The organism is Psychrobacter coccoides (assembly GCF_017498085.1).
Lineage (GTDB): Bacteria > Pseudomonadota > Gammaproteobacteria > Pseudomonadales > Moraxellaceae > Psychrobacter > Psychrobacter coccoides.
Genome location: NZ_JAGBKM010000009.1, coordinates 1 through 57671 on the forward strand (window position 1 = coordinate 1; position 57671 = coordinate 57671).

Genomic DNA, 57671 nt, shown 5'->3' on the forward strand with positions numbered 1-57671 from the left:
CTTGTGCCCATTTTTTCTCAATGGGGTTAAGATCAGGGCTATAGGGTGGCAGCCATAGAATGCGATGACCATGTCTGTTGAGCAGTTTTTGGATACGTCTGCTTTTATGAAACCTAGCGTTATCCATAACGATCACGCATTTAGTCTTGAGACTTGGAATAAGTGTGATCTTACACCAGTCATAAAATATATTGCTATTGATATTCTGTTCAAAGTAATCAAGCGCAAACAGCATCTTGTTATAAAGAGCACCGATGACGTTAGTTCTCTTTTTTGCTTGCCAGTTGTAGCTGTCGATACAGGGTGTACCAATCGGTGCATAGCCATGAGAGCGGATGGTCTCGTGCTCAAAGCCGCTTTCATCCATATAGATAATGGGATAGCCTTGCTGCGTAAAGCGATCAAGTTTACTCTGATAAGCCACTCTTTTTATCAGGCAGGCTTTTGGATGCTCTAAGGTCTTTTTTTTGACTGATACCTAGACGTTTTAAAGCAGTGTGCATGCCGGTCTTACTACAGTTGAATCGCCTAGCTCGCTCGTACAGATAATCGTCTGGATATTGTTCAACGTCTTTTAAGAGTGCTTCATTCGGTATTTTAGTTGGTGATTTATCTCGAGTTTGTTTGATACTTGGGTTTCTCAGCCAGCGCTGTAATGCGGTTTTGCTAACATTATAGAAAGTACAAGCCTGACGGATACTCATGTCTTTGTTTTTGACACTTTTAATCACTTGTGCTCGAAAATCTGCTGAATAGGTCATTTGTTCTTCTGCTATTTCGCTTGCTTTAAAACGATTGTATCTTATTTAAAAAGAACTGACTATACAAAGAATTCCTAGAAGAATTAGAATCTAACGCAATAGATTATATGAAAATATTAAACCCTAAAAGAGAAGACTATGGAAATCGAAAAGAATATTTTTGGCTCGTTCAAAGTTTAAACGTATTGATGAACTATTTTAATATAGTACAGGTAAGAGTAGGATTATTGGCACTGTTCCAAATGAAGAATCAAGGCTATATTTCAACTAAAATATTCAAATCTACAGTTCTTTATTTAGAGAATTTTCATTTCGCATATAATGCGATTACATCGGGAAGAGCTAACAAGTTCGAAAAAATATATTCTAATTTCGCAATCAACCTAAGGTTGAGTAAAAATAAAACAGAAGCCCATAGTAAAATAGACAACCTGTTAATAAAACCTTTAAACGATCTATTTCCAGATTTCGAACTATTTTCCAGAAAATTTATTCTACTAAGTTTTACTAAAAAGTCAGTGCATAACAATTTAAAAACAAAATATGCTGTGCAGAAACTCAATGCTCTATTCGAAGGTGACGACCTTTTTTCAGATGTAGGTAGTATTGAACATATATGCCCAGAGAATGATGATATTACGTTTAATATTGGAAATCTAATCTTGTTGGAAGAAAAGTTGAACCATAAAGCAGGTTGCCTAAGTTATATAGAGAAAAAAAATATATATGAACAATCTAATTTCAAATGGGTTGAAGATTTCGTAAGCAATAATGAAGAATGGAAAGAATCTAGTATCGAAAATAGAGCTAATGAACTAGCTAAAGTTTATTACGAAAAAATTCTTGGAAAGAAAGCTCAATAAATCTACTGATCTCTAAGACCGTAGGATGGGTTGACGAAGGAAACCCAACGATTCATATTATACAAAATTATCTATGTTGGGTCTCGTTCCTCGACACCAACCTACCTTGCATTATTCATACTTAACATTAGATCCGTCGCAGGCTGAGTGAAGCTTGCGACACCCAACCTACAAGTTAGATATTTTTCAGAGTTGATGTATAAAAACACCCCACCTAAATAAACTCCCGCTCCACATTCATCATCCGTGCGTCGACACTACGTTCTATCTTCTCCTCGATTTGACTACACTGTGACTCAACGTCACGTTTCGATAGCCCGACGATCACAAATGTCCATTCGCTGGCATCATGACGATCACGCTCGCCGCTTTCACAAACGGCAACGCTTGGGTTATTGCCAAAGCGTGCGTGCAAGCCGCCCATACGTTGGCGCTTTTCTTTGAGTGAGCTGCATCCGGGTAAGGAGAACGTCAGCGTCAAAATAGCGATATGCATCTTATGTTCCTTTTTTCTTTATCAACGTGAACGTTATTTACGCTTCATGGTATCATCAAGCAGACCGTTTGCGTAGGCGACTGCCGCTCAGCATTGCCAAGTATCCGCTGACCACGCAAACCATTTGTATTGATAACCAATCTGCGTACTTAACCCATGACCCCTATCAGCTATGTACAGCAACAGCACATTACGCGCTTATGCGTGCGCTGCGGCCTACTGCTTATGCAATACGGCGCTGAGTCTGCCGTAGTGGTAGACTTATCCAAGCGCTTAGGACTGGCTTTGGGAATGAACAGCGTGGAGTGTTCGCTGAACTTTAATGCCATTACCTTGACCACCATCCACAATGAACGATGTATCACCACCACCAGAGACACCATCAATCAAAGCATCAACGTCAATTTATTGGTACAAATTCAGCAAATTGTCAATAAAACCGAAGCTGCCAAAGACACCCATAATAACAATAACCAGCTGAATCATAAGTTGACAGAACACACCACTCACGCATTTGATAAATTAGATAAAACGGCTTATCCGATATGGCTGGTGGGGGTGTTTGTTGGCACGTCCTGTGCCGCTTTTGCTTATCTAAATGGCGGCAGCTTATCGATTACCGCTGTGACCTTTGTCGCTGGTATGGTGGCGATGCTTACCCGTATTTATTTGGCTAAGCATCATTTTAACCCCTTTATCACGGTGATTATGACTGCCTTTATTGCTTCTTTAATTGGCGCAACGACTTACTATTTCGATATCGGTAATAATGCTGATATCGCCGTCGCCTCTAGCGTGCTGCTACTGGTGCCAAGCTTCCCTTTGATCAACTCTTTATCAGATATCCTAAAAGGCTATGTTGATATTGGCATTGGACGGGCTGTTTTTACTTATATGTTGACCTTGTCAGCGTGCGTTGGCATTGTGATGGCGCTGGTCTTGCTACAAATACAGCACTGGGGGTTTTGACATGTGGTTCATCGAAACCGTTTTGCTAGCCTGCCTGATAACCCTTGGCTGGACATTGATGTTTACCGTACCCAAACGTTATATTTTGCCGTGCTTGCTGATGACGGCGTTTGGATTTGGATTAAAAACCGCCCTTGTCTATCAGCACATTCACCTCGTGGTTGCCAGCTTTTTTGGGGCGATGCTTGCCAGCTTTTTGGGGGTGTATTTTTCTAAAAAATATACCCTGCCGCCCAAGGCGCTGATTTCGCCCAGTGTCATCTGTATGATGCCAGGCATCGCCGCCTACAAGGCAATGGTCAGTATGGTACAGATTGGTTATTTTGGCTTTTCAGACGAGCTGTTTAGTCAAATGATGGTGTATTTGTTTGAGGCCTTATTTGTGACTTCAGGATTGGTGCTGGGCTTGTCCATTCCTGGACTGCTATTTTATAGACGCCGTGCCATTGTATAGTGAGATATAGGTAGCGGCTATTTTGCTTAAACATTAGCTATACTGACGTCACTTAACATGCCTTAATCATGAAAAACTTGTAAGAGTTATAATCACACCCATTACAATAGGGTTCAAAGCGGTATCCACACGCACTCATTAGAGAGAGATAACAATGACCAAACATTATGACTATATCGCCATTGGTGGCGGTAGCGGCGGTATTTCTTCCATCAACCGCGCAGCGAGCTATGGCAAAAAATGCGCCATTATCGAAGCCGAACAGTTGGGCGGCACCTGCGTAAACTTGGGCTGTGTGCCCAAAAAAGTGATGTGGTACGGCGCCCAAGTGGCCGAAGCCATTCATAAGTATGCACCAGATTATGGCTTTGATATCGATGTCAAAGGTTTTGACTTTCAAAAGCTGGTGCATAGCCGTCAACAATATATCGAAAACATTCACCGTGCCTACGATAATAACTTGGCAAAAAATGGCGTTGAGGTGATCAAAGGCTTTGCCAAATTCGTCGATAGCAACACGGTCGAGGTCAATGGCGAGCATATTACCGCCGATCATATCTTGATCGCTACCGGCGGTCATCCTATTCGCCCTGATATCAAAGGCGGAGAGCACGGCATCGATTCTGATGGTTTTTTTGCTCTAAATCAGCTGCCAAAACGAGTGGCTATCGTGGGTGCAGGATATATTGCTGTTGAGATCGCAGGGCTACTCAATGGCTTAGGTGCTGAGGTGCATCTGTATGTGCGTCAGCATTCGCCGCTGCGCTCATTTGATCACAGTATCGTTGAGACCTTGTTGATAGAGATGGAGCAAGAAGGCATTCAACTACATACCAACACCACGCTTACTGAAGTCCGCAAAAATGACGACGAGAGCCTGACCCTGTGCACTAAAGACGGCAGTCTTGATACGGTGGATTGTTTAATCTGGGCAATTGGCCGTGCGCCTTCCACTGACAATATCAACTTGCAAGTGACGGGGGTAGAGACCACTGACACTGGCAAAATCAAAGTCGATAAATTCCAAAACACCAATGTCGATGGCATATATGCGGTCGGCGACATTATCGAGGGCAGTATTGATTTGACGCCAGTGGCTATTGCGGCAGGTCGTCGCTTGTCTGAGCGCTTATTTAATAATAAGCACGATGAGCACTTGGTTTATGACTTGATACCGACGGTTATCTTTACTCACCCCCCTATCGGCACCATTGGCATGTCTGAAATCGAGGCGGTCAACGAGTATGGCAAGGACAATATCAAATGCTACACCTCGACATTTACCCCGATGTACAGTGCGGTGACCCAACATCGCCAGAAGTGCATGATGAAATTAATATGCTTAGGCGATGAGGAAAAAGTCATTGGTTTGCATGGTATTGGTTTTGGCGTCGATGAGATGATTCAAGGCTTTGCGGTAGCGATTAAGATGGGCGCAACCAAGGCTGACTTTGATAATACCGTCGCCATTCATCCGACAGGCTCAGAAGAGTTTGTGACGATGCGTTAGATGGATTGGGCAAGCTACAAGTTTACCAAACGGGCTATTCTGAATCAGAATAGCCCGTTTGATTTAAACCAGCATAGTTTGCTCTGAGTAATCAACTCCCAAGCGCCCACTCATCATTATATTTATACACTAAAAAATTAACTGTCTTGGTTTCGCTCTCGTTATCCTTAGTTTGCGTAATGTCTGCAATACAGCGATAGCGCTCTTCACCATCTTCCGAGCGGCACTTTACATTACTGACGTTTTCAAGCGTCGGCATCACTACCTGACTATGCGCTGCAGATAGCATACCATGCGCTTGCTCATATTGCGCTTTAATCAAATCTTCCACTACCTCATCGGCAGGCGCATTCGAGCAAGCCGCTAACAGTGGCGTTAGTAGTAACAGTGTGAGCAGTTTTTTAAGGTTATTCATAAGCGTATCAGTTTCTTTTGAGTATGGACTCTGATGATTAGAGCACGTTGGATGATGAAGGCTTGCTGGATAGTTACTGACAGTGTAATACCGATACTGCTATCATGCCAGTATTCTGAACTGTTGAGAGATGACTGTGTGGCAGATGTATCTTTTTATATTACCGATTGGTCTGGGCATTATGACTTTGGCCGCCAGTTTGCTGTTCTTATTTGCTTTTTTGATGTCTGATGACAATGCCACACGCTTGCCCGCTTTTAACTGGTTTAAGCGCTTGATTATTGTGGCATTCTTATTACTCAGTGTTGGGCTGTTTATGACCTTTGGACATTTTTGGGGTTAAATCAAGCCTGATGTCGTTAGAGCTAAAATTTATGCGTTAACGATTTTCTCTAATTCTAACAACTCTAAGTCTTGACGCTTGGGCTCGCCATTATTACCGTCGTCTGGAAATGGCATTTTATTGCCATTTAACTGATAGCCACGGCGCTGATAATAAGCCAGCAGCTCAGGACGATGGCTGAGAATAGACATGGTCAGGCGAGCAGGTTTTTCATCTTGCACCTGCATGCTTGACTGCAAGTGCCGTGCTGCAAAAGTCTCTGCCGCTTCTAAAATCACATGACCAACACCCTGCCCTTGCAGCGCTGGATGTACCGCAAACATACCGATGTAGGCTTTATTTTTATCAGTGCTGGTATTTTGATCCTCTTTATTTGAGTCGGTATCGACTTTTATATCGACTGCGATACAACCCAGCAACTCACCAGTGTCATCGCCATCACGAGTACCGGTTGTGGTTTTGGGATAAACAAACAGATAGTGTTTTGGGTTGTCGATGACGCTTGCCAGCTCAGCTTGAGTGATGCGAATACCACCGACCAAGTCTGCTTCATTGGTCCAGCCCTCTGCCTGCCGATAGCAAAGGTTTAATAGCTGCTCAATGGCACCGATATCATTTGTTTCGGCTTGACGTAAAAACACCTCATTTTGATTCATCGCTTTATCCTTAAGAGTCTCTTTGCTTACTTACAGGCAAAAAAATGGCTGACCTAAAAATATAAGTCAGCCTTTATCATAGCGATTTTATGAAAAAACTTCTATGGCGATAACGCCTGCGCTTGTTTGATAATATCAAACCCTGCCTTGATTTGCGCACGGGTTGGTGCATGACCACGGCGTAATAACTCAGAAAAAGCGATTAGCTCTTTATCACGCCCAAGCGAGCTGGCAGCACTGGCACGTGTATCCTCCCCATCATCATCGAAATAGTACTCAATATAATCAAGGTTATCTGGCGAACCAAATAGGATACCGTTATCAGGCGTGGCAGCATGGCCGCTATAGCGTAGACTTTTGCCATATTGCCCTGTCCAAAAGAACGGAATGCGCTCCTCTAGTGAATTGACATGGTCTTGATCTAAGATAGCGGCCGCTGTTACCATGCCATGCTGTAACGCCACCCGCCAATGCTCGATACGCATGCGGCCCATTTGATTGGTGGCTTTGGCGATATCGCCTAGCGCATAGACACCATCACGCAGTTGCAGTTGGTCATTGACTTGTACGCCATCAGGGTCGTTCACGTCACTTAATAAGTCCGTACGTGGCGCCACTCCTGTCCCTAAGATCACCATATCAGCATCAAGGCTACTGCCATCTGATAAAGTCACACTGCTCACTCTACCATCATCGCCGTTGATCTCTTTGACACCTGCGCCAAGGGCGAACTCAATACCATTTTCTTTGTGTAGATTGATGAGCGCATTACTCACGTTTTCAGAGACGATATTGCCCATCACCCGCTGACTGAGACCCACGACGGTGATAGAGGCGGCTTTGTCTGCTTGTGCCAATGCGGAGGCCACTTCCATCCCGATAAAGCCCGTGCCTACGATGACCACCCGCTGATCTACACTGGCTTCTTTGATGTCTTTGGCGTCATCCATACTGCGTAGTGTATAGACGCCATCCAGCTCAGCGCCTTTAAATGGCGGTATCTTTGGCTCAGCGCCTGTCGCTACTACTAAAAAGTCCGCCGTTTGCCTTTCCTGTTCGCCATTTTTATTGTTGATGACGACAGTACATTCATTGGGAAGGACTTCACTGACGGTTTGGTTTAAGCGTAGATCAATGTTATTTTTACTGGCCCAATCTGCCCCGCCCAGCAGTAAGTATTTCTCATCCATTTTGCCTGCCAAAAACATCTTGGAGAGCAAAGGACGATTATAAGGGGCTTTGTCATCGGCACTAATCATAGTGATTTTGCCGCCATAACCCGTCTTGCGCAGTTGGTCAGCTGTCATAAAGCCTGCACCCCCGCCACCAATGATGAGGGTATGGGTGTCTGTCAGCTTGTCATTGTCGATGCGTTTGTCCAGCTTTTCTGAGGTATTGACCGTCAAGCGATCGCCCTCGTCAATCAGCTGATATTGGGTCAATCCGCGCATGGCGACAGGCTCTAGCAAGGTGCCATCTCGGCTATCAAAGCTCCCATGATGCCACGGGCAGACTACTCGATTGCCGCAGCGCAGCCCCTCGCCCAAATCTGCGCCAGCATGTGGGCATTTGCCATCAAAAGCACTAAACTCATCCTCATCACGAGTGATTAAAATGATACTATCATCATCTTGCTTATAGGACTTCATGCCGCCATCTGGGATATCGGCTTTGCTGATGGTGACGGTATTGATCGTTGCGTTAGTCATAAGTCATCCTTAACAGTTATAATGGCTTGCTGAATAAAACGTGTGGATATAGTCAATATGCTTTAAAAAGCAGATTCCTTGATAGTAACAAGACCATTTAGCATACGCTGTTTATTTGTATGTTCACTGCGTTGCAAAACGTAAATACCATTCATACACTTGAAAATGATGCAAAAAACCTTTCAATCAAACCTACCCTCTTATTAAATGACACTTTTATGACCGCTATCAGTAACAACGATCCCCGACCTCTTGATCTCGCTAATATTGATTTTTCAACTGTGACAGATACCTCAAGATTGCCTCAACCCATGATGCCGCCTATCAAGCAAGCGACATATAAAGCCAGTGCAACTGATTTTGTCGTCAATGAGATACTGCCGCTAGACTTTACTGGTGAGGGTGAGCATTTATGGCTACATATTGAGAAGTCAGGGATAAACACCGCCTATCTGGCCAAGCTACTGTCAGAGTGGGCTGATATCCCATTACGTGATGTCGGCTACTCAGGACTCAAAGACCGTCAGGCATTGACGACGCAGTGGTTTAGCTTACGAATTCCTTTGAGGCAACTCCCAGAATCTGAATTTGCACCGATAGATATCGGAGACAACGAGTCGGTCACTATCCTCGCCCAACATTGGCACAATAAAAAGCTTAATCGTGGCACGCACAGAGCCAATCAATTTATCATTACCTTACGAGGTATTGAGGGGCAAGACACCGATAAATCCTCTATAGAGCAGCACTTGCAACACATTAGCGCAAGCGGTGTGCCCAACTATTTTGGCCCACAGCGCTTTGGGTGGAATGGCAATAATATTAGAGAAGCATTGGCCTTATTTGCCCGGCCACTGCCAGAAAAACGCCCAGCGGCAAAGAAAAGCAAGCGCAAACGAGCACCGAGAGAGCAAAACGCCATGGAGCTATCTGCCGCTCGTAGCTTGATATTTAATGAAATATTGGCAGCGAGAGTACAAGACGGCAGCTGGAATACTGGACTGGCAGGTGAAGTGTTTAACTTAGACGGCTCAGGCTCAATATTTGCTAGTGAAGATATAGATGATACGTTGCGTGCACGGTTGGCAAACGGTGACATTCACCCCACTGGCGCGCTTTGGGGCGTGGATAATGATAAAATCAGTGGCCTAGCAGCTCGGATCGAGGACAAGGTTGTAAATAATAGTCCATTATTAACACAGCTGGCGACAGGCTTAGAGCAGCGTCATGTCAAAGCACAACGACGAGCGCTAAGACTACCGATTGAAGACATGAGCTGGGAGTGGCCAGACGAGCAGCACAATGATACGCAGACGCTGGTATTAAGCTTTACTTTGACCACTGGCAGCTTTGCCACCAGTGTCTTGGCGAGTATGGTACAGCAGTTACACACAGCTGAGTTGAATTAAAGAGACTCAGTGCCAGAAGCAGAGGGCGACTCAGACCTGCTTTTTGCGGCACGCATCTCATTAGCACTGACGACTTGATTACGGCCACGGTCTTTGGCTTCATATAGAGCCTTGTCCGCAATACTGATCAAACGCTGGCACATATCACTTGGTAAACCATTCTGTGCTTGCTCAGAGATACTATACTCAACTTGTGTTTGCTTGTTATGACGACGTTTTAGTTTTTGTAGCTTTGTCAGTACGGGCTTGACCGGCTCAGACTCTGACGTCATATGATCTTGCTTAATGCGTGTCAGTTCCTCACAGGTTAAGGTATAAACCCCAAAGCTTGCGGTTACCTGTAGACTAAAGTCGTCCGTCATCTGTATCACATGTTCTGCAATATTAGAGCGTAGCTGTTCAGCGATGGTCAATACTTCTCTATGGCTGGTGTCTGGCAAGACAATTAAAAACTCCTCACCACCATAGCGACTGACATTGCATGTCTCTTGCAGTGTCGACTTTAAGACACCTGCCACCTCTTGTAGTACTTGATCGCCAACCTGATGTCCATAGTTATCATTAATTCTCTTAAAAAAGTCCAGATCCATCAAGATTACGCTATAATTTTGTTTATCTTCTAACACAAAGAGGGAGAAGGTGTCTTGCATTTTCATCAGCCCATAACGACGATTGGTCAGTTGGGTTAACCCATCTTGATTGGCGTGTTTTAATGTTTCTTCTTTACTGGTGTCTAAGATAATTAATAAGGTTCGAAACACATAAACGATAAAAATGGCTTTGGGCACTGCCAGGTACATATATGTTGAATGCCAAAAAAGCATAGCAGACCGGCGAATTTCATCAAGTGCTGTTAGGCGATCTATATCATTTTCAAGCGCTAAGACGATGGCTGTCTCTGCAAGATGATTATAGCTGCCGAGTATTTCGACGCCAGATATGGCTCGTTGTAAATTGGGAATATTAACCCCGCCCCACTGCTGTAGACTTGTCAGCACTAAAATCAGTAGCAACTGTCCTAAAAAAGCCCGCCAAATATAACGCCGCCTAATCAGCATCATCCCTAGCATGATACCACCGACTAAAGACACCCCTGCAAAAAAGCCACTATGCCCTAACAGCAGCCCTATAAGGATGATATAAACACTATAGACTGAAACAAATACAATTTGCCATCGATTCAGACGGACATCATCGTTTTTAATACGTGATAAATACTCGACCATCCACCAGGTAAACAGTCCCATGACATTGATGCAAAGCCAGACGGGATACAGCATCTCTATATCGACATAAGCACCTAAGGTATCTCGGCGTATCCAGACATACAAACACCACAGCCAGTGTAAATAAGTCTCCATTAGGATAAACAATGCCATTAGCGAGACACGATCTGCAGCTTGCCACTCAAATATGATTCGAGAAAGCTTTTTGTAGCCCAACTGGTATATAGATACAGTCATCAGCACCTTACTGCATGCAGAGTCATCCTATCAGCAGCTATAATACAAACAATACCGGTTCAGATATTAGAGTGCAGCTGAAAGATAGGATGAAAATAATAAAAATATAGACATTTAATGCGGATCAGGATGTCACTCAGCTGAAGCATTAAGCACTATATGGTTGAGGTTAATCTCACTAACTGTTTTTATTATTTTTCATAGCTAAACCGCTGATTCTGGCAATTTTCTCAAAACATAGCAACAGACTTTGCACGAAAGGCTTCAATGGGCGATATACGGTTATATTTAATCATTTATGACTGATAATCATCACTAATATTGTAACAATGCAGTAAATTTTTGCCACACGCCTTGCTGTTCGACATTTAAACTCGGCACATCGCCAAGGCGTCGCCACGGCATATTACTGCCATGAAAGTCACTGCCAATCGAGACAGCTAGACCATGCTCGGCGACACTCCGATCGACCATGCGCCGAGTACTAATGGGCTCACTATTGGCTGGTAGCTCACAAGCATCACCACCAAGCTCAGCAAACTCAGCAATCAGTTTACGGATGCGAGTGGCTGACAGCTGATAGCGTGTCGGATGCGCAAGTACTGCCTTGCCTCCGCAGTCTTGTATCAACTGAATACCCTCCGCCATACTCAAGGCATCAATGGCAACATAAGCAGGTTTGTTGTCTGCCAGATACTTATCAAAAGCTTGTTGTACTGTTTTGACCTGTCCTTGCTCAAACAACACTTGACCAATATGTGCTCGTCCCACCGCTTGAGCATTGCCACCAGCTTTATCAAGCACCGCTTGCCACAACACATCAAAGCGAATGTCCAACAGCTCGCTCAGTTTTTGGGTAATACGCTGACCACGATTGGCACGGCTGTCTTGTAACTGCTGCAAGGCCGTCTGCATTTTTTTACGATCCGTAAAGTCCAGCCCGACCACATGGATGACTTTATTAGCGGATTTGTTTTTGCCATAGCCACCACTGAGCGTATGCTCACAGCTGATCTCGACACCATTAATCAGCGTCATATCACAGGCATCAGCCGCAGCTCTCGCCTCATCAATCCCTGCTAAGGTATCGTGATCGGTCAGGGCCAACACCTTGATACCAGCTGCATGCGCCCGCTTTACTACCTCTGTTGGGGCATAAGTACCGTCAGAGCAAGTACTGTGACAATGTAGGTCGAGCTGTAAATCAGTTTTCATGGCGTTGCCTTAATTTTATGAATATAGATATAGTGAGTATAAAGAAATCATTAATGATATATTAGGGCGTGTCTTCATTTTGAAAATGGTCATAAAAATGAGATAAATTGCTGTCAGACAAAGAAAATAACGCAGATAATATCAGGATATTAACCAGCTATTTGACGCGGTATGACAAAACTTAGCCATTTTTAGCCCATTTAGATACCATCATTTGAATTGAAAACATGCCCTAGGCTTGGCAACAGGATCGAGCAGAGCCTGCGATCACAACCCTGTTATTGATACAAGCCGTTATTGTGTGGTTGATTGCTTTTTTTTGCCTCAGTAGACGTGTAAACTAGCGGCTACGTTTTTGTTGGATATTTCATCTGCTATGAAAGCTCTATTAGACTTTATTCCGCTTATTGCTTTTTTTATCGCTGCCCGTCAAAGCGGCATTTTGGCAGCGGCAGGCGCTTTACTGGTGGCCACTCTGGTTGTTTATGCCATTCACTTTGTCCGCCAAAAAGGCAAGTTCGATAAGCAGCAATGGGTGGTTTTATTGCTAACCATCGTCTTCTGCGGTGGCACCTTGCTGCTGCGTGATGATATTTATCTGCGTTGGAAATCACCGATTATCAACGGTGTTTTTGCGCTCACTCTGTTTGTCAGCGCTTTGATTAACAAACCCTTGATGCAGCTGGCAATGAAAGAGGTCTTTTCACTGACCATGAATGGCTGGAAAAAACTGACCATTGCATGGGGATTGTTCTTTGTGCTGATGGGCGCTCTCCATTATATCACGGCATTTACCATGTCAAATGAAGCATGGATCAACTTCAAGACTTACGGCTGGATTCCGATCATGCTGGTGTTTATTGTGGCCCAGTTTGCAGTATTAAAAAATCACCTCAACCCCGCATTAAGTGACAAACCCGCTAAGAAGTAGCTGATATGAGCATCAAAGCTGGGTTTCACTCACTCAATGACTGCATGGTTCAATATTCCACACATACTCGACTATTAAGGAAGACTTATGCCTTTATTTGCTATTATCGGTCATGACGTTGCTAATAGCAGCGAGCAAAGACAGCTGACTCGTGCTGAGCATCTGCAGCGTCTGCAAGCATTAGAGGCTGAGCAGCGTTTAATCATTGCCGGGCCAACCCCGATTGAGCACGGCGACAGTGCTATGTCAGGTAGTATTGTCATCGCTGAGTTTGAATCTTTTGAGGCGGCGCAGACATGGGCAAGTGCTGAGCCTTACTTGCGTGACGGTGTCTATAGTCATGTTGACCTCAAGCCTTTTATCCATGTCCTGCCCAAGCCAGAAGATACCGCTACGGATAAGGTTACAAAATCGTGAGTCAGCTATCCATCCTTTTAAGATTTATAAGCTTACTGCTGCGTAGCAGTGCTAAAGTGGGGTTGGCATTAACTATCATGCTGTCAGCGATAACGGTGCAAGCCGCACCGACAGTAATTACCGACGATCCTGCGACAGAGACAGCTGCTACAGACACTACCTTTGCCTCTCAGATGCAGCCCTCAGATAATGCGCTATCAGACGCCAATCAACAGCTACTGAGCCGTAATGCGCAGTTGCAAAGACAGGTCAATGACCTGCAAACGCAAGTCAATGTTTTGATCTATGAAAGCAAAGGGCAGCTGTTTTTGTATGGCGCCTTCACTGTTTTAGTCAGCTTATTAGTCGGTGTGTTTATTGGTTGGTTAGTATTTGTACGTCGTGAGCGCTGGTAGCCCTTGTCGCTATCAGTAGCCCTAATAGATAAACCCTCTATAGTCTCTAATGTGATCCCTTATGTCTACCTCTGCCTCAAAAGCCACCGGCGCTGCTGCCACGTCTGCCCAAAACACTCATTCAGACATTATCATCCCCGCCAAGATTGTCTGGCAAACAGACGATACAGGCAATAAAGTGCCCGTGTCAGGTGAGTTTGGTGATGTGTATTTTTCGCATGCCGACGGCCTAGCAGAGTCACGTTATGTGTTTTTGGCACACAATCAGCTACCAGAGCGATTGGCCGAGCTTGCACCCAAACAGTGCTTTACTATCGCAGAACTGGGGCTTGGGACAGGTCTCAACCTATTGGCAACATGGCAACTATGGCGACAGCTGCGTGCCACCCATCCACATTTGGCCACTGCAAGACTGCACTTCATTAGTACAGAAAAATTTCCCATAGCCCGTGCCGATCTGACCCAGATACTTGCCCTATGGGGTGAGCGTGCGCCAGAGCTTGCAGCGCTCATCGAGCAGTTTTTAGCCGCCTACCCGCCTCTGATTGCAGGTTGTCATCGGTTACGCTTTTTTGAGGACAATTTGACCGTTGATATTTGGCTGGGTGATGCAGCGACCAGCTTAAGTCAGTTGGCTTTGGACACCTCTCTTGCAGCGCCACCTTCTATCGACGCTTGGTATCTGGATGGCTTTGCACCCGCTTGCAATAGCACCTTATGGGCAGATCAGATATTTGCGCAAATGCAGCGCCTATCACGCCCTCATACGACTGCGGCTACTTACAGCTGTGCTGGTGTGGTCAAACGAGGCTTACAAGCCAGTGGCTTTATCATCAAGAAGGTCAAAGGCTTTGGGCGTAAGCGTGAGATGCTGACCGCTATTATGACTGACCCTGACTATTCAGAGGATATTGAGAGCGAACATAATAGCCATAACTCCGACATATCCCATAGCATCGTCATTGGTGCTGGCGTCTCAGGGCTGCTCACCGCTTGGACGCTGGCCAATCATGGTATTCACGTCACCTTACTAGACAAGTTAGCGCCGCTGGCAGGCGCATCGGGCAACCCTCGTGCCCTGCTTGCACCCAAGATGACGCCTATCCATCATGTCGAGGAGCATCTGCATAGCATCGGCTATCTGTATAGCAGCAGGTTATATCGACAACTCAATAATAAGGCAGCACAGCAGCATACAGCGCCAGTACTTGAGCCTACAGGTGCGCTTGATCTGCTTATGAAAGCCAATATCGGTGTGGCGCAAATCGCTGATTATCCTGATGAGATGGCCACCACCTTGTCACTTAAGCAGGCACAAGATATCAGCGGCTTGAAAGAGCAAGATTTATCAGAGAACTTGTATTTACCGCAATCTGGCTTGGTCAATCCGCAAGCTTTAAAAAACGTTATCTTAGCGCATCCGCTTATTCAATTTCAGCAATTAGACGTTAATGATATCAGCGAGACTGCAAAAGAAGTCTTTGTTAAAGGCAGCCATCAGGATAAGCAAACGCTAACGCTCAGCGCTGACACTGTGGTGATTTGCGCCGCTTATGAGAGCCATCAGTTAGATCAGCGTATTTTTGATTGTCGTAAGATTCGTGGTCAGCTTTCTTGGTTTACCCCTAGTGCCGAACAACTTAAAAGCCTACCGACAATACCGCTTAAATATAGCGGCTACTGCACTGGATTTACGGCAAAACCTGGTGATAGTGAATTGAATGATGTGGTGGAAGGTGCAGCGCATTTCTTACTGGGCGCAAGCTTTATCCGCAATGATACAAACACAGACATCCGTCAAGATGAGCATCAGATGAGCCGTGATAAACTGGTCTCAGCCATTCCTGAGATGCAGTCCATCATCCCAACCGATACAGCACTTTGGCAAGGCCGGGCTGGCATTCGTACGCAAACACCTGACTATCATCCAATAGTCGGACAATTGGTAGATAGTCAACGGATTTGGGTAGTGAGCGCAATGGGCGCTAAAGGTTATGCGTTGGCACCGATAGGTGCTGAAGCCTTGGCAGATATGATGCTCGGCTCGTTTGCGCCCTTATCAGCGGCGATGCTGTCACGGCTATCGCCCAATCGTACGCGATTGCAGACGCCGCTGACTTAAAATATCTAACAATTGGGGTTATGGACATTTTTTATGTTGGTGTAAGGTCTAAAGCTACATACGGTCTGTATTGGCCGGCACTCAAGACCATGCAGCAAAAAAATATATCACTTCAACCAAAGCCCGTTGTCTTGCTAAACAGACCGACCAGCCAACTGAGCACTGCCCATAATCCCCAGCCAATGACCACAATGACGAGCAAACCAAGCATATCAGGGATATGCAAATACAACCACGCAACAACTGGGTTGCGCCAAAACCAGCCAAAGCGGCTTTGCTGCTGTTTGTCTTCTAAGGATTGATGCAAAAACGGCCGATCCATATGCATGGTCTCAGTGATGCCATACTCATGGTGCAAATGCTCGTGGACGATGCCCAAGGTCTTGCGACTGGGACGAATAAAAATATCAATGACCGTACCGACACCAGGCACGATACCAACCACCATATCAATGAGCGCCAATCTGACGGCTGGCGTCATCTTATGTGCTGGTACGCCCAGCTGCCGACCCAATATAAAGGCATAACTGGTTAAGGCAAGTCCCGCCAAATCACCAGCCAGCGGAATGGTCGACAGCGCCGCATCAGCACCCATGCCTTGCTTGGTAAACGGCACACGCACCAGCGAATCCATGGTATTGGCAAACTTTGCCAGTTTACGCTCAGTGGCGATGACTTGCTCACGGGTCAGTCCCTGCTCAGCCAGCTTGGCTTGATAGTCGATAATAGGCGCATTAGGGTCAGCAGCCTTTCTTGTTTTTCGTATCGAAAACTTATTTGGTTTATCCATTAAAAGTCGTCCATAGACAAGCAATAGCGATAAGTGCAAAGACGTAACGTCCGACCCATATGTTGGCCAAAAACGCCTGAAAACATGCTAAAGCTTGACGACTGGCACAAGCGCTGTTTTGTTTGGCAAACATCATCGCCACCAAAGCCAAACCAAATACGGGGATTATCCCTAAGACTGTCGGCGCAAAATAATGCCACATGACCACGCCCATGATGAGCAAAAATAACATTTGTAGTAATGAGATAATAATCACATCATAGCGGCCAAAGAGTATCGCCGTGGATTTTACGCCTATCTTAAGATCGTCTTCACGATCGGCCATGGCGTATTGGGTATCATAAGCCACCGTCCAGCACATATAAGCGATAAACAACAGCCAACACCAGATATCAGGCGCACCTTGTATCGCCACGTAGGCCATAGGTATCGCCCAGCCAAACGCTGCGGCCAAAAACACTTGTGGCAGATGGGTAAAGCGCTTCATAAAAGGGTAAATAAACGCCAACACCACTGCCCCAAGCGACCAGTAAAACACGGCAATGGGCAAAAACAAAAGCAAGCTGGCACTGAGTAATACCAACACTAAAAATGCGGCAACGGCTTCTTTGGCAGACAGACGTCCATCAGCGAGCGGGCGTCCTTTGGTACGAGACACATGACCATCGACTTTGCGATCGGCAAAGTCGTTAATCGCACAGCCTGCCGCCCGCATCAAAATCGCACCCAAAGCAAATAGTACAAATATCTTTAGGCTAGGCAGACCAGCGGTCGCCCCTTGCTGCTGCGCTTGTCCCATCGCTGCGAACATCACGCCCCATAAGGTCGGCCAGAGTAATAGCTCAATGCCTACGGGTTTATCAAAGCGTGTCAGCTGTAAGTAGGCGTGTAATTTATCTTGAAAGGTCATGGTTTTTTTATTGTCATTGATAGAAAAGTGGATTGATCACTGCAGTTGCTGCCACAATTTATTGGCTTCAATAAGTGACAGCTCAGGGTATTTCTTACGTAGCGCCTTAATGGCTGCCACTTTATTGTTTTGCGTTGCCTGTGCTTGCTGGTGCAAATATTTTAAGTACTCTTGTGAGCCTCTTAGCTCTTTGAGCGATGCTTCAAGCCGCAGAATACGAGTACGGAGCATGATATTTATCAACAATAACCCTGCACCCATGACCCATATGATTAGCGCTGACATAACCTGCTCCTAAATCCATTTATTATCCTAAATAACGCCTATCAAAAATAGACATCGCACAAAACAACCCTCACCCGAAATAGCCATCAAAACGCACCACGTCATTTTGCCAACGCTCATCAGGTGGGTGTTGCGCCAAAAATGGCGCATGTTGTGGACGCTTTACGACAACTCGACCTTGTCCCTGTGCGTGGTTGGCTACCATTCTTTGCGCCTCACCTAACAGTTGTTGTTCTTCGATCTGTGTTGGTGGTTGAGCCATCTGATGCAGCGCCTGCATATGTTTGCCGACTTTAGCACCTTTGCCCGACTTACTGTCTTGATAGCTGTCTTCTGGGAACATCGGATCTAGATACACCACATCGACTGGGTCATGCGGCGTTGTCGTTTGAGCTTGCCGTGCTGCAAAATAACTCAGCGCATCAATATTAATAATCTGTAGCCGGCTCATGAGCTTTTGCCAATTAGGCTGTGCACTCATGCGCTGCTGCTCTGCTAGTAGTAACAGCGCTATTAATGGCTGCTGCTCGAGCATAATGACCTGAGCGCCGGTACTGGCCAATATCAAGCTATCATGACCAAAACCTGCCGTGGCATCGATGACATGACTGTCCGCTGTGGTTTTGGCTGCTTGCAGCAATAGCTCAGACTTACGTCCAGCGCTGACCACTCGCCGCTGCAATTTATCCCATTCTGGTGCAACACTAAAACCAGCACTCAGCCATGACAGTTTGTTTTTTTCGTCCAATAACAATATAGGTTGGGTTGCTGTCTGGCTTAATTGTTGGCGACGTTTTTGATTGAGCTTATCGGTAAACAGCTCGGCATTTAACATGATTGGCAATTGATGCTGCTCTATCAAGGCCTGCAGGCGCTCAACCTGTGCTTGCTGCAACTCGCTCACATAAAGTAGGTGGCAATGTACAAAGGTGCTCGATGTTTTTTGCAAAGCATTCATGAAAGCCATCCTTTTTACTACTGCGACAGTTAAAACCATAGTTAAAACGCTTTAAACGACACAATGCTACTAACCAAACGCTACTACAGTGAATCTTAAAGAAGGGTACGACTATATCGTTAGAGCCTAGCCGGCCATTTGATAGCCAAAGCCCCAAGCCGCGACCAATACGATGATGCCCGTGACAATGCGCAACCAAGCAAAAATTTTGAAGTCACGGCGGCTGACCCACGCCACCAGCCAGCGAATACAAAGCAGGGCGACGATAAAGGACACCACGGTGCCTATGCCCAATACCAACCAGTCCTCGCTATTGGTCAATACGTCATAATGCTTGAGTAAATCCAATAATGCCGCACCGACGATGACTGGAATGCCTAAAAAGAAAGAGAACTCTGCCGACGCCTTACGTGAGACGCCAAGCCAAAGCGCACCAATAATGGTAGCACCCGAGCGTGATGTGCCAGGCACCAAGGCAAGACATTGAAACAGCCCTATCATCAGCGCTGTCTTTAAGCTGACATCTTCTGCTTCTTGCGCAATGATGGTTTTGGGCCGGTTTTCGACATAAAATATCAGCAGACCACCGATGATGAGCATGATGGCGACAGTAATGGGATTAAATAAATAGGTCTTAATCTCATCGGCAAAGGTAAAACCGACAATCATCACTGGAATGGTCGCCACGATTAAGCTCAGTCCCAGCTGTCTTGGGTTACTCATACCCTCTGCTTTACCCGTCAGCAAACCCATAAACGCCTGCCAGAGCCGCCCCCAATAGTCATAGATAACGGCTAAGATAGCACCAAGCTGCACCACCACCACAAACAAATCAACCTTGTCTTTGGTCCAAAACCCCATAACATCTGCTGATAAAATCAAGTAGCCTGTGCTAGAAATGGGTAAAAACTCAGTGATACCTTCAACGATACCCATGATCACAGCTTGAATTAATAACAGTATATCCACAATTGACTTCCTAAAAACAGGCCCACTGGCTGTCCTATATTATCGTTGTTTTGGCATGAGCTCATGCATCATTGATGCTAGATCTTTATTGGTTATAAATGGTTTTGATTTCAAAAAAAGCTACGCCTTGCCTTGCTCTTTGAGCGTTTTCCACGCTTGATTGCGCAGATATTTCGGCAGCGCGTGTGCCGCATCCGTACCACCAGAGGTCGCAAACTGAGCGATGCCTAACTGTCCTATCACCACTGCATCTGGCCAGACATCCTCATAACACTGCTGCTCCTTATATGAGGCCAATAGCGGCGCACCATTACCAACGATCGGTAGGCTAAGCTCTGTCTGGCTGTCATAGTCAAGCAGTCGCTCTGTATCTGTATGTGGCTCATCATAGACCGGCTGCATCATATCGCCTTGTAATCGATAGTGGCCAAAGTACACTTGCTGCATTCGGGCATCAAGGGCGCTATACACCTCGGTCAAGTCGTAGCGCTGATGGGCACACTGGGCGATCGCTTGTAGGCTTGAGACGCCTATACAGGGGATATCATGCGCCACAGACAACGCCTGCACCACGGCGGTATTGATTCGTATGCCACTAAAAGCGCCGGGACCTCGGTTAAAGGCAAGCGCCTTTACATCAGCCAAGCTGAGATCGGCCTCAAGCAGTGCTGCATCAATCATCGGCAGGATTTGCTGGGTCTGTTGCCGTTTACCCGTCTCAGTGTGACTAGATAGCACCTGACCATTGGTATCCAAAATGGCGATCGAACATTGGTCAAACACGGTATCCATTGCTAAAAACATCACAACCTCGGCTTATTTGTTTGGCTAAATCACAGTAGCACAAAAAACGCTCCACTAAATCAGCGCCTATCATAGCATTTAGGATAGACAAATTTTATGAATTTCTATATTTTTGCGCTCATGGGCGCTTTTATATTTAATTCATTCAGCGCTATTAAACATCAAAAACCTCAAAACCATAGCAGTTTTGAGGTCTGTATCAAACACACTTATTAAAACTGGCGTCTGTCTAGCAGACCTTAGTCGCTAAAAGCTTAAAAACGGGTTTTAAACTTTTTTGGCGCTTGGTCCTGTAGCTCTTGCATTTGCTTTTGCATCTCTTCGGTGCTCGGCATGTTGTTTGGGTCCAGTCCCATTTGCTTGGCCATCTGTGCTGGGTTCACATCTTTGGCACTGCCTTGTTGACCGCCACCAAACAGTGGACCACCGCCGCCAGCACCGCCGCCGCCCATCAAACCTTGCATCGACTTCATCATCTTGCTGATGCCTTCAGGCTTAGAGATCATTTTCATCATTTTTGCCATTTGCTTATGCTGCTTGAGCAGGCGATTGACGTCTTGAATCTCACGGCCTGAGCCGGCAGCAATACGGCGCTTACGACTGGGATTGATCTTATCTGGATTTTTACGCTCAAACGGCGTCATAGAGTTGATCAGCGCCTCCATCTCACGCACTTTTTCTTCTGGCTTGGCTTCTTCGACCGCTTTTTGCATTCCAGAGCCGCTCATACCCGGCATCTTGTCTAAAAAACCTGCCATGCCGCCCATGTTTTTCATTTGCTGAAACTGGGTCAGTAGGTCTTCTAGGTCAAAGTCGCCCCCTTTTTGTATCTTTTTCGCCATTTTTTCGGCTTTATCACGGTCGATTTTTTGTTCGACTTCTTCGACCAAGCTTAGTACGTCACCCATACCCAAGATACGTTGGGCGATACGCTCAGGGTGAAACAGCTCTAAAGCATCTAGCTTTTCGCCACGACCTAAGAACTTGATCGGCTTACCTGTGATCGCTCGTACAGACAGCGCCGCACCGCCACGAGCATCACCATCGGTCTTGGTGAGGATAACGCCTGTCAATGGCAAGGCATCATTAAAGGCTTTGGCGGTATTGGCCGCATCTTGACCTGTCATCGCATCAACGACAAACAGCGTTTCAGCAGGGTTGACGGCGGCAGTTAGCGCCTTGATCTCGTCCATCATGGTATCATCGATGTGCAAGCGGCCAGCGGTATCAATGATCAAGATGTCTTGATATTGGATCTTGGCCTCTTCGATAGCACGGCGAGCGATGTCAATCGGGTTTTCGTCTGTTGTTGAGTCGACAAACTTGGCATTGACCTGACCGGCAACTTGCTCAAGCTGTTTGATGGCAGCAGGACGATAGACGTCAGCTGAGACCAGCATGACTTTTTTCTTATGGCGCTCTTGTAAAAACTTGGCCAACTTACCAGCGGTGGTGGTCTTACCCGCACCTTGTAGGCCCGCTAACAGATAGACCACAGGCGGTTTGCCCGTCATCTCTAATTGCTGGTTGGCACTGCCCATCATTTCGGTCAGCTCATCATGGACGATTTTGACAAAAGCCTGACCTGGCGCCAACTCTTTGAGCACCTCTGCCCCTAGCGCCTGCTCTTTGACACGCTTCACAAAATCACGAGTGACAGGTAGTGCCACGTCTGCTTCTAGCAGCGCCATGCGCACTTCACGCAAGGTGTCTTTGATGTTGTCTTCGGTCAGTTGTCCCGTACCCACGATATTACGCAGGCTCGACGATAAGCGTTCTGTTAAGGTATCAAACATAAATAGCTCTCAGTTAAAATAATGTATCGTTAGTAATGTATGGTGAATAATGTATCGTTAATCATTGATCGTGACTACAGTGGTTCATTCAATTGGTTTTTGGCTCAGCTCAGCATTTATAAGGAATCAGCAAGATGAAGCTCAATTGATACCCATTTTATGATAAATTGGACGATTATTCTAATTAATCTGATAATACCACTTTAGTGGCACCATTCGCTGAAAATAAAAGGTTATGACTTATTGGATGCGCTATTGGTATCACCTGTGACAGTATATCGACTATACCGTGAGCGGCTCATTTGCGCTCATTATGAGATGAGGTTTTTTATCCGTGCATGTTGCATTTTTGATTGCTGGTTTGGCTTATATTTTAGTCAGTGTTCATATTGGTTGGGCACTGATTCAAGATAAGACCATTCACAAAAGCCTGAGTTTAGGACTGTTGGTGATCGGTATGCTCGCCCATGCGACGCTACTTTATCCCTCTATCGTCACTCTGTACGGGCTAAACTTTAACTTATTCAACACGCTGAGCTTGATCAGCTTATTTTTCTTATTGTTTTATGTGCTGTTTTGTCTGTATCGATCTATTCTTAGCCTCGGCATCCTCGCCGCACCGACGGCCTTGGCTGGACTGATCGTTGGTAACGTTGGCCGTGCGCCTTATCAGCCTTTGACTGATATCAGCATCGGCCTCGAAACCCATATACTACTATCGTTAGCTGCTTACTGTGTGCTGCTGATGGCGGCGGTACAAGCGCTGTTTTTGCGTCTACAGATTCGTGAGCTGAAGCATCAGACCATCCATCGTTTTTGGGTCAACAAACTGCCTTCATTACAAAGTATGGAGAGCTTATTGTTTGATATGCTGCTGGTCGGCTTTATCCTACTGAGTATCGCACTGGGTATCGGCTTTGTCTATGTCAACGACTTAATGGCCCAGCATATCGCTCATAAGACAGTCTTTAGCGTGCTGTCATGGTTGCTCTTTGGGGCATTGCTGATTGGCAACTGGCGAGCTGGCTGGCGGGGCAAGCGTGCGGCAAACATTACCATCTACGCCTTTATTCTACTGGCGATTGGCTTTGTCGGCAGCAAGTTTGTGCTAGAGATGCTGTTATAAGCTTAGCATGATAACTGCATCTCTTCTGGACTAAAAACCCTATCAGTTAAAAACCACGGTTTTGTTATCTGCCACGATCACTCGGTTTTGCACATGCCAGTTTACCGCACGGGCCAACACATTGCGCTCGATATCACGGCCGATAGCACGCAGCTCTATCACACTCTGGCGATGGGTCACTCGATGCACGTCTTGCTCAATGATGGGCCCTTGATCCAGCTCAGCGGTGACATAATGCGCTGTCGCTCCGATGAGCTTGACGCCTTTGTCATGGGCCTGACGATATGGGTCTGCGCCGACAAAGGCTGGCAAAAATGAGTGATGAATGTTGATAATCTGCATCGGCCAGCGTGTCACAAAATCAGACGACAGTATCTGCATATAACGCGCCAATACCAGCAAATCATTGCCTGCCATCAAGTCATGAATCTGCTCTTCTGCCTCTGCTTTATTGTCCTTGGTCACAGGGACATGATGAAATGGAATACCGAAGTTTTCTACCGCTTGGCGTAAGTCTTCATGATTACTGACGACGGACGTAATCTCACAATCCAATAAACCGCGCTGATGACGCCATAGCAAATCTAACAGTGCATGGTCAAACTTAGATACCAAGATGCCCACTTTAAACTTGATACTGTTGTCATGCAGACGCCACGCCATGTCGTAACGCTTGGCTACAGTATGCGCAAAGCTGGCTTCAAAGTTATCAATGATTGCGCTTAGCCCTGCTAGAGCAAACTCCAAACGCATGAAGTACTGCCCGCCTTCATGGGCGGTGGAGTACTGATCCAGAGTAATGATGTTGCCACCATAGCGATGGATAAACTCAGATACGGCCTGTACGATGCCCGCCTGATCACGGCATTTGATGAGTAGTGTGGCGGTATCGATAGCTGTCGGCACTGTGGTACTGGTAGCAGGTGTGCTTGAGGTTGTTGAGTTAGAAGTTGTGTTTGTTGACGTTGTAGTAGTTGACATAGTGCGCCCAATTCAAAAAGAAAAACAAGTCTGTCTGCCGTTAAGCGATCACGCTCAAAGCAAAAGTTTAATAAAAGTATGAGAATCCGACTATTCTAATCGCTTTTGGAAAAAATTGCTGATTGAGTTGCTTGTATTTGGGTATTGAGATTACCAATGTAAAAACCCCCAACGCGAGGTTGGGGGTTTTTGATAAAAAACTCTATACCTAATGAGCTAATATCTACTGCGCTTTGATCACTCTGTTGAAACTAAAACCATTATTGCTGACGCTAACGACAGAGCCTAAGGCAAATGCTTGGTTAAAGTCTATTATATAAGTATTAAAGCCCATAGTTGGTAACTGCGTTGATGTATTACCATTAATAGACACACTATAACTTGATGAGTAAGGAGACAAAGTAACTCTAGTTAATGCAGGAACATTAGGCGTTCTAATGTTATCTTCTTCCTGAATACTTATATTCATACTATCCACACAGGTTGCGCCGCCTGTACCGAATGGACTCGCATTATCAATCCAAGGTGTAGTAAGATTTGAGCCATTAATAACTAAGTCATCTACTGCCGATGGCAACTGATAATTAATACTTTGCGTGTTTTCACTACCATTTAGGAAGGTAGTGGCATCAAAACGTACTTTTACCCAGTTTGAATAACGTAATGGATAACGAATCTCAAAGTCAGCACGACCCTCATCATCAGTCATAAAGCTATAGCCATCATCTGATACAATACCACCGATAATAGCAACTGGGTTAATGGCTTCTAGGCTGCCATTATTATTTTTATCTTCATTCAAGATAGGGTCATTATCTAAAGTATAATTATAGTTACCATCTTCGGTATCAATCCAACCTGAATTTTGTGGAACAGCTACTTTTTCAGCAGATGTTTTTAGCGCTGGGAGGATAATATTACCATCTTCTAAGAAACTCGAAGCTTGATAACTTACAGTACTATCTAACAAGCAGTATTTACCTTGCGCATACTCAATCGCATAAGACTTGATCGATACCTCTTTGTTTGGCACAGCACGTCCTGAGCCATCCATTACCGAGATGGAACCACGTACGGTGTAATAGATATCATCAGAGGCCAGCTTGTTACTAAATGCTAATGTGGTATACACCGCTTCTTCAGAGACAGTGATAGTGGTGGTCTTATCAGCAACCCCAAAGGTACTATCTAATAAGCGTGCATTGATAATGACACCGCCAATAGGTGAGCTGGCATTGGCTTTATACACCACCCGTGCTTCGCCTTTGCTGTCTGTTATCGCTGTAGCAGCCGATAAGCGACCTGCGGATGAGTCTGCCGCCCGACTAAAGACCACCGTTTGCCCTTCTACAGGCACATCATTTTTATCTTTTACCGTAGCGACGATTTCGGTGCTACCACCTGGTGTGATCACTGACTTCACTGCTTGGAATAGCATCTTGGCAGGTGTCGTGGCACGGAAACGGGTATCAACAGTGGTCTGGTAGCGAGGCTCGCCGTTTTGCAGATTTTCACCTAAAACTTTAGCCTGTAGTACCGCTGTGCCAGCAAGCTCAGACTTTAGCCAAAATTTTACAGTAATGACGTTGTCTTGAATATCGCTGGATTTAATGGGTTTAGAGACAACAACTTCACCGTTAAATTTACTGATATAGCTAGTAATTAAGCTACCTAATGAGGTTTGTAACTCTACTTGCTTCCCTATCAGTGAATTCGCTTGGTTAGCATTATCAGCACGGATTTGGATTTGAATCTCTTGTGGCTCATCGACATTATAAATATCTGCAATATTGATAAAGCTGATGCCTGCTTGTGAGACTTTGACCAGATCAATGCTATTGAGACTACGCTGAGTATTGATGCTATTTTCACCCAATGCTCTAGCAAATACACGTAGGTTGCCATTGCTATCAAAGCTCAAATCAGCTTCATTGATAGCAAATACCGCTTTACCATCCGCATTCGTAGTTGCGGTCGCACTTGCGGCAATCACATCACCATCTTCATTCACCAGCTCCATAGCAGCATTGGCAATAGCACGCCCTGCACCATCTATAAGAGTAGTAGTGATAGTAGTAGGTGCACCATCTTGCAGCTTGGTTTCTGAGGCCGATAGAGTGATTTGCGTACCTACCGCTGACAAGCTTAATGATTTCTCTTCACGCACTTGCATGCTGACATCGCCATTCGCATCATATTGTGGCGTGACTATTTTAGCATTGATCACCACGCTATGATTTAGACGCGCATTGATACTATTGGCTGCCAATAAAACACCCACATCGATCTGACCATTGGCATCAGTCGTTACCATACTTGGGGTGGTTAAAGCCGCCCCGCTGGCTTCAAGGTTCTCAATAGTGAGCTGTACAGGCACGCCAGCTAAGATACCGCCCTTACTGTCAGTGACCCGGATAGTGGCATTGGTCTGGTCGCCGCCCGTGTTTAGAGTAGATTTGTCAGAAGAGGCTATTATCTGGTAGCTATCAATAGTGGCAGTATCTACTGCTACGATATAGTTCTGTACCAATTCAGTGTTTTCAGCGGTGGTTGTGGTTGCTGTTAGTTTAATACCGCCTTCTAATACGGCTTGGTTGACGTTAGCACCATCCTCGAGCTTGAGATCAAAGGTCGCTACACCATCACCATTCGTTGTGGCAGTATTATTAGTCACAGTGACGCCAGTCTGTATAGGATCATCTACATTTAAACGCACTTCACGGTTGGCGATACCGATAGTTTTTACCTCATTGGTAACATCATCTTTGATACTTTTTGCGACTCGTACAAAGACCTTAAAGGTATCGCCTTTGGTATTAACAACTTTATTGGCGCCAATAGTGAGGTTTTCTTGGGTGCCGTTTACACTTGGTCTAACAGTAGTGACATTACTGGCTTGAGTGATAATAGTATTGTTTCTATCAGCGGCAGACAATGCGATAAAGAAGCTATTTCCAATAGTATCCTTCTGCGCATCTGTAAGATCGTTGGGCACAGCTATGGTAAAGGTCGCACGACCTGAGTCATCAGTCGTCTGACTGCCACCCGACACCAGCGTCACGCCTTGACTGGCAATAACTGCTGGCAGCGCAAGGAACACTTTTTGTCCAGCAACGACATTGCCATTATCATCTTCAGCAATCACCTCAATTTGTGTATCACCACCGTTTAGATTCAGCTTTTTTTCTGACTGACTACTGAGTAAGGAGAGTACAGCGGCTCTTGACTGTACTTTAATGTTTACTTCTTGCTCTTGATTGGTCAGTGCTTCTGTCAAGGTAGCAGTCAGTATTTGATCTCTTAATGCTTGCTTGTCTGCTGGCTCTAGGTTGCTTGGTACAGTCACCTCAAATCTAACAATACCATTGGCGTCTGTATTGGCTATAACAGTTGCAGAACCTGCACTACCGTTAACGGTTAATAGCCTTGCTAAGGCTTTGTTGGTGAATTCTAGTTCAACTGGTTGACTGGCTATCTGTGTTTTGTCAGTTTGATTGCTTAATTGTGCCTGAATAGTCGTAGTCTCACCCACTTCATTCAGGGTATAGCCTGCACGGTTATTAATATTGGTTGGGGCATTCAATACATTTAAAGCTATGGTCGGCGTGGTTATCTGCACCTTTTGAATTTGCTCGTAGATAACCCCGTTTTCTACATAAGACAGCTGATAGCTGATGCCTTTATTTTTAAGATCAGCGCGTTCAGCAGCTGTTAGATTGGCTGGTACATTGATAGTAAATATCACTTGACCATTAAAATCTGTCTTTTGAGTGGTTGGAGTAACAGTGACACCATAGGTATCAGCCACGCTATCTAGCTTTATTGTTACTTCTTGTTCTTTGATAGCTTGGGTGGTGTCCTGCTTAGAAACCAAGGCGACATTGACTTTACCTGTACCGCCTAACTGACTGATACTTGGACTAACAATAGAGCCGAACTGAATACTAGTCGCTGGCTTTTGCACTGCTGCCTTTTGCGTGATTTTTGACTGAGTACCATCATTATCCGTTAAGACTGTAGTATAAGTGATACCGGAAGTTGCCAAAGCATCCACTTGCTCAGGCGTTAAGTTTTGGTTGATACGAATGGTGAACTCTGCAATACCCGAGGCGTTGGTTGGCTTTTCATTGCCTACAACGGTCACCCCAACCCCATTATCGATAACCAGTTTTACGTCTCTACCAGCCGCCGCACTACCGTCAGCCCGCTTACCAGCAACTTGTAATTTAAAAGTCTCATCAGAAGTGGTGATCACTCTCGGTGCCGTAGCCGTCAATGTGATATCGCTTTTACCGATATCTGAACCGATGCGAATGGCTTCACTGTTTACCTCGCTGGTAATGCCTAAAGGCTCTTTCATACTTGCGGTGAGCAAGAAAGACCCTGCATTTTCTAATATCGTTTTTTTACCATCAGTAAGATTTCTAGGGATACGAATCGTATAGCTGACCTCACCATTATTATTGGTTATCTGCTTAGAGTTACCCTCTAGTGTCAACACCCCTGCTGCAACCAAATCATTGGGCAGTTTGGCGATCACTTCTTGATCAGCAACTGCGCCACCGTCCTTATTATTGACTCGGAAGCTAATGACAGCAGTGTCGCCAGAGCTGGATACTTGTTTTTTGTTACTCTCATTAAAGTTAATTTGGTAAGCTGCCGTTGGAATATAAACTGAACTTTCAAATGTTTTGACAGTAGTAGAGCGGTTAGGCTCAGATAAGGTGACGGTGTAGCTAATACCTTCTTCAGCCAGTTTTTGGCGAGTAGCAGCATCCAATGTTGGGGCGATAACCAAGTTTACATTCGCTTTACCCTTTGCGTCTAAGGTTAGCTGACTACTTGCTAAACTCACGCCATCAATCGCATTGTTAAGCTGAACACTGACTTTAGCACCGTTAATTTGAGTAGGTACTTTTTCATTAATAGCAGTAGCAGCAATGATTAACTGCTGGGTATCGCCATACGCATTGAGCTTTTCAGAACTACCGATGATGCTTAAAGCATAATCAGAGGTGGGAAGTGCGACAGGTAATGTTTTAATCTCTGTCTTTGTGGCACCGTTGTTTTCTTTTATATTTATGGTGTAGGTGACACCTTGCTGAATAAGTGCATCACGCTCTTCTGCTGTTAAGTTCCCATCAACTTTAATACTAAAAGTGGCGATACCATTGGCATCGGTCTTTTTGCCATTTCCACCAATGATGGACACGCCATCAGCACTCGTAAGACCTAAACCTACAGCCACATCTTCCACTCTTACATTATTTTTATCTTCCACTATGACACTGAAAGTCGCCGTATCTCCTGAAACATTTAAGATATTATTGGATACCGAAAACTCTGAATCAGTTTTTAGCTCTGATTTGACATTAAGGTCGCTTGCAATGACTTGAGAGCCTTCGCCGCTTCCCTGTTTAAATACAGGAACCGACCTTACCTGACTAATAACTGTACCATCAGCCTTAGTAGCAGAGGCAGTTAAAGTAAAGCCATTTTTTAACAGTGCTGCTTCATCAGCCACCGCCTGTGGATTTAGCTTCATTTGATAAACTGCATCACCCTTAGAATCAGTTACTAATGTACCTTGCCCTTCAATAGTCAATGCCCCAGAGTTTTTAGATGGCTCAACTCTCAAACTGACTTCTTGACCACTCATAGCGTCAAAGCTTGCTGTTTTTATTGCTTTTACTGTCACTGTAAACATTGTTGGTTCATCCAACTTATCAGAGAGCTCAATATTAGTTGGGTTCACAGTAATTTGTTGTAAAGTAAAATCTGCAGTGTTGCCTGGCTCTTGCTCACCACCATTGTTGCCACCACCTGTATTGCCATTATCACCAGTACCAGGTTGGGTAACACCCAAATCAGGTGGCGGAGCAATAGAATCCACAGTATCGCCATCACCACCACCACAACCTGCCAATGCCAATGCGCAAGTCAAAGAAGTGAGTTGAAACAGCTTAGAAGTAAGGGGACGTGAACTATAGGACATTTTTGAACTCCGAATCGGCAATGATGTATATTCGTAAAAACAAGCAAGAATCGTACCCAATCTAAGGGTATATAAAAATATAATTACTTATATTACGAAATAATTACCAGTTATATATATCGTATTAATTTTATAACAGCAACATTACTAAAGTTTACGATAACTTACAACTAAAAACTAGATTTAGCAGTTGAATAATCAATCACATCAGACAGCGAATAAAAGGTATAATGCCTGTCTAGCATCACGACAATAGTCATAAAATAATTTGAATATTTTTCGATTTTATGGTATAAATGTCGGCTTTAAAATTTTCTGAATTGGTCGTCCTGTTATTTGCCTTTAGATGACAGACACACCAACTCAACCTTCATATAGTTTTGTTTGGTGCAAAAGTTTCGCCTGCTGTGTCCATGCCGCAAAAACGCGCAACTTGCCCAGACTGGTATGAGATGCCCTCATACCTCATAGATTAGGAGTTCCTCATGGCTAGAGTTTGCCAAGTGACTGGAAAGCGCCCTATGGTGGGTAATAATGTTTCGCACGCGAATAACAAAACCCGTCGTCGCTTTTTGCCCAACCTTCACAACCATCGTATCTGGGTAGAGTCTGAAAATCGTTTTGTACGTCTACGTGTCTCTACTAAAGGTTTACGTGTTATCGATAAAGTTGGTATTGATAAAGTATTAGCAGATTTGCGCGCACAAGGTCAAAAAGTTTAAACTTTAAACCACGTGCTTATCGCCACCATCTAAAGGAAAGCTATCATGAGAGATAAAATCAAATTAGTATCAACGGCTGGTACTGGGTATTACTATACTACGACAAAAAACAAGCGTACGATGCCTGGTAAAATGGAGATCAAAAAGTATGATCCTAAAGTCCGCCAGCACGTGATCTTTAAAGAAGCAAAAATCAAATAATCAATATTATTTGTGGCACAAAAAAGGGTTTATCAATTCACTGATAAACCCTTTTTTTATATCCTGCTATATGCGTCATACACAATAACTTGAATTTTTAGTCAGTGTATGTGTCAACGCCATGCTATATATTAACTATAGTGCGTTGGTTCTTTATCATAGACATGGGCATGCCACTGGCTCACCTGCTTTTGCATAATGACCTGAATGGCCGCATGAATCATATGTTGTCCGATGGCCTGGGTATCGCTACCAAGAAGCTCTTTGAGCTTATCAGAAAAGTCAATGGTCATCAGTGGTGCTTCATTTTCATTAGCATCACGCAGCAGCAAGGTACCATCCTCAGCCTCTACCAACTCAAGCGTGGTTTCTTTACCAAATCCTGCCACTCTATCTTGGTTGTCGTAATCTACTTCTATTTCATTATCAATATCGTATGGCATTCATATCTTCCTTATTGTCCCGTTTGATACAAGTCAGACTGACTATCGCCAGTCATCACGCAGTCCTACGGGTAATTTCTCTTACTCATACAATGGACGCTTTGGACTTAGAATTCAAGGGCATTTGCATAAGTGAGAATAATAAAGGGCTAATAGGTAGATATTCACCTGTCTACTATAGTCCAGATAAAACTAGGGCATGCCCTCACCACTTTAGCGCCAATAGCGCAGTTTTGCCAAAGTGAATAATAGCGCCACAAACATACCTAAATAATAGGCAAGCTTGAGCTCAAAGCTTGGGTCACGGTACTTAAAGGGTAAGGCTACTGTTGCGGTAGCGGTCGGAAAGATCAGCAGCATGAGCAGCCAGTTTTCAAAGACATGTAGCCAGCCTTGTAAGTCAGTGCCATAGCGGAGACCTGCTAACCCTAATAGTAAGCAAGCAATGATTAGGATGACAAACAAGCTGTTTGGTAAGTCTTTTGGAAAGATAATGTCAGAGATGTTATGAGAGATTTTTGACATACTGGCGTCCAGTCACCCTAATGTGACGTGTTGATGAGTAGAAATGATTCGATGAAAGTAAGCGATAACACGTTTTAATCCGTTTGGCGCCGTATCAGCTATAAGTTCCCATGAGCCACAGCATAGAGACACAAGCGGTCAACCAACCAAGTGTCAGCGCATTGCGAGTTTCGATATGCGTGCCTTGTAGTTTATTGAATACTCGTGACCCCAGCCAAAACAGCAAGGGAATACCTAGGACAAATGCCGGCACAATCACGGCAGCATGACGCAGTACTGACGCTATATCCTCGCCGATCATCAGACGAAAACCATAACCCGCCAGACTTAACACCAGCGAAAACAGTGCTAAACCTATGGTAATCCCTTTGGGCACTAGGCTTTTTGGCTGCTCTTTCTGCTCATGCATGGGCTTATTCATAACTCACCTTTTTATGGCAAAACATACTCTAAGGCGTGTCCTCATTTGAGACAGGGCGATAACAATGAAGACACATCCTAACCAGACGCTGATTTGGCTCTGATTATGTGGCGCTATTGACTAGAGCCAACTCCTGACGCATCGCCGTAATGGCAGCTTGGTAATCCTCTTGATTGAAGATAGCAGAGCCTGCGACAAACATGTCAGCACCTGCTTCGGCGATGGCTCGAATGTTACTTGCTTTGATACCACCATCCACCTCCAGTCTGATATCACGTCCGCTGGCATCAATACGCTGACGAACGTCACGCACCTTATCTAAAGTACTCTCGATAAAGGATTGGCCACCAAATCCAGGGTTGACACTCATCAGTAGTATCTGATCGACTTTGTCCATCACATAATCCAGATAATGCAATGGCGTGGCTGGGTTTAGTACCAAACCACATTCAGCACCCCCATCTTTGATCAGTTGTAATGAGCGATCTACGTGATCACTGGCTTCTGGATGAAAAGTGATGATACTGGCACCAGCATCCAAAAACTGCTCAATCATACCATCGACAGGAGACACCATCAGATGCACATCAATAGGAGCCTCAATACCATAATCTCGCAGCGCCTTACAGATCATACTACCAAAGGTCAGGTTGGGCACATAGTGATTGTCCATCACATCAAAATGAATGACATCGGCGCCCGCTTTTAGGACGGTTTCGACCTCTTCGCCCAAACGGGCAAAATCAGCTGAGAGTATGGATGGGGCTATCAAATAATTAGGCTCAGTCTTGGTGGTAGAAGGTGTCGTCATAAGGAGTACCGTGATTAATATATCTATATAAGATTGGAATCTATTGAATAGGGGTTAAAAACTATGAGCCCATAAGCATACTCATAGTTTTTGAGGGTTTAATACATAATCTGAGAGCCGCATAGTAGCGCTTATGAGGTGAATTGTCTATTTATGACACGCTCTGCTGGCTCAGCCACTATCCGGCTCAACCACTGTCTAGGCCAATTGCGCCTTACGCCAGTGATGCTCAATGTGGTCATTGATGACCGTCTGGATAAAGTAATAACTGTGGTCGTGGCCGGCTTGATAGCGCAGCGTTAATGGCTGCTTGGCGTCTTCACAGGCTTGCTGTAGCTTTTGCGTTTGCAGCTGTCCTTTTGCCAAAAAGTTGTCGGCAGCGCCCTGATCGACTAGGATACTCGAGTACTGACGGCCAACAGTCTTGATGGTATGTGAGGCATCCGCCTGCGCCCATAGCGTCTTATCATCACCGAAATACTCCGTATAGGCAGCCTCTCCCCATGCCGACTCGCTGGCGGCACATACAGGCGATAACGCTGAGACACTGACAAACTTACTTGGGAATTTGAAACCTAATAACAGGGCGCCATGACCACCCATAGAGTGCCCTGTCACACCGATACTGCTAATCGCAAACTCAGAGCGCAATAGGTCATAGAGCTCATCGACGATATAGCTTTGCATATTAAAATGCTCTGACCACGGAGATTGGGTCGCATCGACATAGTAGCTGGCGCCCTGACCGACAAAATAGCGCTCATCATTTGGCACTTCTGTGCCTTCGCTACTGCGCGGCGATGTATCAGGAGCGATAAAAATCATGCCAAGCTCGCTACATCTTTGTTGAAAGTGCGCCTTATGCGTGACGTTATCTGCATTACAGGTCAGACCTGATAGATATAATAACGCAGGGCAACGGTGCCCTAATAGCGCTTCATCTGGCAAGTAAATGCTAAAGGTCATCGAAGTGTTGGTAGACGACGACTCATGACTGTAGTAATGCTGCTCACCATCAAAACAGCGATTGACACTGATTTGGGTTAGCTGAGTGTTGGCTGGTAGGCTTTTATTATAAGCATTATTCATGACTGATATCCTTTTTTATGACACTAAAACAAATGATGGTTTATAACACTATTTACTGAAAAGTTTCTTAATAAAAAACTCCTTAATAAAAAGCTGATTAATAATCTGTAGGGATGGTCGTAGTCATTGGTATATGTGTATTAGTAGCATCTTCAGCTAATATGTCAATAGCGCTATCGTCAGCACTGTAAGTCTGGCTCGCCACCTGAGAGCGCATCTTGTCGAACAATACTTGCTCAAAAGCAGGCAAGGCCGTCTTCATCAGACTACCAACGACCATCTGTGGCTCTGATGGCTCAAAACCCATAAGGCTTTCACGCTCTTGTACTCGCAGACTGGCATCTTTAAAGGCAGCAGAAAAACTATTGCTTTGGCGCAGGCTCTCAGCAAAAAACGCCTGCCCAAAGTAGGTCATCTCTGCAGTATTGCTACAGCCAAACGACATCTTATTAGCTGCAGACGCAGTGATGACCACCGTCGTCGGTGATGTCAGCTCATCGATAAATGAGCCTGAGTAACAGGCCGATACCACAATCACTCGCCAGCGAATACCTGATGCGTCCAGCGCCTCACGCAGCCATGTGGCATCTAAGTTATCCATCTCAAGAGGCGGGTTAGATAAGTGAATAAAGTCTTGATCACCATGTGAAGATAAGGCCATAAACAGCACATCTTCGTCAGCGTTCATTTGCTGTCCGATTCTCTTTAGGCCTTTTAAGACACTGGTTTTGGTTGCGATAGGCTCATCGAGCCAACCATAAGTATTATTGATTAATGATAAAGAGCGACCACTGGTGCCAAAGCGTACATCAAACAACTCACGCACTTTATGAATCTCAGAGCGAAACACATTTTGTTCTGCAAACCCAGCAACACCCATAAAGTACCAGTCCGTCTTACCTGCTGTGCTTGGATCGACTGCGGCAAGCGCCTGCTCAAGCAGCTGAGGCTGTTTGTACAGCGCTGCCTCTGCCAGCACAGGCTGCACAGGGACTGGTTTAAAGATGGGCTGATCGGCGACGTTACGCTGCCAGATCGTCAACAGCGCCACCGCACCTACCAGTATGATGATACGCTCCCACCAAGGCGTACGCAAACGGCGAGCAAATATCCACAACAACGCTATCGTCTGCCATAAAAACAGCACTAAAAATAAAATGGGTAAAAACGCATAACTCCAGTCTGGCAGCCAGCCGTGACTGCCCAAAAACTGCACCAAGCTTTGTAGTAGCGCCGAGATCATATCAGCAGCCAGCCACAACACCACGGGTACAAACAGCAGCATCTGATTGTTAGAGCGCCGAGCAAGGATGATACCACCTAAAGAGATAATCGCCGGCCAAATCAGATAGCTCACCAAACCTTGCTCATTAAAGACACTGCCATCTACAGCAGCTAGCCACGCAAAAAGCACGTTACTGCCCAGTGCCAATAGGGCAAAAGTGGCAAACTGGATAAAGGTTGGCTTGACCCAAGAAAAGGCACGGGTTGACCCTACCAGCATCCATAAAGCGGCAATAATATTGGCAGCGAAATTCAACGAAAAACGCTGTAAAGAAATGGTTTTTAACGATGAAAGTGGCAAGTACTTATACCTCTATCTGGTCGACAGACCCTAATATTAAGCAAGGCTCTATCTTGCTCACATGGTCTTCTAGTTTATATTGCTAACCTTTCACGATTGTAACGGATTGTCAGTTAAGACCATAACCATGATTTGTAAAATACCCTATATTCGCATAAATAGATATAAAAAAAGAGGCCTTAATCATAAGACCTCCCTTTTTAAATGAAAAGACTGCTTGCTATATTAGCGCATCAAGAGCTCATTGACACGTTTTAGATAAGCGGCTGGGTCTTCTAGTTGACCGCCATCAGCCAACAATGCCTGATCAAAGATCACTTGCGCCAAATCATCAAACTGCTCGTTACCATCTAGCTTTTTAATCAGCGGATGCTCAGGGTTGATCTCCAAAACAGGCTGAGTATCTGGCACTTCTTGACCCATTTGTTTGAGCATCTGAATCATTTGTGGTGACAATTCACCCTCTGGCGTGACCAAGATGGCTGGACTGTCTACCAAACGATTAGAGACTCGTACGTCTTTTGCCCGCTCGCCTAGAGTGGTTTTGAGCTTATCAACCACAGGCTTCATCGTCTCTTGTGCTTTTTCAGCTTCTGCTTTTTCTTCCTCATCCTGCAAGTCGCCTAAATCTACCGCACCTTTGGCAATGTTTTGCAGTGGCGTATCATCAAACTGAGTCAAGAAGTTCATCGCCCACTCATCGACACGGCTGGTCATGAGGATCACTTCGATGCCTTTTTTCTTAAACAGTTCAAGCTGTGGGCTGTTTTTTGCCGCAGCAAGGTTGTCAGCGGTGAGGTAGTAGATGGCTTTTTGGCCGTCGATCATACGTGCTTTGTAGTCCTCAAAGCTGGTCTCGACCTTGTCATTGGTGCTGGTGGCATAACGCAGCAATTTGGCAATGCGCGCTTGGTTGCTCATGTCCTCACCGAGGCCTTCTTTGATGACATCACCAAACTCGCTATAGAACTGGGCGAACTTCTCTTGCTTGGCATCATCTTCACTATTGGCAAGGCTTGCGAGCATGGTCAAGACACGGCGTGCGTTACCATCACGGATGGATTTGACATCACGTGACTCTTGTAGCAGCTCACGGCTGACGTTCAGTGGTAAGTCTGCTGAATCGATGACCCCTTTGACAAAGCGCAGATACATCGGCAACAGCTGTTCAGCGTCGTCCATGATGAACACACGTTTGACGTACAGCTTAAGACCATGCTGCTGCTCACGAGTGTAAAGATCCATTGGTGCTTTTTTAGGGATATAAAGCAGCTGTGTATATTGAACACGGCCTTCGACACGGTTGTGAGTCCACGTTAATGGCTCATCGAAGTCATAAGTGATGTTTTTATAAAAGTCGATATACTCGTCGTCGTCAATCTCAGACGCTGAGCGTGTCCATAGCGCACTGGCCTTGTTGATGGTTTCCCACTCATCAGTCAGTACCATCTCGCCGCCCGCTGGCGCTTGATCCTCTGTGTCATCACCTTCTTCTTTCACGTCTTCTTGCCAGACTTCTTTACGCATCTGAATCGGCAAGCTGATGTGATCTGAGTATTTATTGACCAAACGCTTGATCTTGCCACGATCGAGATAGTTGTCCTCACCTTCGCTATACTCTTCTTTTAGATGTAAGGTGATGCTGGTGCCACGAGTGTCTTTAGTGATGGTCTCTACAGTGAAGCTGCCTGTACCATCTGATATCCAGCGCACGCCTTTGTCGCTCGGCTCGCCGGCTTTGCGTGATTCAACGGTGATGGTGTCGGCCACGATAAATCCAGAATAAAACCCAACCCCAAACTGTCCAATGAGTTGACCGTCTTGCTTTTGCGACTCAGAGAGCTTGTCCAAAAACGCCTTGGTACCTGACTTGGCAATGGTACCTAGGTTTTCAATCGCATCGGTTTCATTCATGCCGATACCATTATCAGTAAAGGTAATGGTTTTGGCTTCCTCATCGACGGCAATACGAATTTTTAGCTCGCCATCATCTTCATACAGGCTGTCATCATTGGTGGCTTCAAAACGTAACTTATCGCAGGCATCAGAGGCGTTTGATACCAGCTCACGCACAAAAATATCCGCATTAGAGTAGAGTGAATGCGTCACTAAGTGCAGCAGCTGCGCCACTTCCGCTTCAAACGTATGTTTTTTTACCTCTGGATTTTGATTGTCTTCACTCATAACAAACTCCTTTAATGTGTGTCAAAACTTATTATTAAACAGCAGTAATCAAACCAAAGTCACGCAAGTCAGCATCAAATTTGCATCAGAGCGTTTGGTTTTAAATAGCGCTAGGCTGTTACTACTAATAGGGGCACAGCGGAATATTTCAAGCGCAAAAACTCGGTTATGAATAAGTTAAGCAAAAAAACACCGCCTCAGTTGTCTAAGGCGGCGTCGTTATACAATGAGTGGTTTATCTTTGATATCGACCGATTACAAGCAGCTAGGCAAATGACGAGCTGGATCTGAGTCACGAGCAGCCATCGCATCTTCAACGGTCATGCCAAGCGCTTTGGCAACGCCTTCGCCGTAAGCAGGCTCACACCAGTTGCAGTTACGGATGTGGCGATACTTGATGAAGTCAGGCGCATCACCCATATTTCTGGCAGTGTTTTCAAACAAAACTTGCTGCTGTTCGCTGCTCATTAAATTAAACAGCGCACGGGGCTGGCTGAAGTAGTCATCGTCATCTTCACGGAAATCATAGTGCGCCGCATCGCCGTTGATTTTCAGTGGTGGCTCAGCATACTCAGGCTGTTCTTGCCACTGGCTAAAGCTGTTTGGCTCGTAATGCGGACGATCACCATAGTTATCATCGACACGCCCTTCACCGTCACGGTGGTTGCTCATCACAGGGCAACGTGGCTTGTTGACAGGGATTTGCTGATGGTTGACACCGACACGATAGCGCTGAGCATCGGCATAGTTGATCAAGCGATTTTGCAGCATTTTGTCTGGTGAGACACTGATGCCAGGCACCAAGTTGCTAGGCGCAAATGCAGCTTGTTCGACATCGACAAAGTAGTTGTTCGAGTTTTTATTGAGCTCAAACTCACCCACTTCAATCAGCGGATAGTCGCCTTTGGGCCATACCTTGGTCAAGTCAAACGGATGGTAAGGTACTTGATCTGCTTCTTCTTCAGGCATAATCTGTACATACATCTTCCACTTCGGAAAGTCACCATTATCGATAGCATTGAGCAGATCTCTTTGGTTACTCTCACGATCCATACCGACGACCTCTGCTGCTTCTGCATCGGTTAAGTTTTTGATGCCTTGCTGCGTGCGGAAGTGGAACTTAACCCAAAAGCGCTCATTGTCTTCATTCCAAAAACTGTAAGTATGCGAGCTAAAGCCATGCATATGTCTATAAGAAGCTGGAATACCACGATCACTCATCAAGATAGTGACTTGATGAAACGCTTCTGGCAATAATGTCCAAAAATCCCAGTTGTTGGTCGCTGAGCGCATATTGGTACGTGGGTCACGCTTAACCGCTTTGTTCAAATCTGGGAACTTACGTGGGTCACGCATAAAGAACACTGGTGTATTGTTACCCACCATATCCCAGTTGCCTTCTTCGGTATAAAACTTCAGCGCAAAACCACGGATATCACGCTCAGCGTCAGCAGCGCCACGCTCACCTGCAACCGTACTAAAGCGTGCAAACATCTCAGTCTGTTTACCCACTTCACTAAAAATCTTAGCTCGAGTGTACTTGGTGATATCATTGGTCACAGTAAAGGTACCAAAGGCACCAGAGCCTTTAGCATGCATACGGCGCTCTGGAATCACTTCACGCACGAAGTTGCCCAGTTTTTCGTTTAGCCAGACATCTTGCGCCAATAGCGGGCCACGCTTACCTGCCGTCAGGCTGTTTTGGTTATCAGCGACTGGGGCGCCATTGCCCATGGTCAACTGGGTGGGTGCGTAGGGACATTTTTTATCACTCATGTCATTGCTCATAGTAATACTCCTTTGAAAAGCAATTAAATTAAGGTACACACTCTATTCTGAATACGCTTCTAGCAGCAGCTCTAGAACAGTCGTCAGTTTGTTTGAAAAACGGTGCGTCTGTTTCATGATTTTCTATTAATGCCGTTATGTTGCCTTGTTGAGTACTATTACAACTGATTTTTATATATTTGCATAATCAATTAATTATATTTTTTTGTTTTGTTTTTTAAAACATAAATCACTGCATGATTGGTTAATAAAAACGACTGAGCGATAAAAACCACAGCTACTGAAGTCAGTCGGCTTATCACAGTAGTGCTATATACTAGCTTGGCATCGGACGAATAGTGAGAATCTGCTCACTACGACCAAACGGACCCTGCACATCATGCAATATCGCACTGGTAAGCCCTATACCGTCATCACCATACTGCTGCACCGCCTCGATACCCAGCCACTTTCCTTGTGGCGTACGATGCATATGAATCTGTAAATCCGTATTGGGGAACATCCATTGTAACTCTGACAGTCCCAGACCAAGTCTTGGCACCACGCCATTGGCCGTATCCACCATGCCCAATAGATGTACCAAATCAGCGGTGGTTTCGCCTTCGACCATGTCGATATCATTGGTGATCCAAACCATCCCTTTACCCGCACGGCGCTCTGGCGCTGCAACCAAATGCACGCTTTCGATAAAACCGCCCGGCCAGCCTTTCATATCATCCCAGACAGGCAGGTCCTCTGGCGTGTTTACTGCACTTTGATCTTCAAGCCCTGCAATCTCGCTGGTGTCTTGAGTCATGAGTCGCCATGCACGAGCAATGATGCAATCACGTCCTCGGCTACTCATCACCGCCTCCACAAGCTCAATCGTCTTGCCGGGGCGAATACAGCGGGTGGTGATCGTAAACTCATCAAGCGGAATCAGTCCCAATATATCCAGACTAATACGGGCGATGCGCATATTGGTTTGCGGTGCAAACTGGCTCAGCTCTGCTGTGAGTATACCTGTCGCTGGTGCCATATGTTGCTCATGCTCGTTCCAAGCGCCTTGCGCATGCTTGGTGGGCTGATAGTGGGCAACGCTGACACCACCTTCCTGCTGTTCACGTTTGATGAAGTTATAGTAAGCTGACATGACCTTCCTTAGCTTTGTAGCATATACTTCGCATGCATCCAGTTATGTTGCTGGTTATGAGAAGCTATTATTATTGTTGTGTGTAAAAATATTGATATAAAAACACGGTGACGCCTGTTGATTCAATAGAGCATATCTACATACACTCTATTGATGGTCTCATACGGGATTTATTTGGTAGATTATTTATACCTCTTCAGTTCTTGTTTTCTCATCATAAGGAGCTTTCGACTTTTTAGGGTTAAATAAAGTAAGACCGCCATAATAACAATGAGCACGCCATAAAACAGACTATACGCTTGCATAAAGTGTGCGATATCTAATCCAAGCATCATCGCCAATATGCTAATGACAAACATATTGATATTCAGCTGTTTATTGACTTCTTTCAGATTGGCTTCTGCCAGTACAAACTTTTTTCTTGGTTTTTTCATTGCCCTTAACCCACGCTAGTCTTATAGGCCCACAAACTAATCCACACCCCAGTAGCTCACCTACCGACTTGAGTAACAGGAATGCGCAACGCTTTAGGTAAGCTAAAAGTGACGTTTTCTTCAATACCTGACAGCTCACTCGGCAAATCGCCACCCCAGTCTTGCAGCTGCTGCAGTACTTCTTGGATCAACACCTCAGGAGCTGATGCACCAGCGGTAACACCGACACTTTGTACCCCATCGAACCACTGTCGATTCATCTCATTGGCATTATCGATCAGATAGGCACGGCAATTCATACGCTCTGCCAACTCACGCAGGCGGTTGGAATTTGATGAGTTTGGTGAACCGACGACCAACACCACTTCACAGCGCCCCGCCAAATCTTTGACCGCATCTTGACGGTTTTGGGTAGCATAACAAATATCATCCTTACGTGGCCCTTGAATACTCGGAAACTTATCACGCAATGCATCGATGACACGTGCCGTATCATCCATCGACAACGTGGTTTGAGTAACAAACGCCAAACGCTCAGCGTCTTGAACAGTTAACGCTTCGACATCACTTTCGTTTTCGACCAGATGGATTTGCCCCCCATGCTTTCGGTTAAAGCGACCCATGGTGCCTTCGACTTCTGGGTGTCCGGCATGACCAATGAGTACCGCATCCATGCCGCCCTGCGCAAACTTAGCCACCTCGATATGCACCTTGGTGACCAGCGGACAAGTGGCGTCAAACACAGTCAAATCACGACGCTCAGCCTCATCTTCGACTGCTTTTGATACCCCATGTGCAGAAAAGATGACGATAGCGCCATCTGGTACTTCATCGAGCTCCTCGACAAACACTGCACCACGATTGGCTAAATCTGAGACCACAAACTTATTATGTACCACTTCATGACGCACATAAATAGGAGGCTCAAATCGTGTCAATGCTTCGTTTACGATCGCTATCGCACGGTCGACACCAGCACAAAACCCACGTGGATTGGCAAGATAAATTTGCATAAAAAGGCCTATCATTAGATAATTTAGAATCAAAAGTTTACAATAATGCGAATACCCTACTTTAGCATAATTTGCCTTGGTTGCCGTTTAAAATACCACCGTCTCAGTCGTAATACGGTAAAGTAGGCTTTTCAATAAAACCAAAGCATCGAAAGCGATTTATAATAAAAAGGCATGCTGTATTTGCACAGATCTACATGATGCTTCTTTTTTATTTTTCCAGCCCTTGCCCACTCACCCTGCCCATTAAAAACACTGCATTAGGAAACACGGTATGACAGGTTCATTATTTATTATCACTGCGGCTTCTGGTACTGGCAAAACCTCACTGGTCAAGCAGTTGTTAGCGACGACCAACGATTTGACGGTCAGTACCTCGCACACCACTCGAGCGCCAAGACCTGGCGAGATTGACGGACATCATTATCATTTTACTGATATCACTTCTTTTAAGTCCGCAATCGAAGATGGGAGGTTTTTGGAATACGCTGAAGTATTTGGTAACTATTACGGCACTTCAGAACAAAGCGTTCGAACGCAGCTAGAAGCAGGAATCGATGTTATCTTGGAGATCGACTGGCAAGGAGCGCTACAAGTCAAAAAAGTCTTCACCGATGCCATTATGGTATTTATCTTGCCCCCCAGCTTGACCACATTGCGCCAACGCTTGTCCTCTCGCAATCAAGACTCTGCCGAGGTCATCGAACAGCGTCTAGCGGGTGCAGTGACTGAGATGGAGCAGTACGTGAACTTCGACTTTGTGATAATTAATGACAGCTTTGAAGTCGCACTGACTGAACTCAAGTCTATCATAGTGGCTGATAGACAGACCCTAAAGCGGCAGCAGCAGCGCTACCATCGCACCATCACCACGTTATTGAACCCAGCAGATCCTAAATAAAAAAGCAAATGCGCAATGACGCAAAAAATGCTATCATATCCAGCTATTCCCTTTTTATTTTAGATATTATTTTTTATTCAGCGGTGAGCACAGCTCGCTGCTAATAAAAGCAACCGAGGTAGCTATTTATGGCACGAGTGACGATTGAAGATTGTTTGGGTAATGTGGATAATCGCTTTGAGCTGGTTTTAGTTGCCAGCAAACGCGCCCGTCAGTTGGCCAAGGGTATCGCAGAACCAATGGTTGATGTTGACAACGATAAGCCTACAGTTCTAGCCCTACGTGAAGTCGCAGCAGGTCATATTACCCGCGACATTTTAAATCAGCCAGAGCATAACTTTGCAACCAGCTCATTGGATCTTGCTTTATCCGGTGATCATAGCTTTTAGGCTTGCGATGACCATCTTTACGCTTAAGACTATTAACTAAGCGGGATATTCAACTGATCCAAAAAGATGATTAATGCCATATTCTAATCTCTAGAACCACAGTGTCATGCTGTGGTTCTTTGAGTTTAGGCCTGCTGTTTTCGCCAAATACTTCTGGGCTTTTTTATGTTTCCGCCCTGTTTTGATGACAGCGCTCAAAAGTATTTGGCTGGCCTAGTCGCTTAGTGGTTGACATTCAAAGCGATTTACGATTAATTAGAGGGTGGCTTTATGAAAATAAAACACCACCTTTTAAAGGCAGGCCAGCGTCATACCATCAGCGGATAAAACACTGCTTAACAGATCATTTTTGATCCGCTATCTCTACAAAGCAACGAACCATTACTACTATAGGATCATCCCTCTATGAGCCAAACTCTACCCAAGCTCAGTCATCATTTGGTTGATGAAGCTCAGTATAACTTACTGCGTTCAGTTGGGTATCTTAGTGCAGCTGATCGCCGTGATATTATTGATGCTTGTAAGTTTGGCGATATCGCTCATATAAAAGACAAGCGCAAATCTGGTGAGCCCTATATCACGCATCCGATTGCCGTTGCTGAGATATTGGCGGGTTTTCGCTTAGATCGAGACAGTATCATTGCAGCAATTTTGCATGATACTGTCGAAGACACAGAGGTCAGCGATGACGAAATCAAGCAGCGTTATGGTAAGGTGGTCGCCACCTTGGTCGACGGTGTGACTAAGCTTAAGTCATCCAATCATGATAAACAACAAAACAAAGCCGCTACCTTTCATAAAATCCTAACCGCCACCCTCGCTGATCCACGCGTGTTAATCATTAAGCTTGCTGATCGATTGCACAATATGTCTACGCTGGATGCGGTACGTCCAGAAAAGCAGCGTGCGACAGCCCAAGAGACATTGGATTTTTATGTGCCATTTGCACGTTTGATGGGTCTCAATGATATTGCTGACTATATCGAAGTGCTGTGTTATCGCAATCTTGATTCTGAGATGTACAACAAGCTCTCTGACAAGCTGCTACAGCATGGCCTTGGACGCAACTTTCAACGAGAGTCTATTCACCGTTATCTCACTATCGTCCTCAACAATCTAGACCTAAATGGGCATGTTAAGGTGCTCGATAATCGGGTGGTGATATATCGTCAGTTTTTCCGCAATCGTGGGGAGATTAGTGCCTTACTACGTCACTATGCTTTTGAGGTGGTGCTAGAGAGTATCGAAGAGTGCGACAAACTGGCTTATTACCTGATCAAAAAATATCAAATAGAAAACTCTCATATTGAAGACAATATCCGTCGTCCTCTACCCGGTGGCAACCAGTCATTGACACTGATATATGAGCGTGACAATGATTTTGTAAAAGTAACCATTTTGACCAAAAAGATGCAAAATGCCGCAAGACTTGGCGTCATCGGCGCAGAGCATGCCTCTGACGTCAGTCGTTCAGTCATTCAAGCGTCACTACGCAATATGAAAGATTTGGTCGATGAAGAAACCTTAGACGAAGACAATCCAGATTTTACAGCCGCTGTCTCTACGATTAATGAGCTGATGGACTATCTACACTCAAGCAAAATCATTTGCTATAGCCCGCAAGGTCGTGCCTATGAGCTGCCTCAAGGAGCAACAGCGTTGGACTTTGCCTATGCCGTAGGCCCTATGGTCGGTAATGTCGCTGTTGGGGCTAATATCGATGGTAAAAAAGCCAAACTGGGCACGGTAGTCAAAGATGGCCAGCAAGTCGAGATCGAAACCAATCGTCATTCTGAGCCAAAAGCGGAATGGCTAGGGTTTGTACTGACCAACAAGGCCCGTGAAGAGATACTGCGCTGGTTTAAGGACTTATCTACCGCTGATAAGCAGCATCACGGTCAGCAAGCTTTAGATCGGGCACTCAAAACCTACCAAAAGAGTCTCGATGACCTAACAGATAATGACTGGCAAAACTTAATAGAATGGCGCGGCGTGCCAGACAAAGGCGTCTTGTTTGAACAAATCAGCTCTGGAACTTTATTGCCACAACTGGTCGTCTCACGCCTATTTAGTGATGAAGTCTGCGACTTGCAGACGCAGCATAGCCATAATATGACACAGCCACAGCAGCTTATAGCAAACGCAACAGGCGTTGAGGTTGACTTTGCCAACTGCTGTCATCCAATTTATGGCGACCCTATTGTCGGCCACTTATCACGTCACGGTCTGGTCGTACATCGACACAAATGCTTCTCGCTTGATGACATTCGCAAAGACAATCCTTATCAGGTCATTCAACTGCGATGGCGTGAGGATCAAGCCGTCAAAGTAAACGAGCTAAAAGTGCCTAGTGGTAAAAACAGTGGTGAAATACGCTTTCCTGCGTATCTGAAGCTTTCAATCGCTTTGACTGACGAGCAGATCAGTGAGGTGATTTACCATCTTCGCCAACTTAATATCGGTGTCGAAAAAGTCGATGTGCGTAGCAGTGATACGGTTTTGCACATTATTGTCCGTAGTCGCAATCATTTAGCACAAGGCATACGTGACCTACGCTCTTTACTAGATTTTCCAAATATTATACGTCTATATCAACTATAATCACGATGAGCATTTTGTTTTTTGTTCACTAGGTTTTGAGCATTAGACCAGACAACTGTATTTTTAAGTATGAGTGCAAAAACTAATTATCTTCTCGCTAACTCATTAGCAAATCAATTCAAGTATTAAAAGGATATCCTATGACTCGTCAGACCATTCAAACTGATAACGCCCCTGCAGCCGTTGGCACTTACTCACAAGCGGTCAAAGTTGGCAATACCGTCTATGTTTCAGGTCAGCTGGGCTTTGACCCTAAGACGATGGAGCTAAAAGACGGCTTTGAAGCCCAAGCTAAGCAAGTGTTTGAAAACCTAAAGGCCGTTTGTGAGGCTGCTGGCGGTAGCTTAAACGACGTGGTTAAGTTTAATGTGTCTTTAACCGACCTCAATGACTTTGCGGTACTCAATGACATATTTGCCGCCAATCTAAGTGAGCCGTATCCTGCTCGTGCTGCTGTACAGGTTGCGGCTTTACCCAAAGGCGGTGTGGTTGAGATTGAAGCGATCATGTATATTGAATAAACGGATAAATCTGTTTATTTAGAGTCTGCCCTAGACTCAAGTCACTTGATAAAAACAATGCCGTTAATAACCTGTGTTTATCAAACCGATTTATCATAAGCCCAAATAGTCTATTTGGGCTTATTGCTATCATTTATCTTGATATCATTATCCATATCTCTACAAACGATACTTAAAAGCTAGGGTACATTTATGTTGCTACAAGTTGCTCTACCTGTGCCCCTCTACCGGGTATTTGACTATCGTTTGCCGACAGCGATAGAGGCTTTGTCGGATGCTGTCTTACCTGCTGTCGGGTGCCGTGTCGAAGTGCCTTTTGGTCGCCAGACACTTATCGGCATCGTAGTAGCCCATATCGCAAAGACAAGTAGCAACGTACCTGTCAACAAGCTTAAGTCCATCAATAGATGCTTGGACGCTACACCTATACTAGACGCACATATGCTCAAGCTGGCTCACTGGTTGGCTGGCTATTATCATTATCCCCTCGGTGATGTATTGGCCGTTATCTTGCCAAGTCTCGTGCGACAAGGCAAGCCACTTGATCTTTTGATTACCCATTGGCGCATACTGCCCCACGTCACTGATGACGACTTTCATCCCAATGCCAAAAAGCAAAAGCAACAATTTGATATGCTCAAGCTACATGGAGAGCGTGGCGCCAGCGAGGATGTGCTGCTGTTAGAAGGGATGGAAAGAGCTTTTTTGAAGACTTTAGAAGATAAAGGTCTTATCGAGCGCTATATTGAGCCCAAACAAGCCCCTGCGCCTGTCAAACTTGCCAAGCTACCACTAGATATGAATGCTGAGCAGCAGCAAGCGGTCAATGCCATCATTGCGGCTCATGAAGCGCACCATTACACTGGTTTTTTGTTAAATGGCATCACAGGAAGTGGCAAGACAGAAGTCTATCTACAAGCCATGCAACAGGTACTAGAAGCTGGCAAACAAGTGCTTATCTTGGTACCTGAGATTGGCTTGACGCCGCAGACACGGGCTCGTTTTGCCAGTCGGTTTGCAGCTCATATCGTGCTGCTACACTCTGGTATGAATAACACCCATCGCCTACAAGGCTGGCAAGACTGTCGCACCGGGCACGCACAAATAGTCATAGGAACACGCTCAGCAGTGCTATATCCTTTTAAGGATTTAGGGCTCATTATCGTCGACGAAGCGCATGATGGCTCTTATAAACAGCAAGACACGCTGCGTTATCACGCTGCTGATGTGGCGCTCTATCGGGGACTGCAGCAGCATATTCCTGTGGTGCTAGGCACTGCTACGCCCTCTCTTGAACATCTAAAACTGGTCGCTGATGGCAAGCTAGTAGAACGCCGGCTGCTGACTCGCCCAGGCAATGCCAAGCCTGCCACCATGCAGCTTATCGATGCTCGTCTGCAAAGCACGCACCAACAGACAACAGACGATGGCGCACGCTATGATACAGGGCTAACAGACGCTATGATTGGTGCGATACGGCAGACATTAGAAGCAGGCGATCAGGTATTGATATTTTTAAATCGTCGGGGTTACGCTCCTGTTTTATTGTGTCAAGCTTGTGGTTGGCAGGCAGATTGTCCTCGCTGCGATGCTCATTTGACGGTACATTACAGCAGACAAAATCGACAAAACGCCTACTTAAAATGCCATCACTGTGATTGGCAAGCTTACATTCCTACTGTGTGTCCAGATTGTGGCAGTCCAAATTTAGACGCCAAAGGGATGGGCACCACAAGACTGAGCGAAAACCTACACGCTATCTTTGCCAATCCACAGACTAGCAAACAGATCTATCCTATTATCCAAATCGATCGTGATACCACCAGACGCAAAGACAGCTGGGAACGTATCTATCAGCGTATCAATCAAGGAGCACCTGCGATATTGGTCGGCACACAAATGGTCGCCAAAGGCCATCATTTCCCCAATGTCACCTTAGTGTGTATGCCAAACGCCGATCGTGGCTTTTTGTCTGCAGATTTTCGCTCACCTGAACATACCGCCCAGTTGATGATTCAAGTTGCAGGACGTGCAGGACGCGGGGACAAAGCTGGACGAGTACTGATCCAAACCCTGCAGCCCGACAATGAGCTTTTATTAAAACTGGTCAAAGATGGCTACCTATCATTTGCTCATGAGTTATTACAAGAGCGCAAAATGATGGGGCTACCACCTTATAGCCATGCTGCACTGATACGCTGTGAAGGCAAAACCCTCGCTGCCACCGTTCAAGCGCTCAAAGACGCTATAGCCAACCTGCCTCAGGGACACAACTTGGCCGTTCTTGGCCCTATCGACGCCCCTATGAGCAAAAAAAACAGCCGTTATCATTCACAGCTGCTATTGCTCGCTAAAGACAGGCGACAATTGCATCAGGTGCTAAATCAATGGTGGCAGCCGATACTTGCCCTACCCAGCACAAAATACCTAAAGCTAACTTTAGACATTGATCCTATCGGTTGGTGATGCCCTCTACATTTGCTATTCTAGTGAGAGCGGCCTTATAGCATTGGCAAAATGAGCATAGCAAAAAAAAGGTTTCGATAAGCGCTGAGGATATATTATGAGTCAAAAAGACTATATGTATGACGATAAAGACGATCATGACCACGATGAGCATTTGGAGCAGACCGTAGCGCCACGAGATACCAAAGGCTATCAGCGTACGCTGCTATTTAGCTTTATTATCATTACAGGCTATATGTTTATCGAAGCGATTGGCGGCTTACTGACGGGCAGCTTAGCGCTACTATCTGATGCCGGTCATATGCTCAGCGACGCTATTGCCCTTGGTGCTACCTTAATGGCATTCAAAATCGGCGAAAAAACAGCCACTCATCAAAAGACCTTTGGCTATAAACGCTTTGAGATCATTGTGGCTACTGTCAATGGTGCCACCCTGGTCATCATTGCACTTATGATTTTTTATGAGGCCATTGAACGCTTTAACACCCCCACTGAAATCGCCAGCCAAGGCATGCTCATCATTGCCACTATCGGTATGTTGGTCAACATCTTGGTCGCTTGGCTGATGCATCGTGGTAGTAGTGGTGACGACCATCATGGTCATAGCCACGGTACGAGTGACTCAGCAGCTGATATCAAAGCGCCTGTCAATCTCAATATGCAAAGTGCCTACCTACATGTCTTGAGTGATCTCTTAGGTTCAGTCGCTGCTATCATTGCTGCCTTATTGATGATGGGCTTTGGCTGGATATGGGCAGATGCGGTAGCTTCGGTGATCGTTGCGGTCCTTATCTTGGTCAGTGGCTACCGTGTGGTACGCGACTCAGTACATATCTTGATGGAAGGTACGCCAGAGGGTATTTCTTTAAGCACTGTGGAAGCCAAGTTGTTGGCACATAAGCAAGTACAGCAAGTGCATGACTTACATGTCTGGAGTATCACCAGTGGCTTGAACGCCTTATCGTGTCATGTGGTCGTCAATGGCGATATGAGTATCTCCGCGGCCAGTATGCTTATCGCTGACTTAGAGCAGCGGTTATTAGCACTAGATATTCAGCATGTCACCATTCAGGTAGAGAGCGCATCACACCCGCAAACTCAAGCGCACGGTGAGGCGCTGGTTTGTGATATATCAGAGCGTCCAGTTGATAATGACAGTAGTCACATAGGGCACAGTCATTAAAAATGTCATTAACCACACCATTAACAATAACTATTGAATGATTGGGTGATAACAGCTCCATAATTATTTAATACTTCTGAATAAATGATAACCGTAACGAAACATAGACCAAATCAGCCAAATGGCAGTGAGGAACCAAATCAGCAACCCAACAGCCAAAAAGGTCATTCTGATCCACATATCTAAACAGCCATCGCCGACCTCAGGTAGATAAGCGGGTCCCATGTTTGAGGCCATAACCAACCAAAAGCCAGAGATTAGCGCTAATCCTATCGCCAGTACCCGCATTGCTATCTTGCCAACAACATTTAATACAAAGACTTGTTTTTGTTTCATTATAATACCTTGATAAAAATAACGAAAATATAGCTGCACTCTCATAATTTGATTATAAATTAGGTATACTTACCTAACTTACGACATTTAACGAATAACATTATGTCCAGACGCTCAGCCCCTTTCGTCGCTCCCGACTATATTGACAACCCTACGTCAAAAGACGGCAAAAAACACGCTAAAGCTTTATTGTCTACCTTGCAAGAAGACATTGCCAGCTTTCGAGATGAGCAGTTCCCGCCTGATATCTTACGTCAGATTCGGGATATGCCCATTTATGAAGGAAATTTAGCTGAAGTTCAGGCCTATCAGCAGCGCTGGCAACCACTGCTTGAGCGTGCAATGGGTTTTTATCCCGCAGCCAATCTTCCGCCTGACTTCCTCCCCTTGCCAGCCAGCCTTGAGATTCCGCAGTTTATCTATCACGTGCAGCGTCTACATCTGACCAAGACTCGAGCCAAAGAGTCCAAAAGCTTTGGTTCTGTCGGTGCTTTGATTGAGAAGTGTGGCGACTACAGTGATGATGAGATTTCACGTATGTCGGCGGTGTTCGATAAAGATGATGAGGCACGTTTAGTCGCGCATCGTGAGTTTATAGATCTGCGAGCTTATGTGTTTTGTCGTGACAGTAAGGGTGAGCTGCTGGAGCCTGAGCGGGTGCGATTTTATCGTACAGGGCTGATCGTCCATGCGCTACCTGATTTTAAAATTGTTGATAGCAGACAAACACCTCGTAAGCGGCGTAATGATGCGTATAGCAACCCGATAGCAGATAATGGCATATGGAAGATTTACCGTAAAAAATAATGGCGTTATTATCTTATGTATACCCGATCTTAGATGCATTTAAGCGCTTAAAAGAATAGTCACACGCACGCTACCGTTTTAAACAGATTGCTAAGGATATGATATGTTCGCTGCCGCTGCCGGCTCACCAAACCTGATGCTACAAGCCACTATTTTTTTGGGTGCAGCGCTACTTTTTGTCCCATTAGGCAAGCGCTTTGGTATAGCCACAGTACTGGGCTATCTCATTACTGGTTTGATCTTAGGCCCAAGTGCGCTTGATGTGGCAGGTGATGCCGAGAGTTTGCTACATTTCTCTGAATTTGGCGTGGTGATGTTATTGTTCATCATTGGTCTTGAGCTACAGCCATCACGGTTATGGGCATTACGGCGCTCTATCTTTATGCTCGGGGGGTTGCAAGTTGGACTGACAGGCGTGCTATTGATGGCGATTTTGTATCAGTTCTTCGCTTTACATTTAGACACGGCTTTTATCGTTGGTTTTGGTTTGGCGCTTTCTTCCACAGCCTTTGTCCTGCAGATTCTGACTGAAAAACAGCAGCTCTCGAGCACCCATGGCCGTGAAGCCTTTACTATTTTATTATTCCAAGATATCGCTGTGATACCCTTACTGGCAGTGATTCCGTTTTTGTCCGGAGTGCGTGAGCAGAGCTATGATTTAGTATATTTTGCTAAAGTCTTTGCGGTATTTGCTGGGCTTATCTTTGCCAGCCGTTACGTCATTCGACCGTTTTTTAAGTTTGTGGCCTCAAGTGGTGCTTCAGAGCTGCTCACTGCGGTGGCACTATTTATCGTTATGGGCGTGTCGATTTTGATGGGTCAAATCGGTCTCTCAATGGCACTTGGGGCTTTTTTGACTGGTGTGCTATTGGCAGATTCAGAGTATCGTCATGAGCTAGAAGCCAGTATTGAGCCGTTCAAAGGCTTGCTACTGGGTTTGTTCTTTATGTCTGTGGGTATGTTGACAGACATAAAGCTCATCATGGCACACCCCATATTTATTATCAGCTGTGCACTCGCATTGATGTTTATTAAATTTGCTGTCATTACCGCTATCGCCAAAGTATCAGGCAATCGTTGGCCCACCAGTATCCGTCTTGGGGTTACCCTAGCTCAAGGCGGTGAGTTTGCTTTTGTCTTATTCAATGTCGCAGCGACTCAAAACGTCTTGGCCCCTGAGTTAGAAAACACACTCAACCTTATCGTGACCATCTCTATGGCACTGACGCCTCTAGCCTTTTTATTATTGGATAAAATTGGTGAGCCTTTATTTTCTAAGCGTAAACCAAGCCGTGAATACGATACCATTCCAGATCACGAGCATCCTGTCATCATTGCAGGTTTTGGCCGAGTTGGACAAATTATTGGTCGTGTTTTACGCATGCACAATATCGAGTTTACCGCCATCGAACGCTCAGCAAATCGAGTAGACTTCGTGCGTAAGTTTGGTAACCAAGTCTATTATGGTGACCCTAAAAACCCCGAGATTCTAAGAGCGGCAGGCATTAAACAGGCCAAGCTGTTTATCATTGCTGTCGATGATTTAGAGCGTTCTATCACGACCGCTGAATACTTACACAAAAACTATCCTGACTTAGTCATACTGGCTCGGGCCCGTGATAGACAGCACTATTATCGCCTGCGTGAAGTCGGCGTACGTCATATTTGGCGTGAGACTTACTTATCTTCATTAGACATGTCGCGTGAGTCGTTACAACTGCTTGGCATACCTTCAGATAAAGCTCGAGATACCATCCAGACCTTCCGTGATTATGATGACGACCTGATCGAGCGGCAGCAGGCGATTTATGACGATGAAGCAAGTATGATCGAATCAGCGCAGTCTGCCATGGCTGAGCTTGAGAGCTTGTTTGATGAGGATATTGATAAAGCCAGAAAGATGGACTTAGAGGAGTTTTATGAGGCGCTAAAAGATCAAGCAACGCCTGTAAAAGATACCACAGGCGATATCACTGCCGACCCTAAAGTGTAGAACCACCTCAATCAGAGGCACAGTATGCCGGTGCTTGTTTTTTATTTAGTGAGCTGACGCACTCCCAATTATCGTTATCAAGATTGTGATAAAACACAAAGGTCTGATCGTTTAGATAACGGGTAGGAAACTTGATATTCTGCATCGTACCGACTACAGCGCAGTCATTGTCAGCCACACCCTGCATCTGAGCTGTCATATGTAGTCGTACTTGCTCATTATCACTGGTCAATGGCAAACTGACTGGACATTGACCATTTTGCTGATAGACATCTTCGACCTCATCTTGCGCCATTTTGGTCGTATAATAAGCATCAAACAGTATCTCTGTCTCCTTTTTCTTAGCGATAATGGGTAAAAACTGCACATTAATAACCATTAATGCGAAAATAAAAAAGCCAAACCCAAGCCCTAAACCAAACAAACTTACCCCACCCTCACGACGTAAGTGCGCTTTTTGCGCTGCTTCATCACGTGGATAGTCCTCGAGCGCATCAGCTATCTCACGTCGAGCCATGCGATAATAGTAGGCATCAGTCCAGCGTGCCACCATAGCTGCCCAAAACAGCCAAATCACAGCTGCAATGCCTATACGTATAGGCATCTGATAAACATCTGCGATAAACGGCATGGCAATAAACTCAAACGTCACCAACGCAATGACGATATTAAGCTGAATAAATGACCACCCAGCGACACTGTACACCAACGCATCCATATAACGTTTACGATACAACAGCCATGGCAAAGTGATAAAAAACCCAGCCCAATGCCATTTCGGTGACAGATAGCCTTGCTCATCAAATTGCTCAAAACGTTTGAGGTAGTAGCTTTGTGTTCGGTGACCAATAAACCACTGGTCCAACTGCTTACGCTTAGCTGGCGTCAGTTGTTCTTGATAAAATGGTGGTGGCGAATCTGTCTCGATAAATAACATGACCATAGACTCTATTAGCTCTTTAAGTTTGCTGCTTATCATTATTATATGATAACGCACATTGAGATGCGACGCCCTTGTCTAAGCTTTCACACGTCACTTACGCTTTCACACGTCACTATCTGTCATTTAGATTGTGCGTTCACTCTAGAGGCTATATGACTTATAATACGCTTATCTTTACTACTTATTTAAGCCCTACTCATCATGACTCAAAATCCTCATACCGAAAACCCTATTGATAGCCCTGCGCCCATCAACACTGATACTCAGACCGATGATAAGCTCCTAACTCATCAAGCAGACTCACCCAATGATAAGCATAAACGCATTGTCAAAACGTTTATGAAACGCCGTACCCACATGAATAAAAATGCCGAGCTGGCGTTGACTGATCCAGAGTTCGCTGATTACATCGTCAATAATAGCTTTGGAGATGGCGACCTAAAAGGTATCCATGACTTACGTGTGTTGTTCGCCAACAGTCCCAATGGCAGTGATGCGCCTCTTACTTTAGAGATTGGCTTTGGCTTGGGTGATTCGTTTATAGAAATGGCAGCAGCAGAGCCGACACGTAACTTTGTAGGCATTGAGGTACATGAGCCTGGTATCGGTAAATGTGCCTATATGGCAGGTACGCAAGCGCTGAGCAATGTCAAAATCATCAATGGCGATGCGATCCAATTACTCAAACAACTGCCAGAGAACCATATCGATCGTATCCAACTGTACTTCCCTGATCCATGGCAAAAAAAGCGCCATTATAAACGCCGCTTTGTTAGTCCTGAGCGTATGGCTATTGTCACTCGCAGTCTCAAGACAGGCGGCTGGTTCCATACAGCAACGGATTGGGAGCATTATGCTTTTTGGATGCTCGACGTATTGGACCACTTTGACGGGTTGACCAACCAATCTGGCGCAGGCAACTTTGCCGACCGACCTGATTTTCGTCCGATGACTAAGTTTGAACGTCGGGGCTTGGATCGAGGACACGGTGTTTGGGATCTTATCTATATCAAAGACTAAAGGTGTTAGGGCTTGTCCTCATTTAAAAATGGAGATAAAAATGAGATAAATTGTCGTCAAACAAGGAAAATAGTGCAGATAATATCGGGATATTACCTAGCTATTTAACGCTGTTTGGCAAGATTTAGCCATTTTTAGCCCATTTAGGTATCCTTCGATTGAATTGAGGACATGCCCTAGTCAGCTGATAACTGCCATGTAAAGCGACTCTGTTTTGAGTCGCTTTTTTTATGCTGTATTTGATTAAAGACGACTTCCAAATACTCCTGATCGTGTGGAACATGGCGATAACCAACCGTTTTTTTGCTATTTATTATCTTCATTTGCGTTCGTTAAGATGCTTTTATCCGCAGACCAAATATTGGTCCTCTGCGCTAACATCGACAGGATAAGGCTTTGGTGAGTTCTCCACATAAACTGTGGATAACTATGTGGATAAGTGGCGACTTGACATGGATCTGGCTTGATATATGAATGCCTTAGGTAAAATTGGTTACTTTTTGTACAATTTTAATTATCAATTAAATCAAAGACTTACTGAGATAAAATATTAAAACAAACTTTTTTATAAATAATTTTTATCTTAAGCAATGTTTCACGACACTGATCATCAATGTTATGTTTTTCTGTGGACAAACTTTCACTCTCGATGATAATTTGGAGAAACAAACGGCTTAAATAAGATTGAATAATGGCTCTTATATTGATCAAATCTCACGTGCTGTTTAGATGCGACACCTGCTGTCGTTTAATATGGTTTAAACCATTCATCGTTTCTATATTTTGTTATACTTAACTCATCTACTCTTATAACACAATCATACACTATAAGGAATCCACTATGGATGAGAACAAAGCCAAAGCGCTAAAAGCAGCATTGGGTCAGATTGAAAAGCAGTTTGGCAAAAACACCATTATGCACTTAGGTGATGACTCTGCGACGCTTGATGCGGATGTGGTATCGACCGGTTCATTGGGACTAGATATTGCCCTTGGCATAGGTGGTCTACCAAAAGGCCGTATTATCGAGATCTATGGTCCAGAGAGCTCTGGTAAAACTACCATGACCCTACAAGCAATCGCAGAGTGTCAAAAGCAAGGTGGTACTTGTGCTTTTATTGACGCTGAGCATGCGCTTGATCCAGTCTATGCACGCAAACTCGGTGTCAATACTGATGATCTACTCGTCTCTCAACCTGACAACGGTGAGCAGGCGCTGGAGATTACCGATATGTTGGTACGCTCAGGAGCAGTCGATATGATCGTCGTTGACTCTGTTGCGGCTTTGACCCCGCGTGCGGAGATTGAGGGCGAGATGGGCGACTCGCATATGGGTCTACAAGCTCGCTTGATGAGCCAAGCACTGCGTAAAATCACAGGTAACGCCAAGCGCTCCAATTGTATGGTGGTCTTCATCAACC

The 57671-nt window shown here is 45.2% G+C and carries 53 protein-coding genes (1 of these 53 running past the window's edge); 23 read left to right on the forward strand and 30 right to left on the reverse strand.

The genetic code is table 11. The features are described 5' to 3' along the window. Both J3492_RS06260 and J3492_RS06265 read right to left on the reverse strand, forming a co-directional pair. On the reverse strand, positions 1 to 424 hold a 424-nt coding region (locus J3492_RS06260), incomplete at its 3' end, for an IS630 family transposase (protein ID WP_207988744.1). After that, positions 408 to 761, reverse strand: a complete 354-nt coding sequence (locus J3492_RS06265) for an IS630 transposase-related protein (RefSeq protein WP_207988742.1) — start codon at positions 759 to 761, stop codon at positions 408 to 410. The genes J3492_RS06265 and J3492_RS06260, both read right to left, overlap by 17 nt. A gap of 107 nt (positions 762 to 868) precedes the next feature. Here J3492_RS06265 and J3492_RS06270 point away from each other — a divergent pair, with 107 nt between their 5' ends. Beyond that, entirely contained in the window at positions 869 to 1624 is a 756-nt protein-coding gene (locus tag J3492_RS06270) for an HNH endonuclease family protein (protein WP_207990953.1), read from the forward strand. A 214-nt stretch (positions 1625 to 1838) separates the two neighbouring features. On the opposite strand, the gene J3492_RS06275 is transcribed toward J3492_RS06270, so the two are convergent. Continuing rightward, a complete protein-coding gene (locus tag J3492_RS06275) occupies positions 1839 to 2120 on the reverse strand; it encodes a DUF503 domain-containing protein (RefSeq protein WP_207990954.1) in 282 nt (93 codons plus the stop codon). 156 nt (positions 2121 to 2276) lie between these two features. Here J3492_RS06275 and J3492_RS06280 point away from each other — a divergent pair, with 156 nt between their 5' ends. From J3492_RS06280 to gorA, 3 genes are all read left to right on the forward strand, one after another. Continuing rightward, positions 2277 to 3089, forward strand: a complete 813-nt coding sequence (locus tag J3492_RS06280; RefSeq protein ID WP_207990955.1) for a threonine/serine exporter family protein — start codon at positions 2277 to 2279, stop codon at positions 3087 to 3089. A gap of 1 nt (position 3090) precedes the next feature. Next, positions 3091 to 3543 (forward strand): threonine/serine exporter family protein, encoded by a 453-nt coding sequence (locus J3492_RS06285; protein ID WP_207990956.1) that lies wholly within the window; start codon positions 3091 to 3093, stop codon positions 3541 to 3543. A gap of 154 nt (positions 3544 to 3697) precedes the next feature. Then, entirely contained in the window at positions 3698 to 5053 is a 1356-nt protein-coding gene (gorA, locus tag J3492_RS06290) for a glutathione-disulfide reductase (protein ID WP_207990957.1), read from the forward strand. 91 nt (positions 5054 to 5144) lie between these two features. Here the strand turns inward: gorA and J3492_RS06295 are convergent, their stop codons facing one another. After that, on the reverse strand, positions 5145 to 5468 hold the full coding sequence (locus J3492_RS06295) for a hypothetical protein (RefSeq protein ID WP_207990958.1): 324 nt from the start codon (positions 5466 to 5468) through the stop codon (positions 5145 to 5147). A gap of 130 nt (positions 5469 to 5598) precedes the next feature. Between J3492_RS06295 and J3492_RS06300 the strand changes: the two genes are divergently transcribed. After that, positions 5599 to 5811, forward strand: a complete 213-nt coding sequence (locus J3492_RS06300) for a hypothetical protein (protein ID WP_207990959.1) — start codon at positions 5599 to 5601, stop codon at positions 5809 to 5811. A 29-nt stretch (positions 5812 to 5840) separates the two neighbouring features. Here the strand turns inward: J3492_RS06300 and J3492_RS06305 are convergent, their stop codons facing one another. Both J3492_RS06305 and J3492_RS06310 read right to left on the reverse strand, forming a co-directional pair. Beyond that, entirely contained in the window at positions 5841 to 6467 is a 627-nt protein-coding gene (locus J3492_RS06305) for a GNAT family N-acetyltransferase (RefSeq protein WP_207990960.1), read from the reverse strand. 101 nt (positions 6468 to 6568) lie between these two features. Then, complete coding sequence (locus J3492_RS06310; RefSeq protein WP_207990961.1) at positions 6569 to 8176, reverse strand: FAD-dependent oxidoreductase; 1608 nt, start codon at positions 8174 to 8176, stop codon at positions 6569 to 6571. A gap of 218 nt (positions 8177 to 8394) precedes the next feature. Here J3492_RS06310 and truD point away from each other — a divergent pair, with 218 nt between their 5' ends. After that, positions 8395 to 9585 carry a tRNA pseudouridine(13) synthase TruD gene (gene truD / locus J3492_RS06315; protein WP_207990962.1) on the forward strand — a complete coding sequence of 397 codons (1191 nt, stop codon included), beginning with the start codon at positions 8395 to 8397 and terminating at the stop codon, positions 9583 to 9585. Here truD and J3492_RS06320 read toward each other — a convergent pair. Further along, positions 9582 to 11048 (reverse strand): GGDEF domain-containing protein, encoded by a 1467-nt coding sequence (locus J3492_RS06320; RefSeq protein WP_207990963.1) that lies wholly within the window; start codon positions 11046 to 11048, stop codon positions 9582 to 9584. The two genes, truD and J3492_RS06320, sit on opposite strands and share 4 nt — an antisense overlap. 315 nt (positions 11049 to 11363) lie before the next feature. Then, a complete protein-coding gene (locus J3492_RS06325) occupies positions 11364 to 12263 on the reverse strand; it encodes a PHP domain-containing protein (RefSeq protein ID WP_207990964.1) in 900 nt (299 codons plus the stop codon). A gap of 376 nt (positions 12264 to 12639) precedes the next feature. On the opposite strand from J3492_RS06325, the gene ispZ reads away from it, so the two are divergent. The 4 genes from ispZ to mnmC2 all read left to right on the forward strand — a co-directional run bounded on the left by ispZ (position 12640) and on the right by mnmC2 (position 16128). Continuing rightward, complete coding sequence (gene ispZ / locus J3492_RS06330; protein ID WP_207990965.1) at positions 12640 to 13194, forward strand: septation protein IspZ; 555 nt, start codon at positions 12640 to 12642, stop codon at positions 13192 to 13194. Positions 13195 to 13281: 87 nt separating this feature from the next. Then, the gene (locus J3492_RS06335; protein WP_207990966.1) at positions 13282 to 13611 is read left to right on the forward strand and encodes a YciI family protein; all 330 of its coding nucleotides are present in this window, start codon (positions 13282 to 13284) and stop codon (positions 13609 to 13611) included. Continuing rightward, positions 13608 to 14006, forward strand: a complete 399-nt coding sequence (locus J3492_RS06340; RefSeq protein ID WP_341534089.1) for an SH3 domain-containing protein — start codon at positions 13608 to 13610, stop codon at positions 14004 to 14006. The genes J3492_RS06335 and J3492_RS06340 overlap by 4 nt, the downstream gene beginning before the upstream one ends. A 61-nt stretch (positions 14007 to 14067) precedes the next feature. After that, positions 14068 to 16128, forward strand: a complete 2061-nt coding sequence (gene mnmC2, locus J3492_RS06345; RefSeq protein ID WP_207990967.1) for a tRNA (5-methylaminomethyl-2-thiouridine)(34)-methyltransferase MnmC2 — start codon at positions 14068 to 14070, stop codon at positions 16126 to 16128. Positions 16129 to 16240: 112 nt separating this feature from the next. On the opposite strand, the gene J3492_RS06350 is transcribed toward mnmC2, so the two are convergent. The 7 genes from J3492_RS06350 to ffh form a co-directional block, all read right to left on the reverse strand. After that, positions 16241 to 16918: a DUF4112 domain-containing protein gene (locus tag J3492_RS06350; protein ID WP_207990968.1), complete on the reverse strand. Its 678-nt coding sequence runs from the start codon at positions 16916 to 16918 to the stop codon at positions 16241 to 16243. Continuing rightward, the gene (gene ubiA / locus J3492_RS06355; RefSeq protein WP_207990969.1) at positions 16911 to 17828 is read right to left on the reverse strand and encodes a 4-hydroxybenzoate octaprenyltransferase; all 918 of its coding nucleotides are present in this window, start codon (positions 17826 to 17828) and stop codon (positions 16911 to 16913) included. The genes J3492_RS06350 and ubiA overlap by 8 nt, the downstream gene beginning before the upstream one ends. A gap of 36 nt (positions 17829 to 17864) precedes the next feature. Then, positions 17865 to 18113 (reverse strand): hypothetical protein, encoded by a 249-nt coding sequence (locus J3492_RS06360; protein WP_207990970.1) that lies wholly within the window; start codon positions 18111 to 18113, stop codon positions 17865 to 17867. Between the two features lie 70 nt (positions 18114 to 18183). Next, positions 18184 to 19071 carry a class I SAM-dependent methyltransferase gene (locus tag J3492_RS06365; RefSeq protein WP_207990971.1) on the reverse strand — a complete coding sequence of 296 codons (888 nt, stop codon included), beginning with the start codon at positions 19069 to 19071 and terminating at the stop codon, positions 18184 to 18186. 126 nt (positions 19072 to 19197) lie between these two features. Beyond that, positions 19198 to 20040 (reverse strand): undecaprenyl-diphosphate phosphatase, encoded by an 843-nt coding sequence (locus tag J3492_RS06370; protein WP_207990972.1) that lies wholly within the window; start codon positions 20038 to 20040, stop codon positions 19198 to 19200. Between the two features lie 120 nt (positions 20041 to 20160). After that, the gene (gene tsaB / locus J3492_RS06375; RefSeq protein WP_207991037.1) at positions 20161 to 20844 is read right to left on the reverse strand and encodes a tRNA (adenosine(37)-N6)-threonylcarbamoyltransferase complex dimerization subunit type 1 TsaB; all 684 of its coding nucleotides are present in this window, start codon (positions 20842 to 20844) and stop codon (positions 20161 to 20163) included. Between the two features lie 254 nt (positions 20845 to 21098). Beyond that, the gene (ffh, locus tag J3492_RS06380) at positions 21099 to 22640 is read right to left on the reverse strand and encodes a signal recognition particle protein (protein ID WP_207990973.1); all 1542 of its coding nucleotides are present in this window, start codon (positions 22638 to 22640) and stop codon (positions 21099 to 21101) included. Between the two features lie 334 nt (positions 22641 to 22974). On the opposite strand from ffh, the gene J3492_RS06385 reads away from it, so the two are divergent. Beyond that, positions 22975 to 23766, forward strand: coding sequence for a cytochrome c biogenesis protein CcsA (locus J3492_RS06385; RefSeq protein ID WP_207990974.1), 792 nt, complete (start codon positions 22975 to 22977; stop codon positions 23764 to 23766). 42 nt (positions 23767 to 23808) lie between these two features. Here J3492_RS06385 and purU read toward each other — a convergent pair whose 3' ends face one another. After that, positions 23809 to 24747, reverse strand: coding sequence for a formyltetrahydrofolate deformylase (gene purU, locus J3492_RS06390; protein WP_243453138.1), 939 nt, complete (start codon positions 24745 to 24747; stop codon positions 23809 to 23811). Between the two features lie 223 nt (positions 24748 to 24970). Continuing rightward, the gene (locus tag J3492_RS06395) at positions 24971 to 30742 is read right to left on the reverse strand and encodes an Ig-like domain-containing protein (protein WP_207990975.1); all 5772 of its coding nucleotides are present in this window, start codon (positions 30740 to 30742) and stop codon (positions 24971 to 24973) included. Positions 30743 to 31227: 485 nt separating this feature from the next. Here J3492_RS06395 and rpmB point away from each other — a divergent pair, with 485 nt between their 5' ends. Together rpmB and rpmG are read left to right on the forward strand one after the other, a co-directional pair. Beyond that, positions 31228 to 31464: a 50S ribosomal protein L28 gene (gene rpmB, locus J3492_RS06400; RefSeq protein WP_207990976.1), complete on the forward strand. Its 237-nt coding sequence runs from the start codon at positions 31228 to 31230 to the stop codon at positions 31462 to 31464. A 45-nt stretch (positions 31465 to 31509) separates the two neighbouring features. Then, positions 31510 to 31665 (forward strand): 50S ribosomal protein L33, encoded by a 156-nt coding sequence (gene rpmG, locus J3492_RS06405; protein ID WP_075100487.1) that lies wholly within the window; start codon positions 31510 to 31512, stop codon positions 31663 to 31665. Positions 31666 to 31796: 131 nt separating this feature from the next. On the opposite strand, the gene J3492_RS06410 is transcribed toward rpmG, so the two are convergent. The 11 genes from J3492_RS06410 to ispH all read right to left on the reverse strand — a co-directional run bounded on the left by J3492_RS06410 (position 31797) and on the right by ispH (position 43090). Further along, positions 31797 to 32108, reverse strand: coding sequence for a hypothetical protein (locus J3492_RS06410; RefSeq protein WP_207990977.1), 312 nt, complete (start codon positions 32106 to 32108; stop codon positions 31797 to 31799). Between the two features lie 213 nt (positions 32109 to 32321). After that, positions 32322 to 32633, reverse strand: a complete 312-nt coding sequence (locus tag J3492_RS06415) for a hypothetical protein (RefSeq protein WP_207990978.1) — start codon at positions 32631 to 32633, stop codon at positions 32322 to 32324. Positions 32634 to 32727: 94 nt separating this feature from the next. Further along, positions 32728 to 33054, reverse strand: a complete 327-nt coding sequence (locus tag J3492_RS06420) for a hypothetical protein (RefSeq protein WP_207990979.1) — start codon at positions 33052 to 33054, stop codon at positions 32728 to 32730. 103 nt (positions 33055 to 33157) lie between these two features. Further along, positions 33158 to 33865, reverse strand: a complete 708-nt coding sequence (rpe, locus tag J3492_RS06425; protein WP_207990980.1) for a ribulose-phosphate 3-epimerase — start codon at positions 33863 to 33865, stop codon at positions 33158 to 33160. Between the two features lie 198 nt (positions 33866 to 34063). Further along, positions 34064 to 34954 carry an S-formylglutathione hydrolase gene (gene fghA, locus J3492_RS06430; protein WP_207990981.1) on the reverse strand — a complete coding sequence of 297 codons (891 nt, stop codon included), beginning with the start codon at positions 34952 to 34954 and terminating at the stop codon, positions 34064 to 34066. Positions 34955 to 35051: 97 nt separating this feature from the next. Next, the gene (locus J3492_RS06435; RefSeq protein ID WP_207990982.1) at positions 35052 to 36539 is read right to left on the reverse strand and encodes a C13 family peptidase; all 1488 of its coding nucleotides are present in this window, start codon (positions 36537 to 36539) and stop codon (positions 35052 to 35054) included. 225 nt (positions 36540 to 36764) lie between these two features. Next, positions 36765 to 38723 carry a molecular chaperone HtpG gene (htpG, locus tag J3492_RS06440; RefSeq protein ID WP_207990983.1) on the reverse strand — a complete coding sequence of 653 codons (1959 nt, stop codon included), beginning with the start codon at positions 38721 to 38723 and terminating at the stop codon, positions 36765 to 36767. A gap of 255 nt (positions 38724 to 38978) precedes the next feature. Further along, complete coding sequence (locus tag J3492_RS06445; protein ID WP_279381156.1) at positions 38979 to 40511, reverse strand: catalase; 1533 nt, start codon at positions 40509 to 40511, stop codon at positions 38979 to 38981. A 316-nt stretch (positions 40512 to 40827) separates the two neighbouring features. Further along, positions 40828 to 41643, reverse strand: a complete 816-nt coding sequence (locus tag J3492_RS06450) for a thioesterase family protein (protein ID WP_207990984.1) — start codon at positions 41641 to 41643, stop codon at positions 40828 to 40830. 182 nt (positions 41644 to 41825) lie between these two features. After that, positions 41826 to 42077: a hypothetical protein gene (locus tag J3492_RS06455; RefSeq protein WP_207990985.1), complete on the reverse strand. Its 252-nt coding sequence runs from the start codon at positions 42075 to 42077 to the stop codon at positions 41826 to 41828. A 56-nt stretch (positions 42078 to 42133) separates the two neighbouring features. Next, positions 42134 to 43090 (reverse strand): 4-hydroxy-3-methylbut-2-enyl diphosphate reductase, encoded by a 957-nt coding sequence (ispH, locus tag J3492_RS06460; RefSeq protein ID WP_207990986.1) that lies wholly within the window; start codon positions 43088 to 43090, stop codon positions 42134 to 42136. A 274-nt stretch (positions 43091 to 43364) separates the two neighbouring features. Between ispH and gmk the strand changes: the two genes are divergently transcribed. From gmk to J3492_RS06490, 6 genes are all read left to right on the forward strand, one after another. Then, positions 43365 to 43991 (forward strand): guanylate kinase, encoded by a 627-nt coding sequence (gmk, locus tag J3492_RS06465; protein WP_207990987.1) that lies wholly within the window; start codon positions 43365 to 43367, stop codon positions 43989 to 43991. 128 nt (positions 43992 to 44119) lie between these two features. Beyond that, positions 44120 to 44380, forward strand: a complete 261-nt coding sequence (rpoZ, locus tag J3492_RS06470; protein ID WP_207990988.1) for a DNA-directed RNA polymerase subunit omega — start codon at positions 44120 to 44122, stop codon at positions 44378 to 44380. A gap of 405 nt (positions 44381 to 44785) precedes the next feature. Further along, a complete protein-coding gene (locus J3492_RS06475) occupies positions 44786 to 46981 on the forward strand; it encodes a RelA/SpoT family protein (RefSeq protein ID WP_207990989.1) in 2196 nt (731 codons plus the stop codon). 140 nt (positions 46982 to 47121) lie between these two features. After that, positions 47122 to 47502 (forward strand): RidA family protein, encoded by a 381-nt coding sequence (locus J3492_RS06480; RefSeq protein ID WP_207990990.1) that lies wholly within the window; start codon positions 47122 to 47124, stop codon positions 47500 to 47502. Between the two features lie 192 nt (positions 47503 to 47694). Further along, a complete protein-coding gene (locus J3492_RS06485) occupies positions 47695 to 49968 on the forward strand; it encodes a primosomal protein N' (RefSeq protein WP_207990991.1) in 2274 nt (757 codons plus the stop codon). Between the two features lie 97 nt (positions 49969 to 50065). Beyond that, the gene (locus J3492_RS06490; protein ID WP_243453139.1) at positions 50066 to 51151 is read left to right on the forward strand and encodes a cation diffusion facilitator family transporter; all 1086 of its coding nucleotides are present in this window, start codon (positions 50066 to 50068) and stop codon (positions 51149 to 51151) included. A 63-nt stretch (positions 51152 to 51214) separates the two neighbouring features. Here J3492_RS06490 and J3492_RS06495 read toward each other — a convergent pair whose 3' ends face one another. After that, a complete protein-coding gene (locus tag J3492_RS06495) occupies positions 51215 to 51487 on the reverse strand; it encodes a hypothetical protein (protein ID WP_207990992.1) in 273 nt (90 codons plus the stop codon). A 102-nt stretch (positions 51488 to 51589) separates the two neighbouring features. Here J3492_RS06495 and J3492_RS06500 point away from each other — a divergent pair, with 102 nt between their 5' ends. After that, positions 51590 to 52294, forward strand: a complete 705-nt coding sequence (locus J3492_RS06500) for a hypothetical protein (protein WP_207990993.1) — start codon at positions 51590 to 51592, stop codon at positions 52292 to 52294. Positions 52295 to 52397: 103 nt separating this feature from the next. Further along, positions 52398 to 54287 carry a monovalent cation:proton antiporter-2 (CPA2) family protein gene (locus J3492_RS06505; RefSeq protein ID WP_207990994.1) on the forward strand — a complete coding sequence of 630 codons (1890 nt, stop codon included), beginning with the start codon at positions 52398 to 52400 and terminating at the stop codon, positions 54285 to 54287. 7 nt (positions 54288 to 54294) lie between these two features. Here the strand turns inward: J3492_RS06505 and J3492_RS06510 are convergent, their stop codons facing one another. Then, positions 54295 to 55224, reverse strand: a complete 930-nt coding sequence (locus J3492_RS06510) for a DUF2628 domain-containing protein (RefSeq protein ID WP_207991041.1) — start codon at positions 55222 to 55224, stop codon at positions 54295 to 54297. 207 nt (positions 55225 to 55431) lie between these two features. Here J3492_RS06510 and trmB point away from each other — a divergent pair, with 207 nt between their 5' ends. Both trmB and recA read left to right on the forward strand, forming a co-directional pair. Next, positions 55432 to 56250 (forward strand): tRNA (guanosine(46)-N7)-methyltransferase TrmB, encoded by an 819-nt coding sequence (gene trmB, locus J3492_RS06515; RefSeq protein WP_207990995.1) that lies wholly within the window; start codon positions 55432 to 55434, stop codon positions 56248 to 56250. Between the two features lie 841 nt (positions 56251 to 57091). Continuing rightward, positions 57092 to 57671, forward strand: the 5' portion of a protein-coding gene (recA, locus tag J3492_RS06520; RefSeq protein ID WP_207990996.1) for a recombinase RecA. It continues 479 nt past the right edge of the window; 580 of the gene's 1059 nt are visible here — the first part of the coding sequence; its start codon is at positions 57092 to 57094; its stop codon lies beyond the right edge, outside the window.

Coding starts and splice junctions, on each gene's coding strand:
- J3492_RS06420 (WP_207990979.1), bottom strand. CDS start 33,054: ATGAATAAGCCCATGCATGAGCAGAAAGAGCAGCCAAAAAGCCTAGTG.
- J3492_RS06335 (WP_207990966.1), top strand. CDS start 13,282: ATGCCTTTATTTGCTATTATCGGTCATGACGTTGCTAATAGCAGCGAG.
- J3492_RS06270 (WP_207990953.1), top strand. CDS start 869: ATGAAAATATTAAACCCTAAAAGAGAAGACTATGGAAATCGAAAAGAA.
- J3492_RS06360 (WP_207990970.1), bottom strand. CDS start 18,113: ATGTCAGCGCTAATCATATGGGTCATGGGTGCAGGGTTATTGTTGATA.
- J3492_RS06365 (WP_207990971.1), bottom strand. CDS start 19,071: ATGAATGCTTTGCAAAAAACATCGAGCACCTTTGTACATTGCCACCTA.
- truD (WP_207990962.1), top strand. CDS start 8,395: ATGACCGCTATCAGTAACAACGATCCCCGACCTCTTGATCTCGCTAAT.
- J3492_RS06415 (WP_207990978.1), bottom strand. CDS start 32,633: ATGTCAAAAATCTCTCATAACATCTCTGACATTATCTTTCCAAAAGAC.
- J3492_RS06300 (WP_207990959.1), top strand. CDS start 5,599: ATGACTGTGTGGCAGATGTATCTTTTTATATTACCGATTGGTCTGGGC.
- ispZ (WP_207990965.1), top strand. CDS start 12,640: ATGAAAGCTCTATTAGACTTTATTCCGCTTATTGCTTTTTTTATCGCT.
- ispH (WP_207990986.1), bottom strand. CDS start 43,090: ATGCAAATTTATCTTGCCAATCCACGTGGGTTTTGTGCTGGTGTCGAC.
- J3492_RS06305 (WP_207990960.1), bottom strand. CDS start 6,467: ATGAATCAAAATGAGGTGTTTTTACGTCAAGCCGAAACAAATGATATC.
- fghA (WP_207990981.1), bottom strand. CDS start 34,954: ATGAATAATGCTTATAATAAAAGCCTACCAGCCAACACTCAGCTAACC.
- gorA (WP_207990957.1), top strand. CDS start 3,698: ATGACCAAACATTATGACTATATCGCCATTGGTGGCGGTAGCGGCGGT.
- trmB (WP_207990995.1), top strand. CDS start 55,432: ATGACTCAAAATCCTCATACCGAAAACCCTATTGATAGCCCTGCGCCC.
- J3492_RS06510 (WP_207991041.1), bottom strand. CDS start 55,224: ATGTTATTTATCGAGACAGATTCGCCACCACCATTTTATCAAGAACAA.
- J3492_RS06490 (WP_243453139.1), top strand. CDS start 50,066: ATGAGTCAAAAAGACTATATGTATGACGATAAAGACGATCATGACCAC.
- htpG (WP_207990983.1), bottom strand. CDS start 38,723: ATGAGTGAAGACAATCAAAATCCAGAGGTAAAAAAACATACGTTTGAA.
- J3492_RS06505 (WP_207990994.1), top strand. CDS start 52,398: ATGTTCGCTGCCGCTGCCGGCTCACCAAACCTGATGCTACAAGCCACT.
- J3492_RS06320 (WP_207990963.1), bottom strand. CDS start 11,048: ATGACTGTATCTATATACCAGTTGGGCTACAAAAAGCTTTCTCGAATC.
- ffh (WP_207990973.1), bottom strand. CDS start 22,640: ATGTTTGATACCTTAACAGAACGCTTATCGTCGAGCCTGCGTAATATC.
- J3492_RS06495 (WP_207990992.1), bottom strand. CDS start 51,487: ATGAAACAAAAACAAGTCTTTGTATTAAATGTTGTTGGCAAGATAGCA.
- rpmB (WP_207990976.1), top strand. CDS start 31,228: ATGGCTAGAGTTTGCCAAGTGACTGGAAAGCGCCCTATGGTGGGTAAT.
- J3492_RS06410 (WP_207990977.1), bottom strand. CDS start 32,108: ATGCCATACGATATTGATAATGAAATAGAAGTAGATTACGACAACCAA.
- J3492_RS06395 (WP_207990975.1), bottom strand. CDS start 30,742: ATGTCCTATAGTTCACGTCCCCTTACTTCTAAGCTGTTTCAACTCACT.
- mnmC2 (WP_207990967.1), top strand. CDS start 14,068: ATGTCTACCTCTGCCTCAAAAGCCACCGGCGCTGCTGCCACGTCTGCC.
- J3492_RS06310 (WP_207990961.1), bottom strand. CDS start 8,176: ATGACTAACGCAACGATCAATACCGTCACCATCAGCAAAGCCGATATC.
- J3492_RS06475 (WP_207990989.1), top strand. CDS start 44,786: ATGAGCCAAACTCTACCCAAGCTCAGTCATCATTTGGTTGATGAAGCT.
- J3492_RS06265 (WP_207988742.1), bottom strand. CDS start 761: ATGACCTATTCAGCAGATTTTCGAGCACAAGTGATTAAAAGTGTCAAA.
- J3492_RS06450 (WP_207990984.1), bottom strand. CDS start 41,643: ATGTCAGCTTACTATAACTTCATCAAACGTGAACAGCAGGAAGGTGGT.
- rpmG (WP_075100487.1), top strand. CDS start 31,510: ATGAGAGATAAAATCAAATTAGTATCAACGGCTGGTACTGGGTATTAC.
- J3492_RS06275 (WP_207990954.1), bottom strand. CDS start 2,120: ATGCATATCGCTATTTTGACGCTGACGTTCTCCTTACCCGGATGCAGC.
- J3492_RS06480 (WP_207990990.1), top strand. CDS start 47,122: ATGACTCGTCAGACCATTCAAACTGATAACGCCCCTGCAGCCGTTGGC.
- rpe (WP_207990980.1), bottom strand. CDS start 33,865: ATGACGACACCTTCTACCACCAAGACTGAGCCTAATTATTTGATAGCC.
- J3492_RS06445 (WP_279381156.1), bottom strand. CDS start 40,511: ATGAGCAATGACATGAGTGATAAAAAATGTCCCTACGCACCCACCCAG.
- ubiA (WP_207990969.1), bottom strand. CDS start 17,828: ATGACCTTTCAAGATAAATTACACGCCTACTTACAGCTGACACGCTTT.
- J3492_RS06295 (WP_207990958.1), bottom strand. CDS start 5,468: ATGAATAACCTTAAAAAACTGCTCACACTGTTACTACTAACGCCACTG.
- J3492_RS06325 (WP_207990964.1), bottom strand. CDS start 12,263: ATGAAAACTGATTTACAGCTCGACCTACATTGTCACAGTACTTGCTCT.
- J3492_RS06280 (WP_207990955.1), top strand. CDS start 2,277: ATGACCCCTATCAGCTATGTACAGCAACAGCACATTACGCGCTTATGC.
- J3492_RS06485 (WP_207990991.1), top strand. CDS start 47,695: ATGTTGCTACAAGTTGCTCTACCTGTGCCCCTCTACCGGGTATTTGAC.
- J3492_RS06350 (WP_207990968.1), bottom strand. CDS start 16,918: ATGGATAAACCAAATAAGTTTTCGATACGAAAAACAAGAAAGGCTGCT.
- gmk (WP_207990987.1), top strand. CDS start 43,365: ATGACAGGTTCATTATTTATTATCACTGCGGCTTCTGGTACTGGCAAA.
- J3492_RS06285 (WP_207990956.1), top strand. CDS start 3,091: ATGTGGTTCATCGAAACCGTTTTGCTAGCCTGCCTGATAACCCTTGGC.
- J3492_RS06455 (WP_207990985.1), bottom strand. CDS start 42,077: ATGAAAAAACCAAGAAAAAAGTTTGTACTGGCAGAAGCCAATCTGAAA.
- rpoZ (WP_207990988.1), top strand. CDS start 44,120: ATGGCACGAGTGACGATTGAAGATTGTTTGGGTAATGTGGATAATCGC.
- J3492_RS06500 (WP_207990993.1), top strand. CDS start 51,590: ATGTCCAGACGCTCAGCCCCTTTCGTCGCTCCCGACTATATTGACAAC.
- tsaB (WP_207991037.1), bottom strand. CDS start 20,844: ATGTTTTTAGCAATGGATACCGTGTTTGACCAATGTTCGATCGCCATT.
- purU (WP_243453138.1), bottom strand. CDS start 24,747: ATGTCAACTACTACAACGTCAACAAACACAACTTCTAACTCAACAACC.